Origin of the sequence: Clostridium gallinarum, assembly GCF_014836325.1 — a bacterium.
Lineage (GTDB): Bacteria > Bacillota > Clostridia > Clostridiales > Clostridiaceae > Clostridium > Clostridium gallinarum.
The window spans coordinates 57672-103467 of sequence record NZ_JACSQZ010000003.1 but is presented as its reverse complement, the minus strand read 5'-3'; the positions used below and the strand labels follow the sequence as shown (position 1 = coordinate 103467).

Annotated in this window: 38 protein-coding genes and 3 tRNA genes (1 of these 41 running past the window's edge); 37 read left to right on the top strand and 4 right to left on the bottom strand. The window is 26.8% G+C overall.

What is annotated here, in order from left to right; translation table 11 throughout:
• The first annotated feature begins 214 nt into the window (after positions 1-214).
• From H9660_RS01550 to H9660_RS01525, 6 genes are all read left to right on the top strand, one after another.
• Entirely contained in the window at positions 215-637 is a 423-nt protein-coding gene (locus H9660_RS01550) for a hypothetical protein (RefSeq protein ID WP_191747853.1), read from the top strand.
• 25 nt (positions 638-662) lie between these two features.
• The gene (locus tag H9660_RS01545) at positions 663-1634 is read left to right on the top strand and encodes a YkvA family protein (RefSeq protein ID WP_191747851.1); all 972 of its coding nucleotides are present in this window, start codon (positions 663-665) and stop codon (positions 1632-1634) included.
• Positions 1635-1655: 21 nt separating this feature from the next.
• Positions 1656-2606, top strand: a complete 951-nt coding sequence (locus H9660_RS01540; protein ID WP_191747849.1) for a ribonuclease H1 domain-containing protein — start codon at positions 1656-1658, stop codon at positions 2604-2606.
• Between the two features lie 132 nt (positions 2607-2738).
• Positions 2739-2912, top strand: a complete 174-nt coding sequence (locus tag H9660_RS01535) for a YtxH domain-containing protein (protein ID WP_191747848.1) — start codon at positions 2739-2741, stop codon at positions 2910-2912.
• A 502-nt stretch (positions 2913-3414) separates the two neighbouring features.
• Positions 3415-4716 carry a helix-turn-helix domain-containing protein gene (locus tag H9660_RS01530; RefSeq protein WP_191747846.1) on the top strand — a complete coding sequence of 434 codons (1302 nt, stop codon included), beginning with the start codon at positions 3415-3417 and terminating at the stop codon, positions 4714-4716.
• Positions 4717-4734: 18 nt separating this feature from the next.
• Positions 4735-5994 carry a helix-turn-helix domain-containing protein gene (locus tag H9660_RS01525; RefSeq protein WP_191747844.1) on the top strand — a complete coding sequence of 420 codons (1260 nt, stop codon included), beginning with the start codon at positions 4735-4737 and terminating at the stop codon, positions 5992-5994.
• Between the two features lie 546 nt (positions 5995-6540).
• Here the strand turns inward: H9660_RS01525 and H9660_RS01520 are convergent.
• Positions 6541-8607: a helix-turn-helix domain-containing protein gene (locus H9660_RS01520; RefSeq protein WP_191747859.1), complete on the bottom strand. Its 2067-nt coding sequence runs from the start codon at positions 8605-8607 to the stop codon at positions 6541-6543.
• A gap of 162 nt (positions 8608-8769) precedes the next feature.
• Here H9660_RS01520 and clpB point away from each other — a divergent pair, with 162 nt between their 5' ends.
• The 8 genes from clpB (at position 8770) to H9660_RS01480 (ending at position 16152) form a co-directional block, all read left to right on the top strand.
• A complete protein-coding gene (clpB, locus tag H9660_RS01515; protein ID WP_191747842.1) occupies positions 8770-11364 on the top strand; it encodes an ATP-dependent chaperone ClpB in 2595 nt (864 codons plus the stop codon).
• A 348-nt stretch (positions 11365-11712) separates the two neighbouring features.
• Entirely contained in the window at positions 11713-12198 is a 486-nt protein-coding gene (locus H9660_RS01510) for a sigma-70 family RNA polymerase sigma factor (RefSeq protein ID WP_191747840.1), read from the top strand.
• Between the two features lie 30 nt (positions 12199-12228).
• A complete protein-coding gene (gene rsiV, locus H9660_RS01505; protein ID WP_191747838.1) occupies positions 12229-13131 on the top strand; it encodes an anti-sigma-V factor RsiV in 903 nt (300 codons plus the stop codon).
• Between the two features lie 167 nt (positions 13132-13298).
• On the top strand, positions 13299-15116 hold the full coding sequence (locus tag H9660_RS01500; protein WP_191747836.1) for an acyltransferase family protein: 1818 nt from the start codon (positions 13299-13301) through the stop codon (positions 15114-15116).
• A 145-nt stretch (positions 15117-15261) separates the two neighbouring features.
• Positions 15262-15338, top strand: a tRNA-Arg gene (locus H9660_RS01495).
• Positions 15339-15343: 5 nt separating this feature from the next.
• Positions 15344-15419, top strand: a tRNA-Lys gene (locus H9660_RS01490).
• A 3-nt stretch (positions 15420-15422) separates the two neighbouring features.
• A tRNA-Gly gene (locus tag H9660_RS01485) sits at positions 15423-15497 on the top strand.
• A 307-nt stretch (positions 15498-15804) separates the two neighbouring features.
• Positions 15805-16152: a class Ib ribonucleoside-diphosphate reductase assembly flavoprotein NrdI gene (locus H9660_RS01480; RefSeq protein ID WP_191747834.1), complete on the top strand. Its 348-nt coding sequence runs from the start codon at positions 15805-15807 to the stop codon at positions 16150-16152.
• 84 nt (positions 16153-16236) lie between these two features.
• Here H9660_RS01480 and H9660_RS01475 read toward each other — a convergent pair whose 3' ends face one another.
• Both H9660_RS01475 and H9660_RS01470 read right to left on the bottom strand, forming a co-directional pair.
• Positions 16237-16419, bottom strand: coding sequence for an alpha/beta-type small acid-soluble spore protein (locus H9660_RS01475; RefSeq protein WP_191747832.1), 183 nt, complete (start codon positions 16417-16419; stop codon positions 16237-16239).
• A 244-nt stretch (positions 16420-16663) separates the two neighbouring features.
• Entirely contained in the window at positions 16664-17290 is a 627-nt protein-coding gene (locus tag H9660_RS01470) for an ECF transporter S component (RefSeq protein ID WP_191747830.1), read from the bottom strand.
• Between the two features lie 296 nt (positions 17291-17586).
• On the opposite strand from H9660_RS01470, the gene H9660_RS01465 reads away from it, so the two are divergent.
• The 10 genes from H9660_RS01465 (at position 17587) to H9660_RS16425 (ending at position 30152) form a co-directional block, all read left to right on the top strand.
• The gene (locus H9660_RS01465) at positions 17587-18300 is read left to right on the top strand and encodes an ABC transporter ATP-binding protein (protein WP_191747828.1); all 714 of its coding nucleotides are present in this window, start codon (positions 17587-17589) and stop codon (positions 18298-18300) included.
• Entirely contained in the window at positions 18293-19891 is a 1599-nt protein-coding gene (locus tag H9660_RS01460) for an ABC transporter permease (RefSeq protein WP_191747826.1), read from the top strand. Before H9660_RS01465 ends, H9660_RS01460 begins: the two co-directional genes overlap by 8 nt.
• 15 nt (positions 19892-19906) lie before the next feature.
• Positions 19907-20287, top strand: coding sequence for a GntR family transcriptional regulator (locus tag H9660_RS01455; protein ID WP_191747824.1), 381 nt, complete (start codon positions 19907-19909; stop codon positions 20285-20287).
• 10 nt (positions 20288-20297) lie between these two features.
• Complete coding sequence (locus H9660_RS01450) at positions 20298-21428, top strand: DUF5808 domain-containing protein (RefSeq protein WP_191747822.1); 1131 nt, start codon at positions 20298-20300, stop codon at positions 21426-21428.
• Between the two features lie 31 nt (positions 21429-21459).
• On the top strand, positions 21460-22272 hold the full coding sequence (locus H9660_RS01445; protein ID WP_191747820.1) for a YhfC family intramembrane metalloprotease: 813 nt from the start codon (positions 21460-21462) through the stop codon (positions 22270-22272).
• An 89-nt stretch (positions 22273-22361) separates the two neighbouring features.
• Positions 22362-22826 carry a GNAT family N-acetyltransferase gene (locus H9660_RS01440; RefSeq protein WP_191747818.1) on the top strand — a complete coding sequence of 155 codons (465 nt, stop codon included), beginning with the start codon at positions 22362-22364 and terminating at the stop codon, positions 22824-22826.
• A gap of 45 nt (positions 22827-22871) precedes the next feature.
• A complete protein-coding gene (locus H9660_RS01435; RefSeq protein ID WP_191747816.1) occupies positions 22872-23363 on the top strand; it encodes a GNAT family N-acetyltransferase in 492 nt (163 codons plus the stop codon).
• Between the two features lie 148 nt (positions 23364-23511).
• Entirely contained in the window at positions 23512-23676 is a 165-nt protein-coding gene (locus H9660_RS01430) for a hypothetical protein (RefSeq protein WP_191747814.1), read from the top strand.
• Position 23677: 1 nt separating this feature from the next.
• Positions 23678-24241, top strand: coding sequence for an ATPase (locus tag H9660_RS01425; RefSeq protein ID WP_191747811.1), 564 nt, complete (start codon positions 23678-23680; stop codon positions 24239-24241).
• Between the two features lie 703 nt (positions 24242-24944).
• Positions 24945-30152, top strand: coding sequence for a S8 family serine peptidase (locus tag H9660_RS16425; RefSeq protein WP_191747809.1), 5208 nt, complete (start codon positions 24945-24947; stop codon positions 30150-30152).
• 175 nt (positions 30153-30327) lie between these two features.
• On the opposite strand, the gene H9660_RS01415 is transcribed toward H9660_RS16425, so the two are convergent.
• Entirely contained in the window at positions 30328-31101 is a 774-nt protein-coding gene (locus H9660_RS01415) for a histidinol phosphate phosphatase (RefSeq protein WP_191747807.1), read from the bottom strand.
• A 122-nt stretch (positions 31102-31223) separates the two neighbouring features.
• Here H9660_RS01415 and H9660_RS01410 point away from each other — a divergent pair, with 122 nt between their 5' ends.
• The 13 genes from H9660_RS01410 to H9660_RS01350 form a co-directional block, all read left to right on the top strand.
• On the top strand, positions 31224-31565 hold the full coding sequence (locus H9660_RS01410) for a hypothetical protein (protein WP_191747805.1): 342 nt from the start codon (positions 31224-31226) through the stop codon (positions 31563-31565).
• Between the two features lie 11 nt (positions 31566-31576).
• A complete protein-coding gene (locus H9660_RS01405; protein ID WP_191747803.1) occupies positions 31577-32824 on the top strand; it encodes a TcaA 3rd/4th domain-containing protein in 1248 nt (415 codons plus the stop codon).
• 16 nt (positions 32825-32840) lie between these two features.
• The gene (locus H9660_RS01400) at positions 32841-34160 is read left to right on the top strand and encodes a murein hydrolase activator EnvC family protein (protein WP_191747801.1); all 1320 of its coding nucleotides are present in this window, start codon (positions 32841-32843) and stop codon (positions 34158-34160) included.
• A 393-nt stretch (positions 34161-34553) separates the two neighbouring features.
• The gene (locus H9660_RS01395; RefSeq protein WP_191747798.1) at positions 34554-34730 is read left to right on the top strand and encodes a hypothetical protein; all 177 of its coding nucleotides are present in this window, start codon (positions 34554-34556) and stop codon (positions 34728-34730) included.
• 59 nt (positions 34731-34789) lie between these two features.
• Entirely contained in the window at positions 34790-35590 is an 801-nt protein-coding gene (locus H9660_RS01390; protein WP_191747796.1) for a hypothetical protein, read from the top strand.
• A gap of 157 nt (positions 35591-35747) precedes the next feature.
• On the top strand, positions 35748-37031 hold the full coding sequence (tig, locus tag H9660_RS01385) for a trigger factor (RefSeq protein WP_191747794.1): 1284 nt from the start codon (positions 35748-35750) through the stop codon (positions 37029-37031).
• Positions 37032-37312: 281 nt separating this feature from the next.
• Complete coding sequence (gene clpP, locus H9660_RS01380) at positions 37313-37915, top strand: ATP-dependent Clp endopeptidase proteolytic subunit ClpP (RefSeq protein ID WP_191747792.1); 603 nt, start codon at positions 37313-37315, stop codon at positions 37913-37915.
• A gap of 29 nt (positions 37916-37944) precedes the next feature.
• Positions 37945-39240, top strand: a complete 1296-nt coding sequence (gene clpX, locus H9660_RS01375) for an ATP-dependent Clp protease ATP-binding subunit ClpX (protein ID WP_191747790.1) — start codon at positions 37945-37947, stop codon at positions 39238-39240.
• A gap of 352 nt (positions 39241-39592) precedes the next feature.
• Positions 39593-41266, top strand: a complete 1674-nt coding sequence (lonB, locus tag H9660_RS01370) for an ATP-dependent protease LonB (protein ID WP_191747788.1) — start codon at positions 39593-39595, stop codon at positions 41264-41266.
• Positions 41267-41997: 731 nt separating this feature from the next.
• Complete coding sequence (gene lon / locus H9660_RS01365) at positions 41998-44328, top strand: endopeptidase La (protein ID WP_191747785.1); 2331 nt, start codon at positions 41998-42000, stop codon at positions 44326-44328.
• On the top strand, positions 44321-44923 hold the full coding sequence (yihA, locus tag H9660_RS01360; protein WP_191747783.1) for a ribosome biogenesis GTP-binding protein YihA/YsxC: 603 nt from the start codon (positions 44321-44323) through the stop codon (positions 44921-44923). Before lon ends, yihA begins: the two co-directional genes overlap by 8 nt.
• A gap of 198 nt (positions 44924-45121) precedes the next feature.
• Complete coding sequence (locus tag H9660_RS01355) at positions 45122-45523, top strand: hypothetical protein (RefSeq protein ID WP_191747781.1); 402 nt, start codon at positions 45122-45124, stop codon at positions 45521-45523.
• A gap of 25 nt (positions 45524-45548) precedes the next feature.
• Positions 45549-45796: the 5' portion of a hypothetical protein gene (locus tag H9660_RS01350; protein ID WP_191747779.1), read on the top strand. The gene runs 40 nt beyond the window's last position; 248 of the gene's 288 nt are visible here — the first part of the coding sequence; the start codon lies at positions 45549-45551; the stop codon falls past the right edge of the window.

Below are 45796 nucleotides of genomic sequence, written 5' to 3'. Positions count from 1 at the left end.
CTCCTAAATAGAAGATTAATATCATAAATATTTTAACATTTTTAAATATTAAGTCTAATTATTATCATATATTTTTCCAATGTAAGTATTGTTATATATGTAAGTTTATAAGAGAAGTTGCAAAATAAGGTCTAAATAGGCTATACTTTAAGTTAAATAGCTTACTGATTAGACTAATAAACCTTATAGTAATATACAAGGGGAGAGTGTAAAATTGCTTAATTCAACTATATTATCATCTAAGGATATTACAGAATTAGTTAACTCAAAAGTTATAGATAAAGGAATAGAGGTAACCCATATAGAAATAAATAATGGGATAGTTTTTTCAGGAAGATTATTTAATGTAATAAACAGTAAATTTAGTGCTTCTCTTTATATAAAAAGCTTCTTTGAAAATAGGATTATCTTAGAGACCAAGAATATAAAAATAGATAAGTTAGGAATTTTTAAGGGGATTAGTAGCTTATTATTAAAAAATGTTGTTAGTGTAATAGGCGAAGATTATATTAGTATAAAGGGTAATGGTATTATCATAGATTTAGATAAGTATAAATCGGATATTACTGATATTTATATAAAGGACAAGCTTCTTTATATAATAGGAACAAATTTAAAAATGTATATAAATGCATGATTAACTTAAATAGGAGGTAAGTGTGATGAATATTTCAAGTGTTAAGGTTGCATTAACAGGAGAGGATCTATTAAGTATAATAAATGAGTTTGTAAGTGTTGAAGGTTTAGTCTTAGATAAAATTGAAATTGAAGATGAGGTAAGGTTATATGGAAGTTTTACGAAAGGTATTACAATTAATTTTGTAGCTGGAGTAAAATTAACAAGAGTAGAAAATGGAATAGTCCATGGAGAAGTTTCCTCTTTCAAGGTAGCTAAGATAAAGATTTTCTCTCCTTTAAGAAAATTAGCATTAAAGGTTGCTTTAAAATCTTTAGAAGAGAAGGGAATAAGCTACAATGATGGAAAGGTAGTGATTAATTTAAAATATTTATTAAAAGATGTACCATATGTTGATTTAGATATTTCAGAAATATATACAACTCAAGATACACTTAATGTAAATGTAGCGAATATAAATGTATCTTTAAAAGGGACTTTAATTAAGGATGTTCCAGAAGTAGAGAAAACAGAAGAAGATTTAGAAGAAGAGTTTCTAAGAGAAATGGCAGAAAATACAGTAAAAGTTAAGGATTATTATACTGTAGGTAGAGATTATGTAGAGAACAAATTGCCACAGAAAGTAAAGAATTATAGTGACTACTTACTTATAGTTCCAGATATGGCGGCATTAATATATAGACTTCTAAAAGATAAAAGAGTTTCTATGAAAACCAAGTTAATAATATCTGCTGCAGCTGCATATATTGCATTTCCAACGGATATAATACCAGATAGGATTCCTTTTATAGGAAAAGTTGATGAAATAGCAGTAGCAATATTTGCTTTAGAAAGAATAATATCAGATGTTCCAACTGTAATTATATTAGAAAACTGGGCAGGTAAAAATGATATTGTTTTTGTTATAAAAAATATAATTGAGTATGCTGTAAACTTTACAGGTGCAAAAAATGTTGAGAAGATTTATAACTTTGTTGAAGAAGTTGTAACATTATAATAGATTTAAGGAGTAATAAATTTGGCTAAAAAGGTTTATGCAATTAAAGAAGGATTTAATTTCTCTAAAAATGAAAAAGTGGAGAATTTAATAGTTGATACTTGGGCAGAGTGTCAAAAGTATATAAAGGGTGTAAAAGGAGCTAAATATAAAAGCTTTGAAGATATAAATGAAGCAAAAAACTTCTTATCTCAAGGTGATGGAATGCTTAAAAAGGGAGTAGATAGTTATCCTATGGATTGCCTGCATGTATATGTAGACGGAAGTTATAATATATCAACTGAAAAGTATTCTTATGGGTTAGTTGCTGTTAAAGATAATATAATACAATATATTGAAAATGGGGCAAGTAAAGATAACTCAAGTAAGAATATAAGACAAATTGCTGGAGAGCTAGAAGCTACAATTAGAGGCGTTGAATATGCATTAAATCAAAAAGAAAATAAAGTTGTTATTTTCCATGATTATGCTGGTATTGCCCATCATGCAACTGGATTTTGGGAAAGAAAAGAACAATCTTCAATAGATTATTACAATAAAATGCAAAGCTTAATTAATAGAGGAATAGAAGTTATTTTCGTTAAAGTAGATAGCCACACTGGGGATTTATATAATGAAATAGCAGATGAAAAATGTAAGGAAGCATTACAAATTTCATCTAATAATGAAGTATATAAATATATAGGAAATAATAAAATTTATGTTGCTAACAATTCAATTAAAGAAGAATTAATAGAAATTGCTAGAGATAGAATAGACAATATTATTAGTATAGATAATAATATTGAATTTAAGAAAAAAGATACTAATAAAGAAGAAGTAAAAGAAAATATAGAATTAAACTCTGATAAATTAGAAGATGAAACTCAAGAAATAATTAAAAAGTTAGAGTTTCTACTAAATAAACTTCCTATAGAAAAACAAAAAGATGTATTAGGATATGCAGAATATTTATATAATAAGGAAAAATAAAAGATTGTTTTAAATTTTTTATCTAGTTTGGTTAAAAACCCCTGTAAAAAAAACTCTGTTTTTTATTTGCCTGAATAAATAATTGAGAAATACAAATAATAAAGTAAGAAAATATTAAATAGGGGTGATAAAATGCTAAGAACTTTAAAAGGAATGGCAGCTGGTGCTGTAGTTGGAATGGCAGTTAGTGCTGTTATATTACCACAATTAGATAGAAGAACTCAAAAGAATTTAAGAAGAGTTGGAAGAAGAGCTATAAATATGGCAGAAAATACTTGTGACATGGTAATGGGATATATGAGGTAAATTTTATTTAGGGAATTTGTTTTTAAGCAAATTCCCTTTTATACTTTCTAAACTTCGGTTTGTAAGGGTTAAAGTTTTACTATGTAAATAATATTTTAATATTAACAAAATTATCTAACATTACTTATATTAATTTGAATATAATTATAGAAAAAATGAAAATAAATAATTTAGTGACTTAAGTCCTTAGAATCACAAAAGTTTAATATAAAATTAATTTATCTTTTTATTATATATATTGAAAGAATATTATAAATTATTTGTTTTATATAGAAAATTTTTGAAATTTTCTATTACTTTTAATGAATTTAATGATATAATAATAAAAAGAAAAAAATAATGAAAAAATTTTGTGTTTATATTAAATTTTGACGAAAAAAATCTAAATGGTAATTTTTAGGTTTAAATTAGCTACTATAATATTATAATTTATGATATAATCTAAAATATTAACAAATTTTAAATATTATTAATTATATAATAATGAAAAGGAAGAATATTAATGGAAATTCTTGCATTAGGAGAAAAAATAAAAAGAAGACGAAAAGAATTAGACATGACTCTTAAAGATTTAGCTGGAGATAGAATAACACCTGGTCAAATTAGTTTAGTTGAGTCAGGAAGATCTAATCCTTCTATGGATTTACTTGAATATTTAGCAGCAGCTCTTCAAACTTCTGTAGAATATTTAATGGAATCTGAGGAAAGCCAAGCTGAAAAAATAAGTATATATTATGAAAAAATTGCAGAATCATATATATTATCTGGAGATTATATAACTGGAGAAAAGTACATAGAAAATGCTCTATATTATGTAGAAAAGTATAATTTAGAGTATAGAAAAGCAAAGATTATATATTTAAGAGCACAAATATATAAAGCTAAGGGGGAATTAACTTTAGCTCAACAATTTTTCTTATCTTCAAATGTAATATTTATAAAAAATAATAATTATGAGGAAATAATAAATACTTTTTTAAATTTAGGAAAGATAACTTTAAAGCAAAAAGCATATCAATCAGCAAGTAGTTACCTAAGACAAGCTGAAAAGGTCTACTTAGATAATAATATAGGTGAAGATTCTTTACTTGGAGAAATATATTATTACATGGCACAAGCTTATAATAATACTGAAGATATTAACCAAGCAATAAATTATTCATTCTTAGCAAAAAGCAAATTTGAACAAGTTCAAAATAGAGAAGATTATGCAAAAACTCTTTTATTATTATCAGAAGAATATAATAAAAAAGGAGATTTAACAAATGCTATAAAATACTCTGAAAAAACTTTAGAAGTTTACAAAGAGTTAGATGAATTAAATAATATTTCAGAAATAGAAAATAATTTAGGAAAATTATTCTATGAGTTTGAAAATATAGAAGAATCTTTTAAGCATTATGAAATTTCTAAAGAAATTAGAGCTAGAAGAAAAGATTCAAAAATAGTTAATACTTTAATGAATATATGTGAAAATTATATTAAATTAAAGGATATTAATAAATGTGAAGAAGTTTTAAATGAAGTAAAATCTTATCTAAGCGAAAGTGATATAGAGAATTTAATAGAACTTAATTTATTATGGTATAGAATATATATACTAAAAGAAATGTATAAAGAAGCTGAATATGTATTACTAGATACTTATGAGTTAGCTATAAGTAATAATCTACAAAAACAAGCAGGGCAATTAGCAATAAGTATTGGGAAATTTTACATAGACAATAAAAAAGATATTGAAGCAGCTAAATATTTAGATGAAGGAGTTAATATTTTTAGGAAGATAGGAATACTTAAAAATTAATTCAAGCGGGGGTTGTAAATGGAAATACTATCAACTGGAGAAAAGATAAAAAGGGCAAGAGTATATCAAGGAATAACTCTAAAGGAATTATGTGGGGATAAGGTTTCTATATCGAAAATGAGCTGCATTGAGAATGGAAAAATAAAAGCTGATAAGGATATTTTAGAGTATATTTCTAAAAAGTTAGGGCTTGATTATGAATATTTAGTTAGAGATGTTGAAGAACAAATTATAGGTAATCTTCAATTAATAAATAGAGATTTAGTTCCTGATGAAGAGATGGATAATGTAATAAATCATAATTTAAACTATGCTTTAGAATATTCTTATAATGATTTGGCCTTTGAACTTATACATAAGTTATTTAAACATTATGTAAAGAAAAACAAAGTTGAAAATATACAGTTAATCATATCACAATATTATGATTTATATCAAAAAAATAATACTCGCGAGAATACAATTATTTACTATAAAGACATGGCTACGTTCTTTTACAGTATTAAAGATTATAATGAGGCTATAAATTACTTTGATAGAGCTAGAAATTTAATAATTTCTGAGAAGAATTTTAATAAAGCTGATTATGCTTATATTTCATATAGACAAGGAAAATCCTATGAAAAATTAGGAATGTTAGAAAAAACATATAAGACTATGAATGAAGCTCTAAAATACATAAATTATATAGAGAAAGATTTAGAAAAGGGTGATATATATCACTGTTTTGCTAATGTTTGTATAAAGCTTAAAAAAGATGAGTCAGAAAAATACATGGAGTTAGCATATAAATATAAAAAGGAAAATCCTATAGTTTTAGCTATTGCAAAGGGGAAAAGTGGTAAAAGTTATTTTTATGCAAATAATAGAGATAAAGCTATAGAAGAAATTAAAGAAGGAATAGAATTATTTCCAACTATAGATGAAATGAAGTATGTTAGATTTTTAAATTCATGTATAAGAACTTTATATGAGAATAAAGAGTATGATATTGCTTATGAAATTACAGATAAAGCATTAAATTCAGCCATTAACTCTAAAGAAATAGATTTAATTGAAGAAGCTTATTATTTAAAGGGAATGATTCTTCAAAAGAAGGGATTATATGTACAAGCTGAAATGTATATGAATTTATCCTTGGATTCTTTATTTAAATTTGCAAATAAAGAAAAAAGACATGAAAGATATTTAGATATGGCTGAAATGTATTACAAACTTGGAGAAGTAAAAGATTCTTTAAAATATTTTACTTTAGCAATGAAGTTAGATAAAGAGTGATAAAAAAGAGATAAACATTATATTCCTTGCTCCGTCACATGCGTTCCAAGTCACCGTCATACAATGTTTATCTCTTTACAAACTGAAGGAAGGAAATTATAAAAATATTATTTAAAGGGTAATATTTTTATAATTTCCTAAAGCAAAAAAATAAAAGGTAGCAATACCTTTTATTTTTTTGCTTAAGTTTTGACGTATTAAAATATCATAGATATGTGCCTTGAAGTTCTATGGAACATAGTTATGATATTTTAATACTTTTTATATTTAAACTTTTATATTAATTTCTTTTCATTGGGTGAAAGAATGCAGATAATATATTTAATAATGAATATTTTGAAAATATACTAGGTACAAAAAATAGTCCTCTCATTAATAATCAACCCTTTCTTTTTTTCAATCTTAACTATATTTAAATTATACTTTTATTTAATGTAAAAATCATTGACTTAAATGTGTACTTTTAAGTACATTTAAGTTATTAATAATCTTGTTAATTAAATAAAAAAGTACAAAGAAACCATAAATTTTGGTTTCTCTGTACTTTTATTTAATGTTTTTTATTAAAATTAGCTTTGCATGGTATCCATTAAGTTCAGTAATTATATTTAAAACTGTATTTTTCTTTGAATATTTAAATTCAATCTTAGGAAAAGAAGCTCTTTGTAATATTTCCTTTTCTTCTTTATTTAATCTATCTGGAGATCCCATTGAGAGCCAATAATTATAAGATGAACCTATCTTTTCACTAATTTCATAAGTAATTATTCTAGATGCTTTTTTGATATTTTCTATGTTTAAAGATATTTTTTTCTTATAAATTTTTCTTTTACCACGCTTAGTGAAAATATCTTCGTAATTTTCTAGAGTTTCTAATTCATCAGTATATGAATATAATAAAATACAGTATTCACCATCTTTTTTAGTAACTATAAGTCCATTATCTATAGCAACAATTTCATTACCTAATTTACTAAGTAGGTAATAAGCATAATATGAAGGCTTTCTTATACCCATATCATTAACAAGACCTGGTGCCCCTATAAACACTTCGTTAGTTAAACTTATTTCTTTTTCTAATACATCAAAGGCTCTTAAGAAATTTAATTTATTTTTATTAAATATTGTATTATGAATTATAAAAGGTAACATAAAGGTTGTATCATATATTTTATTTAAAGTTTTATTACAAACAAAATTTTCTTCTATAACATCTAAATTATACTCATCAATTAAGAAAGTTAGTAAAGCTTCTTTTATTGATTTTTCTATAGCAGGAGTAAATTGAAATTTAAATTTTGAAATATCTATATAATCTATTTCAGAAAAGTATTCAAAAAAGCTTTTTAATACATGAATATATTTCTCTAAAGTAAAGTTAGAATTATCAATAAGTATAAGAGGTTTTAAATCAATATAATCTAAAAATTCAATTACACTTTTTGCCTTATTCCAATTATAGAAATCAGCTTTTGGGAAGACTCCCATATCACTATTAAACATATTTTCAACTCTTGCATATTTAAAATGAAGCTCTTCTTGAATTTCCTCTAAAAGGTCTTTATTATCTTCTAATAATAAATCAAAGGCATCATCTAAGTTTATTATTTCGCTATAATCTTTATTAAACTCTCCAAGACTTTCATCCATATCAATATGAAGTTTCCATAACTTATTTTCATAATTGAAGCGTTCATAATCATCTAAATTAGTAGCTAAATATTCTAAAGCATCTTCAATATTTAAAGCTTCTATTTTTTTAGCTGCTTCATATTCTTTTTCAGTTAGTTTATTCTTTTTTCTATACTGAAGTGGAGTGCAACCATAGTAAATTTTAAAGTTTTTATTTAAATATCTTACATGAGAAAATCCAACTTCATCTGAGATATCAGAAATACTTAAATCACTATCAAGTAAAAGTTTTACTGATTCTTCAACTCTTGTTAAATTAACTAAGTCTGTAAAGCTATAGCCTGTAGCATATTTAATTTCATGCGATAAATAATGTGGACTTAAAAATTCTTTTTTAGCTATTTCTTGTAACGTAATATTACTATCATAATTATTAAAAATATACTTTGAAATTCTATGATACCTAGCTAGTTGTTCAGATTTATCTTTTAACTCTTCTTTTTCATAGGTTAGATAATGGAAGTTGTTTACAAGATGGTATAATAAATCTATTAAAAGTGATTCTATTTCCTCATCATAGTCATCAAGCTTTTGAACAGATTCGCATAAAAGCTTTGCTAAAAAATCTCTTAATATATCATATTCCTCGCCATCTTGAGCTCCGTCATCTGTTGAATTAGTATAAAAGAAGATATTATTAATATCTTTATAATACTTTTCAAAGAAGTATGGATCTATATGAAATATAAGAACTCTATTATCTTCATTGCTATAAATTCTATGAGCTTCATCTACATTTATAATTTCCATTTCTCTTTCTAAAACTTTAAAAGAATCTGTATCTACATTAACATTAATACTTCCTCTTAATACATAAAGTATTTCAATGGAGTTATGCCAATGAATTGGATATTCTTTTATATTAGCATAAGATATTTTTATAGGAGAATCCGGTGGATAGCTTATATATTCTCGCCTAATAAAAATCACCTCTTTTCAATTAGTTTATTTACTTTAATTATATCCTATTTAAGCATAAATAGAAAATTTTTAAAATTTAAAATAAACTTTGACTTTCTTTGACTTTTGTATTATTATTTAAATATAGATTAAAATAAGTAGTATATAAAAGGAGTGAAGCACATGAATATTGATAAAATGACATTAAGAGTTCAAGAAGCATTAAATAATGCTAGTATGATTGCAGTTAAGTTCAATCACCAACAAGTAGAGTTAATACACCTATTTACAGCCCTAGTAGAACAAGAAGATGGCTTAATACCAAATATATTTACTAAAATGGGGGTTAATGTTAAATCGCTAAATGATGATTTAAATAGAGTTTTAGGAAATATGCCAAAGGTTTTAGGCGAAGGTGCAAACTCTTCTGGGGTTTATGCTACTAGACAAATAGAAGAAGTATTAGTAAAAGCAGAAGATTTAGCTAAGAAATTTGAAGATTCTTATATTAGTGTTGAGCATTTAATGCTTGCAATAATTGATGTAGATAAAAATGGAGAAGTTAAGAGATTATTAGATAAATATAATATTAATAAGAAAACTTTTATGGAAGTTTTAAAGGAAGTTAGAGGAAACCAAAGAGTTGAAACTCAAGATCCAGAAGGCACTTATGATGCTTTAGGAAAGTATGGTACTAATTTAACTGACCTAGCTAAAAAACATAAATTAGATCCTGTAATAGGAAGAGATGAAGAAATAAGAAGAGCTATAAGAATTTTATCAAGAAGAACTAAGAATAACCCTGTATTAATCGGAGAACCTGGAGTAGGTAAAACTGCTATTGTTGAAGGTTTAGCTGAAAGAATAATAAAGGGAGATGTACCAGAAGGTTTAAAGGATAAAGTTATTTTCTCTTTAGATATGGGAGCTTTAATTGCAGGAGCTAAATATAGAGGAGAATTTGAAGAAAGATTAAAGGCTGTATTAAAAGAAGTACAAAGCAGTGAAGGTAGAATAATTCTATTTATAGATGAAATTCATACTATAGTTGGAGCAGGTAAAACTGATGGAGCTATGGATGCTGGGAACTTAATTAAGCCATTACTTGCAAGAGGAGAGTTACACTGCATAGGTGCAACTACCTTTGATGAGTATAGACAATATATAGAAAAGGATAAGGCTTTAGAAAGAAGATTCCAACCTGTTATTGTAGAAGAGCCAACAGTAGAAGATGCTATTTCTATATTAAGAGGATTAAAGGAAAGATTTGAAATCCATCATGGAGTAAGAATTCATGATTCAGCTTTAATTGCAGCTGCAAAATTATCTCATAGATATATTCAAGATAGATATCTGCCAGATAAAGCTATTGATTTAATTGATGAAGCTGGTGCAATGATAAGAACAGAAATAGATTCTCTTCCAACAGAGCTTGATAATATAAGAAGAAGATTATTCCAATTAGAAATTGAAAAAGAAGCATTAACTAAGGAAAAGGATGAAGGTTCTAAAAAGAAATTAGTTGCATTGGAAAAGGATATTGCAGAACTTAAGGCTAGAAATGATGAAATGACAGCAAAGTTTGAAAAAGAAAAGGATGCAATAGTTAGTTTAAGAGATTTAAAAACAAAATTAGATGATGCAAGAGGGGATTTAGAAGCTGCTCAAAGAAATTACGATTATAATAAAGCTGCTGAAATTCAATATAGTTTAATTCCAGCATTAGAAGAAGAAATTAAACAAAAAGAAATTGAAGTTAAAGAAAATTATGAAGGTGCTTTATTAAAAGAAGAAGTAACAGAAGAGGAAGTATCAAAGATTCTTTCAAAATGGACTGGAATTCCTGTAACTAATCTTTTAGAAGGTGAAAGAGAAAAACTTCTAAGATTAGAAAGTGAAATGGAAAAGAGAGTTATTGGTCAAGAAGAAGCAATAACTGCTGTTTCAAATGCTATACTTAGAGCAAGAGCAGGACTTAAAGATGCTAATAAACCAATAGGTTCATTTATATTCTTAGGGCCTACAGGTGTTGGTAAAACAGAACTTGCAAAAACTTTAGCTAGAAACTTATTTGATTCTGAAGAAAATATTATAAGAATAGATATGTCTGAATATATGGAGAAACACTCTGTATCTAGATTAGTTGGAGCGCCTCCAGGATATGTAGGATATGACGAAGGTGGTCAACTTACAGAAGCAGTAAGAAGAAATCCATACAGTGTAATTCTATTTGATGAAATAGAAAAAGCCCATGAAGATGTATTTAATATTTTCCTACAAATATTAGATGATGGTAGATTAACAGATAATAAAGGAAAAACTGTAGATTTTAAAAATACTATAATAATTATGACTTCAAATATTGGAAGCAGTTATCTTTTAGAAAATAAAAATGAAGATACTGTAGATGAAGGTATTAGAAATCAAGTTATGAATGAAATGAAACTAAGATTTAAACCTGAATTCTTAAATAGAGTAGATGATATAATTATGTTTAAACCTCTATCTGAAAATGGAATTAAGAAGATAATAGATATCTTCTTAAAAGAAGTTTCTAATAGATTAAAGGATAAGAATATCACTCTTGAAGTAACTGATAAAGCAAAAACATTTATGGCAACAGAAGGATACGATCCAGTATATGGAGCAAGACCACTAAAGAGATATATCCAAAATACATTAGAAAACACTTTAGCTAGAAAGATAATAAAAGGCGAAATTGGATATGGATCAAATGTAGTTGTAGATGAAGAAAATGAAAATATAATAATTAAATAATGAAATAAAAATAAGAAGCTAGAAAAATAGCTTCTTATTTTTATTTATGGGAAAGTATAAAAAGTTATGCCTTATTATTAACTATTTATACTTTCCTTCCTTTAGTTTGCCAAGAGATAAACATTTTCAAATTTAGTTTTATCAAAAGATTTTATTTATATTTCTTGTTTATAGGTTTGAATAATGAGTTTACATAAAGTTTATTATAAAGAAGAGAAGAAATTTTATATAAATAAATTAAAATATAAAATTTATTTATTAAAAATAAAACTTTTTAATAGTTATATACGTTTATAAAGTATGAAGTAGCAAAGATATGTATTTATAGCAAAGGAGAGTTTAGTACTAATGCATAAAGAAACTTTAAAAAAGCAAATAGCAGATTATATCATTAGTAATAAGGAAAAATACTATAGAGTAGCTTATAGTTATGTTAAAAATACTGATGATGCTTTGGATATTATGCAAGAATCAATATATAAAGCAGTTGCTAATGTTGATTCTCTTCAAGATATTAGTTATATAAATACTTGGTTTTATAGGATTATAGTAAATACATCTATTGATTTTCTAAGAAAACAAAAGAAAGTAATTCCGGTTGATAATGAAGTTTTAGCAAGTTTTGGTTCAGAAATAAATGACGAGTATGAAAACTTTGATTTGCAAAGAGCAATGGATAATTTACCAGAAAAATATAGAGTTGTAGTAGTGCTGAGATATTTTGAAGACTTAAAAATAGAAGAGATTGCAGAAATTCTTAATGAGAATACTAATACAATAAAAACACGGTTATATAAGTCGCTTAAATTATTGCGGATAAAAATGGATGATTAAGAGTAGCTTTGAATTATTAGGAGGATTAATATGATGGATAAAAACTTACAGAAATTGAAGAAAGAATATAATGAAATACCTATTCCAGAGGAACTGGATTTTGTAGTAAAAAAAGCTTTTAGGGATTCAGGGGTGTATAAAACTAGAACAAAAACAATATACAAAAAATTAGGAGTTACAGCTGCTTCTTTAGCTATAGCTACAGGAATACTTACAGTTGGTGTAAATAGTAGTCCTACATTTGCATATGAACTATCTAAAATACCAGTAGTAAACAGTATAGTAAAGGTGCTAACCTTTAAAGAATATAAGATAGATGAAGATAAATACAAAGCAGATATAAAAGTACCTTCTATAGAAGGGTTAGAAAATAAAACTTTAGAGGATAGTTTAAATGAAAAATATATTTCTAAAAATAAAAAACTATATGAAGAGTTTATAGCTGATATGGAAGGAATGAAGGAAATAGATGATGGACATCTAGGTATAGAAAGTGGATATGTAGTTAAAACAGATAATGAGAATATATTTTCTATAGGGCGTTATGTAGTAAATACTGTGGGAAGTTCATCTACAACATTTGAATATGATAATATAGATAAAAAAAATGAGATTTTAATTACTCTTCCTAGTCTATTTAAAGATAATAAATATATAGAAATAATAAGTGAAAATATTAAAGAACAAATGAGAGAGCAAATGAATTTAGATTCAAAAAAGGTTTATTGGATTGCTGATGAAAGTGGAAATAGTAATATGGATATATTTAAAGAAATAGATGAGAATCAGAATTTTTATATTAATGATAAAGCTCAGTTAGTAATTTCCTTTAATAAATATGAGGTAGCTCCTGGGTATATGGGAATTGTAGAATTTACAATTCCAACAGATATATTATCTGATGTATTGGTTAGCAATGAGTATATAAAATAACCTTTTTTATAAAGGACTTTAGTATTACATCTAGAGTCCTTTTATTGATATTTTTAGAGAAATATTTACAAAAAGATTTTAGGTAAAAAAGAAAATTTAACTAGAACTTTTAAATTAATTTAATTTCTATTATATAGATAAAGGAATGTACACAGGAGGAAATTTATATGTCAAAAAAGATAAATAGCAATAGATATATAACTAGTTTAGATGGATTAAGAGCCTTTGCTGTATTAATAGTACTTGCTTATCATTTTAGTTTTAGCTGGGCTGGAGGCGGTTTTTTAGGTGTTGATATATTTTTTGTTATATCAGGTTATTTAATAACAGATAAAGTTTTATCTATACAAAAAAATAATAAAGGTTTCAAACTAAAGGATTTTTTGATTAGTCGTATTAGACGTTTATTTCCAGCAGCCTTTGTAATGATAGTAACTACTTTTATTTGGGTAATTCTATTTAAGCCAAATTTGTTAAAGAATATTATAGGGGATGGAATAGCATCTATTTTTTATGTGAGTAACTGGTGGTTTATTTTTCACAAACTTTCTTATTTTGATAGTTTTGGATCTCCATCACCTTTTAAGAATTTATGGTCTTTATCATTAGAGGTACAATTCTATATTGTATGGCCTATTATACTTATAATAGGATATAAGCTTTTCAAAAAACGAGACAAGCTAGATAAGAGTGTTTTTGGTTTAGCATTAATTTCAGCTATGTTAATGGGTATATTATATAAACCAGGTATGGATCCTAGTCGTATATATTATGGTACTGATACTAGGGCATTTGAATTACTAATAGGAAGTTGGTTAGCTATTATTTGTCCAATGAAAATATTTATTGATAGAGGCTCTTTCTCTAAGAAAAAATCTAATAGGCAAAAAAATATGTTAAATATAATAGCTACAGTTAGCTTAACAATATTCATACTTTGTGTAGTTTTTGTTAATGAGTATAATATATTTCTTTACAGAGGTGGATTGTTTTTAATTAGTTTAAATGCAGCTATACTTATAGTTTGTGTTTGTAATCCTACTAGTTATTTACGACATATATTTTCATGGAAGCCTCTAACTTGGATTGGTGAGAGATCTTATGGAATTTATCTTTGGCATTATCCTATTATTGTTTTAAGTACTCCTGTTTATGAAATAGGAAATCCATCATATTTACGTGTAGGGCTACAACTTATAATCACACTTATTGTTGCAGATTTTTCATATAATTATATAGAAATGCCTATAAGAAAATATGGGGTTAAAGAGTTTATTAAGAATATGAAATTGGCAAGTATCACTAACCGTAAAAAAAGCTATTTAGTTAGAAGGGCTTCAGTTGCTATAATTATTTTAATTATTATGATTATGACTATTAACATTAATAATGTGTTAGTAGTCAAAGGGAAAACAGAGATATCTGAAATTACTGAAACTGAAGTAGTTTTGAGTAATAAAGAGGAAATTTCTGATACATATGATTTAGAAGTAAATTCTTCACCTGAGAATAATTTTTACGAAGAAATATTAGCTATTGGGGATTCTATTATGCTAGATATTACCTCAGCATTAAATGATAAATATGACAATATTACCATTGATGGAAAAGTTGGAAGGCAAATGCGTGAAGCTAATGACCTTGTAAATACTTATGCAGAATTTAATAATCCTAATAAAGCGGTAATTATTGAATTAGGAGCAAATGGTCATTTTACTGATAAAGAAATTGATAATTTGCTTGATTCTTTCTCAGCAGCAAATGTTTATTTAGTAAACGTACGTGTACCAAGAGCATGGGAAAGGGATGTAAATAAAACATTGAAGAGAAAAGCAGAAGAAAGAGATAATGTAACCTTAATAGATTGGTATTCTACTGCAATAGAGCATCCAGAATTTTTTACAGAAGATGGTGTTCATTTAGAATCAGAAGGAATTGAAGCTTTAGTTTCTATTATAGATACTGCATTAAATAAAACAAAATGAATTAGTGGTGAATAATTAATTTAATATAAAATTACATTAAAAAGATGTCCAAGATTTTGATGTTTGGATATCTTTTTTATTTTTTTTAAGAAATATGTTGACAAAATCCGACCTTTTGGGGTATTATATACAACGTAGTGAGCAAGCGTGTTTAGCTCAGCTGGATAGAGCAACGCCCTTCTAAGGCGTGGGCCAGGAGTTCGAATCTCTTAACACGCACCACTTGTGGTTTACTAGCTCAATCGGTAGAGCACTTGACTTTTAATCAAGGTGTACCGGGTTCGATTCCCGGGTAAGCCACCACTTGCGGAAGTGGCTCAATGGTAGAGCGTCACCTTGCCAAGGTGAATGTTGCGGGTTCGAGTCCCGTCTTTCGCTCCAAGAAATCTGTACAAATTTAAATTTGTACAGATTTTTTTTGCGTATAGGAAAGTATAAAAAGTTATGACTTATATTAACTATTTATACTTTCCATCCTTCAGTTTGCAAAGAGATACACATTGTATGACGGTGACTTGGAGCGTATGCGACGGAACAAGGAATATAATGTGTATATCTTTTTTAAAAATTAATATATAGAAATACTATGAAAATGATGATAATTATACCAATATATTATCAGAACTCTTACATTTTTCTTTTTTTATGATATAATAAAAGAAATTTATACATAAGAAGGAGAAAGTATATGTTAGTAGTATATGATAGTAGATTTGGTAGTGGAAAAGCATTTGCTGAAAAATTAGGAATGACAACACAAAGTGTTAGTGAAGAATTAAATCAAGAATGCGTTCTTGTTACACGTAATGAAGGATTAGGTGAAATTTCACAAGCTACAAGAGAATTTTTAGATAAGCACAAAGATTTAGTTCGTGGTGTTGTTGTAAATGGTAGTATGGCAAGACATGCTGAAACATATTGTTTTGCAGCTGATAAAATTGAAAAAGAATATGGAATTGCTTGTATTCGTAAAATTGATGGACAAGGAAATGATGAAGATGTAGAAGCAGTAAAAGCTGCTATTAACAATCTTTAATATAAGCAATAGTTTATTTTAAAAAGAAAAAGCTATGTGTAGGAAAACTACACATAGCTTTTTTTATTATGAGATAGTATCAATTTATTTAATTTTTGATTCGTATTGTTCTACCATTCTCTTAACCATTTCTCCGCCAACGCTACCGCATTGTTTTGATGATAGGTCTCCATTATAGTCTGAGAAAGGTACTCCCATTTCGCTAGCTACTTCATTTTTAAATTTTGCTAATCCATTCTTTGCTTCTGGTACTAATTTTTTTGCCATAATAAACTCCTCCTCAAAATGTTTTTTCAAAGTTTGTTTTAACTTTTATTTAAAAGTCTTTTTTAACTTTGTAATATTATATTGTGTAAAAAAAGAATAGATAAACTATTAAAATAAATGAAATAGAGGAAGGCAGTTCTTATTAGGGTAAAATTAGACAAACTGTGCTTTAAATTAAAAATTAAGAGTTAAGAATTAATGAAAAAAACTCCCGAAGGAGTTTTTATTTTTATATAAATATATTTTAAATATTTTTCTTTTGCATTTTGAATATTGCAATTACTATTGGAGTCACAATTACAGCTGATAAAATAGCCTCTGCAATTCCATTTGTACCTATTACAGTTAATAGGGCTGTAGTAACTGCATTTAAAGAATTTGATGCTATTGTGCCTCTTTCCACAAGAATATTAGCATAATCTTTAAAATAAATTAAGTAGATACCACCTAAAACACCAATAGTATTAATAAGAGATCCACAAATTGCTGCAATACTTATTGAAACTTTTATATTTTTAATTTTTGATCTTATTATTTTATAAATATAATAAGATATTACTCCAATTAGCACTCTTGGTAAAATAGAAATTAGTGGATTATAAAAAAATGGTGACATTGGTGTTGGAGCTGTAATATTTTGATAAATTGAAAATAATCCAAAGATTAGGCCTATAGACCCACCTACAACGGGACCTTCAATTATAGCTCCTATGATTACTGGTAAGTGTAAAATTGTTAGTTTAAAAAGTGGTAGAGGTATAAAACCAAGCCCTGTTAAGCCTAGGAATAAACAAATTCCTGATAACATAGCTATTATTACCATTTTTCTAACATTTGCATGGGATTTTCCCACCCCTCTAGTGTTTAACATTTAAACTCCTCCGTTCTTATTCCTTACTAGGATATAATTCGGCAAAAAATAAATTTTGCGAAGTTCGGTTTCTAATGAATACCGACTAATATAATTCTATCATATATGAATATGGTGTAAAGAAGAAAGTTATATAGATTTATATTTTTTATAATTTAGTTCTAAAGTAAAAGATGAGAGTAGTGGTGTAAATTGAGTTTAATAGAAAACTATACATAAGATTTAAATACTTGATATTGAAATTTTATTACAACTGTTATAGTATTAATATAACAAGTATAATAAGGAGTGTTAATATGTTACAGATAGTTAATTTTTCAAAAGCATATAAAAGTGGAAAAAAGGCTGTAGATAATATTTCTCTTAATGTTAATTCTGGAGAGATATTCGCATTTATAGGTCATAATGGAGCAGGAAAAACAACAACTATAAAGTCAATAGTTGGAATACTTGAGTTTGAAGAAGGCGATATATTAATCGATGGGATTTCAATAAAAAAGGAGCCTTTAGAATGTAAGAAAAAAATTGCATATATACCTGATAATCCAGATATATATGAATCATTAACAGGAATACAATACTTAAATTTTATTGCAGATATATTTAATGTATCAAAAAGTGATAGAGAGAGCTTAATAAAGTTTTATGCAGATAAATTTGAGATAACTAACTTCTTAGGAGATTTAATATCCTCATATTCTCATGGAATGAAGCAAAAATTAGTTATTATTTCAGCTTTAATTCATAAACCTAAATTATTAGTTTTAGATGAACCATTTGTTGGATTAGATCCTAAAGCATCACATTTATTAAAAGAAGAAATGAAAAAACTATGTAGTGAAGGAGTAGCAATTTTCTTTTCAACTCATGTTTTAGAAGTTGCAGAGAAGCTTTGTGATAAGGTTGCAATAATAAAAAATGGGCTTATAGTAACTCAAGGAAAAATGAAAGATGTAAAAGGTGATAGTTCATTAGAAGATATATTTATGGAGTTGATAGATAATGAATAATTTAGTAAGTCTTTTAAAAATTACTTTTATTAATTCTAGTGGAATTAATAAATTTACTAAGGAAAAATCAAAAATAGAAAGAAATAAAGCTATTTTTCTTACAGCAACAATTGGGTTTTCTATAATTGCACTGGTAAGCACATTAATCGTATATTTTAAGTTCTTAGCTATGGGATTAGAGCAGTTAGGATTATTAGAAATACTTTTAGTTATGGGATTTATGGCTAGTACAGCAATGATACTTTTTACTTCGATTTATAAAGCACAGGGAATATTATTTTCTTTTAAGGATTATGATTTACTAGCTAGTTTACCTATTAAAAAAAGTGATATATTAATTTCTAAAATGATGTATCTACTTTTTATAAATTATTTCTTTTCCTTATTTACCTTATTACCATCAGCAATAATTTATTATAAATATACATCAATATCTTTTATATTTTTTATAAATTTATTACTAGTATTTTTAGTATTACCTCTTGTACCTATAGTAATAGCATCTATATTTGCATTTGGAATAAGTTATATTTCATCAAGAGTTAGACATAAAAACTTATTTATTATTTTAGGAACTTTAGGAATTGCGTTTTTTATATTTTTCTTATCATTCAAATCAGGAGATTTGTTACAAGATTTAATTATAAATAGTAAATCTATAAGTGAAGGCATTTTAAAGATTTATCCTCCTGCAATTTTAGCGGTAAAAGGCCTAACTAATAATAATTTTTTATATATTTTATTATTTATAGTATATTCTTTATTAGTTTTTTCAGTCTTTATAATTATTTTTAGTAAGAGCTTTAATAAAATAAGTGCCAAGCTTCAAGAAAGTTATAAAAAAGCTAATTATAAAGTGAAAGAGATGAAAAGTTCTTCACAGTTAGCTGCATTAGTTAAAAAAGAAATAAAAAGATATTTTGCATCACCTATATACGTAGTAAATACTATATTTGGACCAATAATGCTTATAGGAATGGCAGTAGCTACTATATTCTTAGGAGAAAAAGTTATTTTAAGTATTATTGAAGTAGATATTATAAAAGAAATAATTCCTGTGTTTATTATAGTAGTTGTATGTGGAATTTTAACACTATCTTGCACAACAAATTCATCTATTTCGATGGAAGGAAAGAATTTATGGGTATTAAAATCAAGTCCAATTAATCCAATAGAGATTTTTAAAGCTAAGATAATAATGAATTTAATATTGATTTTACCAAGTGTTATAATTGCAGATATTATATTTTCTATTTCATTGAATTTATTGTTAAGTCAGTTTAGTTGGCTTCTTTTAATATCAATTATTTATTCATTTATAGTTCCTATTTTAGGATTAATAGTTAATTTATATTTCCCTAATTTAAATTGGGTATCAGAAACAGCAGTAGTAAAGCAAAGTGCAAGTGTTTTAATACAAATGATTGTAGGAGTAGGGCTTATAGCTATCCCTGTAGTTATATTTATATATGGGAATATAGTGAATTTAACTATTTTTCTAATAGGAATAGTAATATATGAAGTAATAATATTAATAGTATTAAGTATTATTTTAAATACTAGCTGTGTAAGATTATTTAATAAACTTTAAAAAAGAGGTGATTTAATGATTTTAAGAATAGATTTTGATTCGGAAGTTCCGATTTATATCCAAATAAAAAATCAAGTCATTGAAGGAATTGCAAAAGGTGAAATTGAAAGAGAAGAAGAGTTGCCATCAGTTAGGGCATTAGCGGAAGATATAGGAGTTAACATGCATACTGTTAATAAGGCATATACTTTATTAAAGGATGAAGGATATATAAAAATTGATAGAAGAAAAGGAGCAATAGTATCATTAAATTTAGAGCAATCTATGGATAAGTTTAAAGATAATTTAAATGAAAATCTATACTACTATATGGCAGAGTGTTTTAATAGAGGATTAAGTAAAGAAGAAATTAAGGCTTATATAGATAAAGTATTTTTAGATTTTGATAAAAGGTAGGTGATAGTTAATGGAGAAGATAATTATTGTAGGAAGTAGTGTTTTTGTAAGTATAATATTAGTTATTTCAACTCTTTTTGTTAATATGTTTTCTAATAATGGGATTATTTTTGGAGTTAGAGTTCCGAAGGAGTATGAAAAAGATAAAGATATAATTTGCTTAGAAAAACAATATAAGAAGAATTATTTAATATTTATTTTACCTTTAATTATTATAATAAATTTACTTGTATTTTTAAGCTCCAAGATATGGGTTTATCTTGTATTAATATTAGCTTTAATTATAGTTACGAATATACCAATAATTATTTATTGGAAGAAGACATTAAAGCTTAAGGAAGAAAAAGGATGGAGAAGTTTAGGAAAAAATGTTGTATTTGTAGATACAACCATAAGAAAGCCTAAAATAAAAGAAGATGATGTTGTAATAAAAACAAGAAATTATATGTTTTTATTAGTTATCCCTTTAATAACAGTTATAGTTACTTTAATTAATTATAATAATGTTCCAAATCCTTTTCCTATTCATTATAATGCAGAAGGAATTGCTGATAATTTTATAAATAAAGAAGGATTTAAAGGATTCTTTTATTTAGTTATGTTTCCAGTTTTAATGCAAAGTGTAATGATATTTCTTTTAGCTTTAACAAATAGATTTGCTATAAATGGTAAGGTTGATATTAATAGTGGAACTTTAGAGGAAATTAAAAAGCAAAGAAAAGTATTCAAAAAAGTTAATTCAATAATGCTATTTATAATTACTTTAGAAATAGTACTAATGTTTTCTTTTATACAATTTTGTACTCTTTATTCTTGGGATATTAATTTAATATATAGTGTAGCTTTGCCGATATTAATAATAACTATAATTCTTTTCTTAATTATAGGCTTTAAGATAGGTCAAGGTGGTAAAAATATAAAATTTAATAAAGAACAAAAAGAAATATATAGAGATGACGATAAAAATTGGATATTAGGAAGTTTTTATTATAATAAAAATGATCCAAGCTTATTTGTTGAAAAGAGAATAGGTATAGGATGGGAAGTTAATTTAGGAAATCCTATTGGATTAATATTTTTGCTAGTAACATTTATATTTCTTATAGGAATGATTATATATTTTATTATAAGTGGAATTTAAATTAGAAAAATGTATTTAAGGGGGAAGTAAAATGGTTAGTAATTTATCAATATTTTTTATGGTGATTAGCTTGATTGTAAACATATTCTTACCAATTGGTGGAATCATTTATCTTAAGAAAAAGTATAAGGTAAAGTTAAAAGTATTTTTTATTGGGATGATAGTTTTCTTTGTTGCTGTACAAATTTTAGAAGCACCTATTCATAGCTATTTTTTAAGCTTTAATAAAGGAACATCTAATTTTTTATTAAATAATCCATTAGCTTATATGCTTTATGGAGGGTTAATGGCAGGAATTTTTGAAGAAACAGCAAGATTAATAGCTTTTAAATATTTAATAAAAGAAAATGATAATTTAACTGGAATAGCATATGGGTTAGGACATGGTGGTATAGAAGCTATGCTAATTGGTGGTATAGCAAGCTTGAATTCTATTATATATGCAATTCTAATAAATAAGGGTGGTTTTCAAACCTTAATGGAAGGAGCTAAGGTCTCAAAAGATGTAATAGATGCAACATATAATCACTATATAAATAGTAGTGCTTTTTATTGGTTAGCCCCTGGATTTGAAAGAATTACAGCTATAATTGTTCATATTTCTTTATCAGTTTTAGTTTTATATGCAGTAAAAGAAAAAAAGTATATTTATTATTTTTTAGCTGTGATAATACATGCAGCAATAAATTTTCCAGCAGCTCTTTATCAAGCTGGAGTTATAACCAATATCCTTTTATTAGAATTATTAATTATGGGATTAGCTGTAATACTTGCATTAGTTATATTTAATAAGATAGTAAAAAAATCTTATAAAACTAGCAATGATTTGGAAAATTATTTATAATATTAGTAAATAATAGTTATAATTATAAATAATAGATTTCTATATTTATAGAAGTCTATTATTTTACACAAAAATAAGGGGGCTACTTTATGAAGGATTTAATTGTAAGAAAAGCTGTAGTAGGAGATGAAGAAAAAGTATTAAAGTTAGTGCAAGAAGTACTTAATTTATATGGATTAAATTTAAATCCAAATGATGAAGATCTAGATATAACAGATATACCTAAATACTATACTGAAAATAATGGGGACTTTGAAGTTATAGAATTTAAAGGTGAGATAATAGGAAGTTATGGAATATATAGAATAGATGAGGAAACTTGCGAGCTTAGAAAAATGTATCTAAAAAAAGAATTCCAAGGTTTGGGGCTAGGAAATATAATGCTTGAGAATTCATTAAAGCTAGCAATTAGTTTAAATTATAAAAAAATAACACTTCAAACTAATTCTGTTTTGTATAAAGCAGTAAAGTTATATAAAAAATATGGTTTTGAAGAATTTGAAGAAGAAGTATGTGAAAGATGTGATTTAGCAATGGTTAGAGAAATTGCATAATCATTATATAAATAAATTTATAAGATAAAGAGAGGGAATGAAGATATGAGAGAAAATAAAAATAATTTAGTTATAAGAAATGCTAAGGAAGAAGATGTAAGCACATTATTAAGCCTTATAAAGGAAATAGCAGAGTATGAAAAGATGTCAGATCAAGTTATAGCAACTGAAGAAACATTAATGGAATCAATATTTAAAAACAATAGAGCTAATGCACTTATATTAGAAGTAGATAATAAAGAAATTGGTTATTGTATATATTTCTATAATTTTTCAACTTTCATAGGTAGAAGTGGAATATATATAGAAGATATATTTATAAAAAAAGAATATAGAGGAAATGGCTTTGGAAGTGAAATATTTAAATTTTTAGCTAGAAAAGCTAAAGAAGAGGGATGTAAGAGAATAGAATGGTCATGCCTTGATTGGAATGAACCATCAATTAAGTTTTATAAATCATTAGGAGCAGTTCCAATGGATGAATGGACAGTTTATAGATTAACTGAAAAGGAAATAATAAAATTAAGTGAAATTTAAAGATAGTAAATGCAACATAATTATTTTGAAGTAAAAGTAAATAATAGCATAGCTATGGAGAACCAAAATAAAAGGATATTAAGTTTATTATTTTCTATGTTTGGGATATAATAATGAATAAATGGGATTTCATTAGGAGGAGTTTGATATGGAAAATAAAGATAATAATTTATATGATATTTTTATTAATTATTCTTATAGCCAATTGAAGGATTTATTTAAAAAGGCAAAGACAAAAGAAGAGCAAGATTTTTATATGACCTTATCAAATTTAGTGCTACAAAAAGAGCAAGCCAAAATAATAGGGGAATAATATGCGAACATATACAATTTTCGCTGGAGTTAATGGTGCGGGAAAAACTTCTATATATAAATCTATTTATTATAATGAAAATAAAGAAGAAAAAAGAATAAATACTGATGAGATGGTAGCTAGAATTGGTTCTTGGAAAGATAATACTCTTCAAATGAAATGTGCAAGAGAAGCGGTTAAATTAATAAAGCACTATATTTTAGAGGGCATATCATTCAACCAAGAAACTACTTTATCAGGAAAAAGCATAATAAGAAATATAAAGTTTGCAAAAGAAAATGGTTTTTATATAGTTATGAATTATGTAGGTGTAGAGAATCCTAACATTGCAAAGGAAAGAGTGAGAATTAGAGTAAGTAAAGGTGGACATGGGATACCAGATAAGGATATAGAAAGAAGATATTATGATTCCTTAAATAATTTGAATAATGTAATTATAATATGTGATGAAGTAAATATATTTGATAATACAGATGTATTGAAAGAAGTTATATATTTGAAAAATGGTAAGCTAATATGGAAAGATAGAAAAATACCAAAATGGCTAAATATTAATTTAGAATAAGTAGTAGAATCTAAGTGATGTTACTACTTATTTTTTATAGAAATATATTTAAAACATGAATTTAAACTTCTTTTAATTATATTGCATATGAGGAATTCTAATTTTTTACTTACGGTACTGTGAACCGTACCACAAATAAAAAAATAATTTGGAGTAGTTACAATAAGAAGTATCATAAGCAACGGAATTTTTTTATGTGACTTAATTCTAATCGTATTATATATAATCTGATATATAGTGATAAAAGGCTGTATCATCATAGTGGGATTTTGTTCCTAGAATGCCTTGAAATAAGATACTTTTAGATATTTTAGAGAATTGTTGTTTAAGTTTATTGTCAACATATATTTAAGATTTTATGACAATCCCATTCTATTGGATATTTGCAGGTAAATTAGATACAGTTTTTAATAAATAGTAGATATTTATAGCCTTAGGCATTAATAAAAATTGCCTAGGGCTATTTTTATTAGACTTAATCAAAATAAATATAATAAAAAAGCAATTGACAAAAAAATGAGCAATAGTATAATAAACCATAAGTAAATATATGTAAATAAAGTAAAAACAATCAAAATAATCTGCGATATATTATTTAATTGATAGTAGTTATTAAAATAATATTTACATATCTACAAAAGAAAAATATTAAAAATATATATTAATTAATGCAATAAGCAAAAAAATTAGGGGGTAAAAGTTAATGAAAAAAAATAAGCTGAGAGGAATAATAGGGATAGCTTTAGTTGTAAGTTTAGGGTCTAATTCTTTAAGCTATGCAAAAGTGAATTCAAGAAATGATTCACAATATGCAAAATTATTAAGTAGCATAAGGAATGGAAATTTAATTGAGGAATCAAGTGGTAATTCAAAAATTTCCAAAGATATAAATTTAGAATCTGATGAAGTTATTTCAGTTATTGTAGAATTTGTAAGTGAACCATTAGCAGTAGAAAATGAAACATCATTATTTAGTTTATCTGAATCAAAGGTAGAAAGGGATCACAGAGTATTTGAAACTTTTTTAGGGAATATGCCACAAACTTATAGTGATACACCAATAGAAATAAAAGAAGAGTATTATACTGTTTTTAATGGTGTAGCAATGAGTATAAAATCTAGTGAATTAGAATCTTTAACAAAGTGTGATGTTGTTAAGAAAATTCATAAAGATTATGAAGTTAGTATAGCAACTTTAGATGAAGAAAATGTAGATAATGAAACTAATAATATTTCTAATGAAGTTGAAAATAATGAATCTATAACAGAGGAAAATGAATTAAAAAATGAAACAGATATATTAGTAAATGAAGAAAAAATAGTAAATGAAGTTGAAGAAATAAATAAATCTGAAGAAGATAATATTAAAGATTTAGAAGAAAAGAGTGAAAATGTAGAACAAGTAGTATTAAACGGAATAGAACCTTTTATGATGGATTCAGTACCATTTTTAGATATTGATGATTTGCATGAAGAGGGAATAAAAGGTGATGGAGTTAAGGTTGGGGTATTAGATACTGGTATAGATTATAATCATCCAGATTTAATTGATGCATATAGAGGAGTTAAAGCAAAGGATGTTGATGCTAATAATAAAGATATTAATTCTGTTAAAGGTTGGGATTTTATAGATAATGATGCAGATCCTATGGAAACAACTTATAGTGATTGGAAAGAAAGTGGAGAAGAAGAGTTTGATTATTATGGAAATGCATATTATACATCTCATGGTACTCATGTTTCAGGAACTATAGCTGGTCAAGCAGCAAATACTGGAACTGATAATGCAGTTCTTGGTGTTGCTCCAAATGTTGAACTTTATGGATATAGAGTTTTAGGGCCAAGGGGTTCAGGTGCAACTTCAGGAATAATAGCAGGTATTGAAAAAGCTGTTAATGATGGAATGGATGTAATAAATATGTCACTTGGTGATTCAGGTACTACAGATCCATTTAGTCCTATGGTTACAGCTGTTAATAATTCAACTTTAGCAGGAGTTGTAACAGTAATTGCAAATGGTAATTCAGGACCAAATGCAGGAACCTCTTCAGCTCCAGGAACTGCTCAATTACCAATTAGTGTAGGAGCAAGTTCTGTAGATTATGAAGTTGATACTTACAAAATATCTTTAGAAGGCTTAGAAATAAATTCACAAGTTATGGTTAAAAATTTAGAGATTCCATTTTCAAATTTTGAAAATGAAGATTATGAATTAGTTTATTGTGGTTTAGGAAGTGAAGAAGAATTCGCTGAAGTAGATGTAACAGGTAAGGTTGCTTTAATTGATAGAGGAACATTGACATTTGTTGAAAAATTACAAAATGCAAAAGATGCTGGTGCTGCCTTTGCAATTATAGTAAATAATGTTACAGGCTCTACTATGCCGTATATTGGGGAAAGCACAAATTTAAATACTTTAGCTTTATCACTAGAAAGTGGACAAGCTTTAAAAGAAAATTTAGATAAAAAGATTAAATTAAATCCTTTAGATAGTATTATCGTTGAAGGTGATAAATTAACTGATTTTAGTTCTGTAGGTCCAGTTAAGAGAACTTATGAAATAAGACCAGATGTTATAGCACCAGGGTCACAAGTATTTTCAACAGTTCCAGAATATATAAATGATAAAAATGAAGATGAGGATAATTATAATGTAGCTTATGAAAGAATGAGCGGAACTTCAATGGCAACACCTCATGTAGCTGGTATAGCAGCTTTAATTCTTCAAGCTAATCCAGAGTATACCCCAGAGGATGTAAAAGCAGCATTGATGAATACATCAGAAAAGATTAATAAAGAAGATGGTAGTGACTATAGTGTTCATCAAATAGGTGCAGGAAGAGTTAATCCATATGAAGCAGTTTACGAAGATGTATCATTTAAAGCAGAATATGAGGTTATATCAGGAGAAAATAGAGAAACGTATGATAATGTAACAGGTATGCTTTCTTATGGAAGAGTATATAAGAGTGAAGATAAATCTAATGATGTAAAGAAGATAATTCCAGTTACAGTTAGTAATAATTCAACTGAAACAAAAAGCTATGATGTATCAGTTCATTACTCAAATAGCGATAGAGCATTATCAGCAGAAGAAAATAATGTGAACTTAAATATTGTAGATACAATAACAGTAGCTCCAGGATCAAGTAAGAGTTTTGATGCAGAAATAATTTTACCTGGTACTGCAAGTAATGGAACTTACGAAGGATATATTTTCTTTGAAGATACTGATAGTAATGAAGATTATCAAATGCCATTTAGTGTAACATTATCAATAGAAGGATTTAGTATATTAGATTATCCATCTATGTATGAAGGTAGATCAAAGGGAATATCAGCATTTAGTACATCAGCTTTATTTAATAAGAGTGAATATACTTATTTTACAGGAAGTGATGTTACAGTTAGTATGGCTGTAAGTGAACCGGTATCAGTGATTCATACTTTTATTAAAGATAAGGATACAAAAGAATATATTGGACATGCTGGTAGTCAAGATGGTAGTTGGATTGTAGAAGATGTTGAATCATTAGTTCCAAACATTATGCAAGGTGGATTAGTTTCTAAAATAGTTAATGGAAATGTTACTGGAGAAAAGAGTGCAGTTGAAAATGGAATATATGATTTAGAAGTTGTAGTTGAAACTTATGAAGGAAAGACTTTCTCAAAAACTATATCTATGGCAGTAATAAACGATACAAATTCTGATGAGCTTACTTTTAATTTTAATGAAGGAATAATAGAAGTAACTGATGATTTATATTCTTCAGAGGTTTGGTATGATGGGGAAGAGCATGAAGGTATTTGGATAAGAGCTAATGTATTTAATGAGTATGTAGATAAAATGAAGGAAGATTATGGTCTAGATTATTTAAAGCAAGAAGAATTAAATGGTTTATATGCAAATGGATATTATCCAGATGGTGAAAGAATTGGAATGGATGTTATGTCCAAGGAAGATGGAGATGTATTAATAGCTGGGGTAGAAAGAAGTGACTTAGAAGATGGTTTCTTTAAGGTTAAGTTAGAATATGCTAATGTTGCAACAGTAACAGACATGCCACATAATTTTATATTTGTGAATAAAGATACTCAATATTTATCATTAGATACAAATCTAGAAAGAGTTACTGAAAATGATAACTTAGTTGCAAGTATTTCTTTAAATAACGCTAATAATGTTACTGAAGGTACATTTATTGTTGAAAATTATGGGAATGCTAATTTGAGTTTAGAATCAATAACTGCAACTAATGAATTAAAAGCTTTATTAAGTGAAAATAAAGAAGGGGTTAATATAAGTTTTAAGGAAATTCCAGCTGATGATGAGAGACAATTATTTGAAATTTCATTTAAATTAAATGGAGAAAGTATTATTGGCTTAAATGATAATATTAAATTATTTGATGTTAATTATAAAGTTAATAAGCTTGATGGACTCGAAGAGGACTTAATAGATGATGAACAATTTAGATATATAAATTTAAGAGGGATTAGTGGAGAGTTTAAAAATTCTAATGGAGACTTAGTTGATGTTCAAGTTGGAACTATGGATAAAAATTTATTAATTGAATCTACTGAAAGAACTTTAATTTATGGAACAACTAGAACTTATGCTAGAGGTATGAAGGATGCTAAAGTTTATGCTATTGATCCAGATGGAAATAAGTATGAGCCAACTTACTTTAAGTTTGATAAAATGCTTGAAGGAGGTCACATGTTTGCATTTAATGATCTTCCTATAATTGAAGGTGATTATAAAGTTGTATTAGAAACTCCAGGAGGATTTGATAGTATTGTAGATGTACCAGGAAGTAGATTAAATAAGGAAAACAATAGAATAGGGAATATATTTGCAATAACAAGCTATTCATTTACATCTTCAACGCCATTACAATCTAAATTAGGCGATGTAAATGAAGATGGAGCAATAGATATTCTTGATGCTATTGAAGTTGGTAAGTTATATGTACCTACAATTTTCGATACTGATATTATTTCTAGTGAATATAGTGAAAATTTATCAGAAAGGGTTGCTGCAGATCTAACTCAAGATGGAGTAGTTAACTATAACGATATGAGTGCAGTTATAGAAAACTATTTAATGAAAGATTATTTAAATGAAGATGCTAAGGAACCACAGGAAGTTTATGATGGGAATGATATTTATGATATTCTTGAACAATGTGGATATTTTGATGAACAGCCAGATCTTAATGTGACTTTAGAAGCTGATAAATATGAATTAAAGGCAGGAGAAACATTAAATATTACAGCTACTCCACCAACAGAAGAAGTAGAATTTGAATATGAATTCTCAGTAAGAGGAGAAAATGATGATGAATGGACAGTTATTCAAGAGCGAAGTGGCAATAAAAGTACTTCTTGGATACCAGAAGAAGCTGGAAGCTATGCTGTTAAGGTTAGAATTTTCTATGATCCAATAAGCTATATATGGCAAGATAATAAGATAGTTACTGTAAATCAAAAGGATATTGTTGAACCAGGAGAACCAGTAAATCCAGGTGGTGGAGATAATAACAACAACGGTAATACCCCACAAAATCCAGGCGATGGAGATGATAACAGTAATAACAATAACGGAAATGATAGTGAAAATAATGGTAATGATCAGCAGAATCCTGAAAATCCAGACAATGAGGATGATAGTGATGATGTAAGTAACAATGATAATGGTGAAAATAATGATAATAACCCACAAAATCCAGATGACAATAATGGAAATAATACAGGTAATCCACCTACTACTGAAAAACCAGATGATTCTAAGGAGATAACAGATAAGAATAATTTACCGCAAACAGGAGGAAATAATTCAATAATAACATTAGTATTTGGATTAGTTTCAACTATAGGTGGAGTTATAGTATCTAAAAAGAAAAAATAATTTAAGTACTCCATAAAATTTATATAGAAATTCATCTAAAGTAAAATGGAAGATAACTATTTTAATAGTATTTATTGAGTGATTTAGATTTAGATAATTAAAGTGATAAGATATGTAAAAAGCTTAGTGCGTAAACACTAAGCTTTTTTATATTAAAATTTAATATAATTTTTTATTAACTATTTATTATCTTCATTTTTCTATTATCAAAGTAAACTCCTTGTAAATTTACTTTCTCTAAAAAGTTTAGGGCTAAATCAAAATTTCTTCCTATAGAGTTTTGTATGTGAGCATCAGAACCTAAAGTAATATATTTTCCACCTAAATCTGAATATAATTTATAAATATCTATTAAAGATTTTTGTGCTTCTTTAATATGAAGTCTTGAGGTATTAAGTTCTAATACCTTATTTTTATTTATTAGAATTTTAAAGATTTCAGCTATTATATCTTTAAAATCATCTAGAATTATTTCTTTATTTTCAAATTTGCAGTATCTACACGGATAATCTATATGAGATAAGGAGTCAAAATTATTATATAGCTTTACACAAGTTAGCATATTTTCAAAGTAGAGTTGAAAGAATTTAGTTTTATCATAACCTTGATTTATATAATCAACATAAATATCTAGATTATTAACTGCGTGAATAGAGCCTAAAATAAAATCAAAATCATAATTTTTAGCAATAGCTTCATTTTCTAAAAGAGTATCCTCTGTTAATCCTATTTCAATTCCAAGCTTAAGTCTATCCCCTCTATATTTTTCGTATTCATTAAAATAACTAGGTATATGAAATTTAAAATCTTCTTTTACAGGATAAGCCAAATCCATATGATCTGTTATTATAATACCTAGATTTTTTTCTTTTGAAGTTATTATTGCATCCTCTATTTTCATTCTGCTATCTGTAGAAAATTTAGAGTGCATATGACTATCAAAAATCATTTAAATTCCCCCTTTTATAATATGATTATATCATTTGTAATAAAATATTAAAATTAAATATCTTGATTAATAATATTAATAAATATAAAATAAAATTACAAAATAGCAAAGGTTGTGGTTTTATGGAGAAATTATTTACAATAAAAGATTTAGTGTTTTATAAGGAAGATTTTTTAGATAATATTGAAGAATTTGAAGATGTAATACATATTATAAAAGAATTTAGTCATAAGCTTAACTATGAAGAATTAGAAGTTGTCGAAGAAAATGACTGTTGTGGAAGAACTAAAAAGAATTATTTTATTGAAATTCAAGGTTTCTTAAATGAATATGATGAGTTTATTACAAGAGAAGAACTAAGCTTATTAGTTAAAGAAAGACAAAGTGGTTTATTAGATTTATTCGTTATAAGAATATATAAATGTTTAGCGTGTAGAAAGTGGATAATAGATATTTTAGAATAAGGGTGAAGATATTGAAGGATTTAAAGAACTTCTTTGAAAGCTCAAAGGAATATTTAAAGGATCTATTAGAAGATATAAATAATTTAACCTTTAGAAATTTTAAAGATTTTTTCAATAGAAGAAAAGCATTATTTCTAATAGTATTTATATTTTTAACTGTAGTTTTAGTTAGTATTGGTAATCATAAATCATCTAAAAGTACTTTATTAAAAGATTTAGAAATATCAATGAAAGAAAATAAACCAGGAAAAATATATAAAAAAATAAGGTTAAATGGCGAAAAAATAAGTAAGGAAGATTTGAAGCCTTTATCAGAATATTACTCTGAAAATCAAGAAAAAGTAAATCAAATAATTAAGCAATTAAGGAGTAATAACAAAGGGGGATATTTTACCTTAATAAATGAAAAAAAATTATTTTTTGATAATTATCACTTAGAAATTACCCCAGTGTCACTTGAAATTGAAACTAATTTTAATGAAACAAAGCTTTTTTTAAACAATAAAGAAGTTTTATCAACTAAAATAGACAAAAAATTAATTCCTGGGAAATATGTACTTAGGGGAGAACTAGAAACTTTATATGGAATAGTAGAAGAAGAAAAAGAAGTTTATATAATGGAAGATTTAGATTATAAATTAGATATTCCTGCAACTAATATAACTTTAACATCAAATTTTGAAGATGCATCTGTATTTATAAATAATGAAGATATTAATAAAAAGGTGAAGGATATTCAAAATTTTGGACCAATTCCATTAGAAAAGGATATAAGAATATATTTACAAAAAGAATTACCTTGGGGAACAGTTAAAAGTGAAGAAGTTAAAGTTGGTAATTTACCTAATATAAATATAAATGTAGATATAGTTAATGATAAATTAATTTCTGATATTAATGAAGCAACTAAAGAATTTTATGAAAGTGTTTTTAATGCTTTAAATAAATCAGACTATAATTTAATTGTAAATGCAGAAGATGATGCAAATTATAAAATATATACTAGTATAAAAAGAGAAAGTTTATTTTTAAAAAATAATTATGAGCTTAATGATTTGCAGACAGAAGTAAAAAATAGTGAATTCTATTTTGAGGATGGAGTTTATAAGGGGAAAATAGTAATTAAACTAAGTTACAATATAAGCAAAAAAATATTACCTTTCCTAGATAAAAATGTGGAAGAGATGTTTTTAACTAATATGGAATATAAAGATGGTAATTGGATTGTTAATGATGTTCAAAAGTTTAATTTAGAATAATTGATGGAGTGTTAAGATGAAAAAAAAATATAAACTAATGACAGTTATAGTTACTATAGTTTTTTCTACTAATATAATAGCATTTGCAGAAACTACTTCTTCTTTGCAAGATAAGATAAATCAAAATCAAAATCAAATTGATAGTCTTGAAGGTGAAAAAGATAAGATTAGTAATGAAATAGATAGTCAAACTAATGAATTACAAAATGTTTTAGACCAAATAGATGAAAAAAGTAAAGAGTTAAATGCAGCTAAAGAAGAAGTACAGTCTTATCAAGTAAAAATTGATGAAGTTCAAGCTGAAATAGATAGGATTAATAGTGAAATTGTTAGTTCTCAAAATGAGATTGAGAGTAGAGAACAATTAATAGTTGAAAAGCAAAAGGAAGCTGAGGAAATAAAAAGTAATATAGATAAAAGACTTATAGGATATTACAAAATAGATGTAGTAACTAATTACATATATTTAATATTAAAAAGTGAGGATATATTATCTTTATTTAATAACATTCAAAATATTTATAGATTAATTAATTTTGATAAAACTTTAATAACAGAAGCTAAAAGAATAGAAGCTGAATTAGAAAATGAAAAAAATGAAATTGCAAAACAATTAGAAAGTATAGAAGAAAATAAAAAAGCTGTGGTTGCAAAACAAGATGAATTAAAAGAAGCTCAAAAAGAGTATATAGCTAAAGAAGAATATCATCAAAGTAAGATTAATGAACTTTATGAAATGGAGTCAGAAAAATCTAGTTTACTTGCATCATTAAGTGATAAAGAAAAAGAACTAGAAGAACAAATTGGTGATTTAATATCATATAATCAGGAGCTTCAAGCAGAATTAGATAATATATTTGCAAATATAAATAGTGGAAACAATTCTAGTGGTGTAACAACAACTCCTGAAAGTCCAGAAGTAGATGATAGTGGAGCAACAGGAGACCCTAGTACTGAAAGCTTTTTAAGACCTGGAAGTGGTCCTATTACAGATCCATATGGTCCTAGAATAAATCCGGTAACAGGTGAACCAGGCTTCCATACTGGAACTGATTTAGGAGATCCATATGGAGCACCAGTAGCTGCATCTAAAAGTGGTGTTGTAGTATATTCAGGATGGATTAGTGGATATGGTAATACAATAATATTAGATCATGGTAGTGGTATTCAAACATTATATGGTCATAATAGTCAATTATTAGTTGGAGTTGGAGAATCTGTTTATAGAGGACAAACTATTGCATTGGTAGGTTCAACTGGTATGAGTACAGGCCCTCATATACATTGGGAAATAAGAATTAATGGACAACATGTAAATCCTATGGATTATTTATAAAATAATAAAAACAGGATATAATAAGAGCTGGGTAAATCCAGCTCTTATTCTTTAAAAATATAAAAACCTGCACAAATATATTGTACAGGTTAAAGGGTTTTATGTTCATTTAAGAAAGGGAATAAATGAACATATGTGGGGTTTTATTAAAACTGTTAATAAAAATATTAACAGTAAGTATGGGCATTTATAAATATAATTTGTAAAATATAATTAATATATAATTATTATAGTATATTTGGTCAAAAAATCCAATAGATTAGAAGAAAAAATCGAAATTTATAAAATTTTAAGATATATAACATTTATTATATTAAAATAAAATTAAAAATATATAAAATGTATGGAGATTTAATGGTGTAAAAGTATATAATAGGAGATGAGGTGATTTAAATGATAAATATTAAAAATGAAGATCTACTAAAGGCTACACCAGAATATGAAGAATATGATAAAAATGAGGCGAAGCTTACTGTAGAAGAATTAAGGGAAAATGGTCTTATAAAGTGTGGGGGATGTTGTAGCACAAAAGGCGGAAAATCTTCTTGTGGATGTGGAAGTAGAAAATAATAACATTAAGTTTTTATTATATAGAGCTTTAATATGATTGTTTTAGGAGGTAATTAGGTGTGAGAAAACCTAGCATATTCAGCAGAGATTATGAGAGGCAGATGAGAAAGCGTAGAAAAAGGATATTTATAATATCTTTATTAGCAATATTTGTAGTGGGAACACTATTTATTACAATAGCTATGAATAGTATTAATATGGATACTTTAAGAAATAAAGTTCAAAATTGGATTGATGAAGATGAAAATATGAGTCCAGATGATACTTTAATAGAAGAAAATATTAATGAAGAAGAATCATCTAAAGAAGAAACACTACCTAAAGAGCCAGAAAGTAAAAGTATGGATTTATTTATTAGAGATGGACTTATATTAAAAGCAGAATATGAAGAAAATAATGGTGAAGTTAAGTTTAAGGGGATAAAAGATATTCCAGATAATATTTATTATGTTTTAAATCCAAATAGAAATTTAATATTAACTATTGATGAAAATCAAAATATGAAGATTTTTAATGTAGATAAAAATGAAGCAACTATAAATAAAGATAAATATGTTGCACCAAATGGAGAAGTATTCAATAAAGATACAGTATTGCAAAGTTATGAAGGATATTTGTGGAATGCAGAAGCTAAATTTATTGATAACACAAAAGTAGCATATATTAGCAATCTACCTTATTTTGGATATGGCTTAAACAAATACATTTGGATAGTTGATTTAAATAATAATTCTCATAAGACATTATGGAATTCCAAAGGTAAAGATATAAAATTAGGTGATATTAAAGAAAAGGGATTAGAAGTTACAATAGATGGTGTAGTTAAATTTATAAATTCTAATGGAGAAATAGTCAATTAGAATATTATATTATAAGTTGAAATGTAAAAATTTTAACTATATAATATTTATTAAACTTATATAAACAAATATTTGAAACTAATTGATATTATATGGTATAATAACGTAGTTATATCAATTATGATAGTATCTTACTATTTTAGGAGGAAAGAATACGATGGAAGCTAAAATGGAAAAAATAGAGAAAAACATTGTTAAGTTCGAAATAACAGTTGAAGCTAAGAAGTTTCAAGATGATATAAAGAGAGCTTATAATAAAAATGTTAAGAACTTTAATGTACCAGGATTTAGAAAGGGTAAAGTTCCTATGGCTATAGTTAAAAAGTACTATGGAGTAGGAGCATTAATGGAAGATGCCATTAATTTTGCAATAGAAGGTTCTTATGCAAAGGCATTAGAAGAAAATAACATAGTTCCAGTTGATTATCCACAAATAGATATAGTAACTGCAGAAGAAGGAAAAGATTTTGTTTACACTGCTGAAGTTACTGTTTATCCTGAAGTTGAATTAGGAGAATACAAAGGCTTAAAAGTAGAAAAGCCAGTTTACGAAGTTACTGAAGAAGATGTTGAAGCAAGATTAAAAGAAATGCAAGAAAAAAATGCAAGTGTTGAAACTAAGGAAAATGGAGAAATAGCTACTGGAGATACAGCAGTTATAGACTTTAAAGGTTTCATCGATGATGTAGCATTTGAAGGTGGAGAAGGTAAAGATTATTCACTTGAAATAGGTTCAGGTACTTTCATAGATACTTTTGAAGATCAATTAGTTGGAGCAAAAGTTGGGGATAAAGTAGAAGTTAACGTGACTTTCCCTGAAAATTATGGAAGAGAAGAATTAAATAATAAAAAAGCTAAATTCGAAGTTTTAGTAAAAGAAATCAAGGTTAAAGAATTACCAGCAATCGATGATGAATTTGCTAAAGAAGCTTCAGAATTTGAAACATTAGCTGAATTAAAGGCTGATATAGCTAAGAAGATGGAAGAAGCTAATGTTAAGAGAGCAGAAAATGAATATGAAGATGCTATAATAAAAGCTGTTGTTGAAAATGCAAAAGTAGAAATACCAGCTGTTATGATTGAAAAAGAAATCGACACTATGGTTAAGAACTTAGAGCAAAGACTTCAATACCAAGGCTTAAACTTAGAACAATACTTCCAATTCACTGGAACAGATGAAGCTAAGATGAGAGACTACATGAAAGAAAATGCTGAAGTTAAAGTAAAAACAGATTTAGTATTAGAAGCAGTAGAAAAAGCTGAAAACATAGATGCTACTGAAGAAGAAATAAAAGAAAAAGCAGTAGAAGTTGCAAAAATGTACTCAGCTAATGAAGATGAAAAAATGGTAGAATTACTAATGAATACTCAAAAAGCAGCTCTTACAGCTGATATAAAGATTGCAAAAACAGTTAAATTCTTAGTTGAAAACAATAAATAGATATTAAAGTAATTGCCAGAATTTTATTCTGGCATTTATTTCAAATATTTATTAACAAATTATATAAAATTCTATATAATTTAATATATATGATTTAATATATATTTTTTTTATTATATACTATAAATCCTATGACTTATTTAATTTTATAAGTTGTAAAATATACTTTTTAGGTTAAAATTATATAAATATATATAATTTATTGTACTTATATAATTAGATTTTTAATAATATGGATATATTATAAAAGAAGGTAGGTTTTAGAGAAGGAGGGAAAATAAATGAGTTTAGTTCCAATGGTAGTAGAACAAACTGGTAGGGGAGAAAGATCTTACGATATTTTTTCAAGACTGTTAAAAGACAGAATTATAATGTTAAGCGGAGAAATCAATGATACCGTTTCTAATTTAGTAGTTGCACAACTATTATTTTTAGAAAGTGAAGATCCTGATAAAGATATTTATCTATACATAAATAGTCCAGGAGGATCAATAACATCCGGAATGGCAATTTATGATACAATGCAATATATAAAACCAGATGTTTCAACTATATGTATAGGTATGGCTGCATCAATGGGATCTTTCTTGCTTTCATCAGGAGCAAAAGGAAAGAGATTTGCATTACCAAATAGTGAAATTATGATTCATCAGCCTCTAGGAGGATTCCAAGGGCAAGCAACTGATTTTGATATTCACGCTAAGAGAATATTAAAGATTAAAGAATCTTTAAATAAAATCTTAAGTGAAAATACAAATCAGCCAATAGAAAAGATTAAGGCAGATGTTGAGAGGGATTACTTTATGACTGCAGAGGAAGCTATGAATTATGGGTTAGTAGATAAAGTGATTACTAAAAATCAAAAAGATAGTAAAGTAGAATAATTCTATCTTAACCTAAGCGAGGTGAATTTATGGCTAAGTATGATGAAAAGAAACAATTAAAATGCTCTTTTTGTGGCAAAAATCAAGAGCAAGTAAAAAGATTAATAGCTGGACCTGGTGTATATATTTGTGATGAATGTATAGATCTTTGTTCAGAAATAATTGCAGATGAATTTGAAGAAAGTATCGAATTAGATACATCAAGTGTTCCAAAACCAAATGAAATTAAAAATTATTTGGATCAATATGTAATAGGGCAAGAAAAGGCTAAAAAATCTTTATCTGTTGCTGTTTACAATCACTATAAAAGAATTAATTCAAATTTAGTTGATGATGATATTGAGCTACAAAAAAGTAATATTTTATTATTAGGTCCAACAGGATCTGGTAAAACATTACTAGCTCAAACTTTAGCTAAGTTTTTAAATGTTCCATTTGCTATTGCAGATGCTACAACTTTAACTGAAGCAGGATATGTAGGTGAAGATGTAGAAAATATATTATTAAAGCTAATACAAAATGCTGATTATGATATAGAAAGAGCAGAAAAAGGAATTATTTATATAGATGAAATAGATAAGATTGCAAGAAAGTCTGAAAATCCATCTATTACAAGAGATGTATCAGGTGAAGGAGTTCAACAAGCATTATTAAAAATACTTGAAGGAACTACAGCAGCTGTTCCACCACAAGGAGGAAGAAAGCATCCACATCAAGAGTTTTTACAAATTAATACTTCAAATATATTATTTATTTGTGGTGGAGCCTTTGATGGAATAGATAGAATAATTGAAAAGAGAACTGAAAAAAGTTCTATAGGTTTTGGTGCTAATATAACATCTAAAGTTAATAAAGATGTAGGTAAGCTACTTCAAGATATAATGCCTGGAGATTTATTAAAGTTTGGGTTAATTCCTGAATTTGTTGGTAGATTACCAGTAGTTGTTACATTAGAATCTTTAGATAGCGATGCTTTAATTAATATTTTAACTAAACCAAGAAATGCTTTAGTTAAACAATATAAGAAGCTATTTGAAATTGATAATGTAGACTTAACATTTAGTGATGAATCCTTAAAAGCTATTGCAGATGAAGCTATTAAGAGAAAAACAGGAGCTAGAGGATTAAGATCTATAGTTGAAGAGATAATGACTGAAATTATGTTTGATATTCCTTCTGATGAAAGTATATCAAAGGTTATTATCAATGAGGAATGTATAACTGAAAAGAAAAATCCAGATATAGTTAGACTTCCAGAAGGTGAAGTAAGGCCTCAACTAAAAGCTAAAAAAGTTAAGAAAAGAAAAGATATAGAAACTGCCTAATATTGAGCTGTCCTTTGGACAGCTCAATTTATTCGTTAGGAAATTATATCTATGGACAAGTTGTGGATAAATTTATTAGAGTAGTAAAATTCGTAGTGTAAGAAATAGAGCTTTTATAATTTCCTTCCTTCAGTTTGGAAGTGTTAAAGTATCATAGCAAGGTGACTTGGAGCTTGCGACGGAACCTGGATATGATACTTTAACACTTTTTTATTTTTAATAAAAATTTTGGAGAAAAATCATGGTAATTATCCCTTTTTTTATAGAATATTAACTCCGTAAAAAGTTAATAATATTTATATAGCTAAAAGGAAGGGAGGATGCATTTACTTATTGAGTTAATGCGAAGATTATGGGAGATATATTAATAATACTACAAATTATAACTATGCTACTTTTTATCTACTATATAGTTAATAGCAATAAGGGGCAAACTAATAATAAAGTAGTTATAGAAAAAGAAAATGCAAAGGAAATGGATAAACTAAGAAAGTTAAGAAGCATTCAGTTAACTCAGCCTTTAACAGAAAAAAGTAGACCTACAACTTTTGAAGAAATAATAGGTCAAGAGGAAGGAATTAAGGCTTTAAAAGCTGCTTTATGTGGACCTAATCCACAGCATGTTATTATTTATGGACCGCCAGGGGTAGGGAAGACTGCTGCTGCAAGATTGGTACTCGAAGAAGCTAAAAAGTATTCAAAAACTCCATTTAAGAATGATGCAAAATTTATAGAAATAGATGCTACAACTATTAGATTTGATGAAAGAGGAATAGCAGATCCATTGATAGGCTCAGTTCATGATCCTATTTATCAAGGTGCTGGATCATTAGGCGTTGCAGGTATTCCTCAACCAAAGCCTGGAGCTGTTACAAAAGCTCATGGTGGAGTTTTGTTTATGGATGAAATAGGAGAATTGCATCATATAGAATTAAATAAGTTGTTAAAGGTACTGGAAGATAGAAAAGTTTTTTTAGATAGTTCTTATTATAGTAGTGAAAATCCTAATATGCCAGATTATATTAAAGAAATATTTGATAATGGTCTTCCAGCTGATTTTAGATTAATAGGAGCAACAACTAGAAGTCCAGAAGAAATTGTTCCTGCAATAAGATCAAGATGTGTAGAGATATTTTTTAGATCTCTTCATGCAGATGAAATAAAGGTAATTGCTAAGAATGCAGCTAAAAAAGTAGGATTAGATATAAAAGAAGATTCTTTAGAATTAGTATCTAAATATTGTACTAATGGAAGAGATGTTGTAAATTTAATTCAACTTTCCTCTGGAGTTGCAATTAATGAAGATAGAAATGATATTAATATAGATGATATTCAGTGGGTAATAGAAAATGGAAATTACACTCAAATTCCAGATAAGAAAATAAAAGATAGGTCAGAAGTTGGTGTTGTAAATGGATTGGCAGTACATGGAGCTAATATAGGAATATTAATGGAAATAGAAGCTACAGCTAAAAAGGTTAACCATAGAATTGGTACATTAAAGGTAAGTGGTATTGTTGAAGAAGAAGAAATAAGCAATAGTAATAGGAAAATTAAAAGAAAAAGTACAGCTTATTCATCAATACAAAATGTTTTAACTGTATTAAATAATATTTTTTCATTAGAATGTGAGAATTATGATATACATATTAATATTCCAGGTGGTATGCCAGTAGATGGACCATCAGCAGGTATAACAATTGCTACAGCTATATATAGTGCTATAAATAAAGTTAAGGTTAATAATAAGATAGCAATGACTGGTGAAATAAGTTTATTAGGAGAAGTTAAGCCTATTGGTGGGGTTAATGCAAAAATATATGCAGCTAGAAAAGCAGGAGCTAATAAAGTTATTATACCTATGGAAAATTGGAGAGATGGTTTTAAGGATATAGATGGAATAAGTGTAATAGCAGTTAATAACTTAAAAGAAGTTATTGAGTTGGCTATTTATAAGGAAAAGATAGTAGAGGATATAAGTATTAATAATAATGTAGATATACTATCAGCTAAATCGGAAGAGTAAATAAGAATATATTAGTATATGAATAAATTTTTTCTTTAATGTATAGGAATGTATAAAAAGTTATGCCTTATTATTAACTATTTATACTTTCCTTCCTTTAGTTTGCAAAGAGATAAACATTGTATGACGGTGACTTGGAGCGTATGCGACGGAGCAAGGAGTATAATGTTTATCTCTTTTTTATTCGTTAGGAAATTATATCTATGGACAAGTTGTGGATAAATTTATTAGAGTAGTAAAATTCGTAGTGTAAGAAATAGAGCTTTTATAATTTCCTTCCTTCAGTTTGGAAGTGTTAAAGTATCATAGCAAGGTGACTTGGAGCTTGCGACGGAACCTGGATATGATACTTTAACACTTTTTTATTCTTTATGAAATTATATCTATGCACAAATTGTAGATAATTTTATGAGAGTAGCAAAATTCGTAGTGTAAGAATTAGAGTTTTAATAATTTCCTTCCTTTAGTTTGCAAAGAGATAAACATTGTATGAGGTTGACTTGGAGCGCATGCGACGGAGCAAGGAATATAATGTTTATCTCTTTTTATCATTGCTAAATTTTATGTATATATTATAATAAATATTAATAATGATGATAATTAGTGTATAATGATAATTAATATTATTGTCTAATTAATCATAATGTTCCAATTAATAAATAGATTGAAAAATAATAGTTTTATGTGTATACTAATAAAGTTATACGATAAAATAGAGGAGGATGGGAATAATGAGTGAAAAAATCACATCTCTACCTTTAATTCCGTTAAGAGGAATTAGTATCTTTCCTAATATGATAATACATTTTGATGTAGGAAGAGAAAAGTCTAGAGCGGCTATAAATGCAGCTATGGAAAATCAAACAGAAATCTTTTTATCAACTCAAAAAGATTATGAAATAGAAGATCCTGAATTTGATGATATATATGAAATAGGTACTATATGTAAAGTAAAGCAAATCATAAAGTTACCTAATGATGTTATAAGAGTATTAGTAGAAGGAATAGATAGAGGTAGACTTATAAAATTAGTAGCTAATGAAGAATATTTAGAAGGTGAAATAGAAAAGATATTTGAACCGGCTAATGAGGAATATGAAGGTATTGAGGCATATGTAAATTTATTGAAGAAGGGTTTCAATAAATATATAAAGGCTTCAGGAAGTGCTAGAAATAATGTCATGTCTATATTTGATACAATAAAGAATTATAGTGAGCTTGCTGATGTAGTGGCATCTTATATAATAGTAGATGAAGAGAAGAGACAAGAAGTTCTTCAAGAAATAGATTGTATTAAGAGAATAGAAAAGTTATTAATTATAATAGAAAAAGAAATAGATATTTTAAATATTGAGAAGAAAATTGGCAAGAAGATTAAAGAAAGTGTTGATAAATCTCAAAGAGAATATTATATAAGAGAACAAATTAAAGTGCTTCAAGAAGAAATAGGCGAAAACGATGAAGATAAAAAAGAAATAGATAAGTATGAAGATAGAATTAAAAAAGCTAAACTACCTAAACATGTTAGAGAAAAAGCTGAGAGTGAATTAAATAGATTAAAATCAGCATCTGGTCAAGGATCAGAAAGTAATGTAATTAGAACATATTTAGACTGGATATTAGATATACCTTGGAATAAATCAACAAAGGATAATTTTAATATTAATGAAGCAGAAGAAACTTTAAATAAAGATCATTATGGTTTAGAGGAAGTAAAAGAAAGAATAATTGAGTATTTAGCTGTTAAACAATACACTAACAGTTTAAAAGGACCTATTTTATGTCTAGTTGGACCACCGGGAGTTGGAAAAACTTCTATTGCTAAGTCTATAGCTAATGCTACAAATAGAAAATATACAAGAATGTCTTTAGGTGGAGTAAGAGATGAAGCTGAAATTAGGGGACATAGAAAAACTTATGTAGGTGCAATTCCAGGAAGACTTGCATATGCATTAAAGGAAGCTAAAGTTAATAATCCTTTAATATTATTAGATGAAATAGATAAACTAGGCTCAGATCATAGAGGAAATGTTGCTGATGCTTTATTAGAAGTTTTAGATAGTGAACAAAATAATACTTTTAGAGATCATTATTTAGAATTAGATATGGACTTATCTAAAGTATTATTTATAACAACTGCTAACTCTTTAGATACTATTCCAGGACCTTTATTAGATAGAATGGAAATAATAGAAGTATCAGGATATACTTATGAAGAAAAGTATCATATTGCTAAGGGATATTTACTTCCTAAGTTACTTAAAGAGCATAAGTTAGAAGAAGGTAAATTTAAGATTTCTGAAGCAGCTATAAAGGATATTATAAATTATTATACTAGAGAAGCTGGAGTAAGAAGCTTAGAAAGAGTTTTAGGTAAGTTAATTAGAAAATCTCTTACAGAAATGATAAAAAACAATAAAGAGAGCATTACTATAAATGCAAATAGAATAGAAAAATATTTAGGAAATAAAATTTATACTTTTGATATAAAGGATAAGGAAGATAGAGTTGGAGTTGTTAAGGGAATGGCTTGGACAGCAGCTGGTGGAGATACACTTCCAGTTGAATCTGTAGTAATGAAGGGAACAGGGAAGCTAACGTTAACTGGACAATTAGGAGATGTTATGCAAGAATCTGCTAAGATAGCATTTGGATTTGTAAGAGCAAATGCTAGTAAGTATGGAATAAAAGAAGACTTCTATAAAAATACAGATATTCATATTCATTTCCCAGAAGGAGCAATTAAAAAGGATGGACCTTCAGCTGGTGTAACTATAATAACTTCTATAGTTTCTGCTTTAACAAATAAAAAGGTTAGAAGCAATGTTGCTATGACAGGAGAAGTTACCCTAACAGGAAGAGTGCTTGCAATAGGTGGATTAAAAGAGAAGTCTATAGCAGCCTTTAGAGCAGGAATTGAGACTATAATAATTCCAAAGGAAAATGAAAAAGATATAAACAAAATACCAGATGTGGTTAAGAACAAGTTAAATATAATTGCCGTTGATCACGTTGATGAGGTATTAAATAAAGCTATAATTGGAGTTGATACTAATGTTTAAAATTAATAATTCAGACTTTGTTACATCTGCTGTTAAAAGAGATCAATATCCAACTACAGGACTTCCTGAAATTGCTTTTGTTGGACGTTCTAATGTAGGAAAAAGTTCTATAATAAATGCTTTAACTAATAGAAGAAAATTAGCAAAGGTTAGTCAAACACCAGGAAAAACAAGACTTATTAATTTCTTTATAATAAATAATGATGAGTTATATTTAGTGGATTTACCTGGATATGGATATGCAAAAGTATCTAAAACTGAAAAAGCAAGTTGGGGAAATACTATTGAAACTTATTTAAGTGGACGTAATGAATTAAAGAGAGTTGTGTTATTAGTAGATTCTAGACACAAGCCAACTGCTGATGACATTCAAATGCATGAGTGGATAAAGTTTTATGGTTATGATGAGGTAATTATAGCTACTAAAAGCGACAAATTATCTAATAATGAACTAAGAAAGAATGAAAAAGTAATTAGAGATACATTAAAACTAACTAAAGAAGATAAATTATACTTCTTCTCATCTGTTAATAAAAAAGGAAAAGATGAATTAATTGATACTTTATTCTCACCTATATTAAATGATGAAGAATAATTAATAACTATTTAAATAGTAAATGTATATAATATAAAAATCGATAACATTAAGTTATCGATTTTTTTCAATATATGAATATTTTTTTCTTATAAAAATTTAAAATATTACAATAAAAAACAGTGTCAATTATTATTCGGGGGAATATCATATACTATAAAACAAAATAAAACTAAAAATCCCAAGGAGGAGTAAGTTATGGAAATGAATGAAATTCTAAACGGTTTAAATTCATATGGATGTAACGATGGAGTTGCAGCTCAATGCCCAACACAACCAATTGGAACATGTAATACTGGTTGTGGAACTGGAAATGGATTTGGATTCGGATTCGGAAGCTGGATTTGGATATTATTGATTCTATTTTACAGCGGTGGATTCGGCGGAGGAAATAATAATAATAATAGAGGATGCTGTTGTAAGAAACAATCAAAATCAGATTGTTGCTGTTCTAGAGGAAATTCAGGATACGGCGGTGGATTAGGAAGTTGTACACCTTATCTATTCTTATTAGTAATACTATTCCTTTGCAATGGTTGTTCAGGCTTTGGAAACCATGGAAACTTCGGAAATGGAAATTTATTTGGCGGATGCTGCTAATATAAATTAGAAAGGAGAGAGGATAATGTCAAAGAGAAAACATCGTGAAAGATATAATGATTGTTGCTGTAAACCAGTATGTTGTGAACCAGTATGTTGTGAACAAACATGCTGTCAAACATCAGGAAATAGTTGCTGTGGATCAGGAAATATATTCGGTGGATTAAATAGTTGTATTACACCAATTATATTCTTATTAATTGCATGTGGATCTGGTGTATTAAATAACAATTGCTCATTTTTAATAATATTATTATTCTTACTATGTGGAGG

Bases quoted from the DNA above. Each gene is read 5' to 3' on its own strand.
- rsiV (WP_191747838.1), top strand. From the start codon at position 12,229: ATGATGGATAAAAACTTACAGAAATTGAAGAAAGAATATAATGAAATA.
- H9660_RS01355 (WP_191747781.1), top strand. From the start codon at position 45,122: ATGGAAATGAATGAAATTCTAAACGGTTTAAATTCATATGGATGTAAC.
- H9660_RS01450 (WP_191747822.1), top strand. From the start codon at position 20,298: ATGGAGAAGATAATTATTGTAGGAAGTAGTGTTTTTGTAAGTATAATA.
- clpP (WP_191747792.1), top strand. From the start codon at position 37,313: ATGAGTTTAGTTCCAATGGTAGTAGAACAAACTGGTAGGGGAGAAAGA.
- H9660_RS01400 (WP_191747801.1), top strand. From the start codon at position 32,841: ATGAAAAAAAAATATAAACTAATGACAGTTATAGTTACTATAGTTTTT.
- H9660_RS01455 (WP_191747824.1), top strand. From the start codon at position 19,907: ATGATTTTAAGAATAGATTTTGATTCGGAAGTTCCGATTTATATCCAA.
- H9660_RS01440 (WP_191747818.1), top strand. From the start codon at position 22,362: ATGAAGGATTTAATTGTAAGAAAAGCTGTAGTAGGAGATGAAGAAAAA.
- H9660_RS16425 (WP_191747809.1), top strand. From the start codon at position 24,945: ATGAAAAAAAATAAGCTGAGAGGAATAATAGGGATAGCTTTAGTTGTA.
- clpB (WP_191747842.1), top strand. From the start codon at position 8,770: ATGAATATTGATAAAATGACATTAAGAGTTCAAGAAGCATTAAATAAT.
- H9660_RS01395 (WP_191747798.1), top strand. From the start codon at position 34,554: ATGATAAATATTAAAAATGAAGATCTACTAAAGGCTACACCAGAATAT.
- H9660_RS01445 (WP_191747820.1), top strand. From the start codon at position 21,460: ATGGTTAGTAATTTATCAATATTTTTTATGGTGATTAGCTTGATTGTA.
- H9660_RS01470 (WP_191747830.1), bottom strand. From the start codon at position 17,290: ATGTTAAACACTAGAGGGGTGGGAAAATCCCATGCAAATGTTAGAAAA.
- lonB (WP_191747788.1), top strand. From the start codon at position 39,593: ATGGGAGATATATTAATAATACTACAAATTATAACTATGCTACTTTTT.
- H9660_RS01465 (WP_191747828.1), top strand. From the start codon at position 17,587: ATGTTACAGATAGTTAATTTTTCAAAAGCATATAAAAGTGGAAAAAAG.
- H9660_RS01435 (WP_191747816.1), top strand. From the start codon at position 22,872: ATGAGAGAAAATAAAAATAATTTAGTTATAAGAAATGCTAAGGAAGAA.
- H9660_RS01430 (WP_191747814.1), top strand. From the start codon at position 23,512: ATGGAAAATAAAGATAATAATTTATATGATATTTTTATTAATTATTCT.
- H9660_RS01410 (WP_191747805.1), top strand. From the start codon at position 31,224: ATGGAGAAATTATTTACAATAAAAGATTTAGTGTTTTATAAGGAAGAT.
- H9660_RS01475 (WP_191747832.1), bottom strand. From the start codon at position 16,419: ATGGCAAAAAAATTAGTACCAGAAGCAAAGAATGGATTAGCAAAATTT.
- H9660_RS01530 (WP_191747846.1), top strand. From the start codon at position 3,415: ATGGAAATTCTTGCATTAGGAGAAAAAATAAAAAGAAGACGAAAAGAA.
- H9660_RS01425 (WP_191747811.1), top strand. From the start codon at position 23,678: ATGCGAACATATACAATTTTCGCTGGAGTTAATGGTGCGGGAAAAACT.
- H9660_RS01525 (WP_191747844.1), top strand. From the start codon at position 4,735: ATGGAAATACTATCAACTGGAGAAAAGATAAAAAGGGCAAGAGTATAT.
- clpX (WP_191747790.1), top strand. From the start codon at position 37,945: ATGGCTAAGTATGATGAAAAGAAACAATTAAAATGCTCTTTTTGTGGC.
- H9660_RS01415 (WP_191747807.1), bottom strand. From the start codon at position 31,101: ATGATTTTTGATAGTCATATGCACTCTAAATTTTCTACAGATAGCAGA.
- H9660_RS01535 (WP_191747848.1), top strand. From the start codon at position 2,739: ATGCTAAGAACTTTAAAAGGAATGGCAGCTGGTGCTGTAGTTGGAATG.
- lon (WP_191747785.1), top strand. From the start codon at position 41,998: ATGAGTGAAAAAATCACATCTCTACCTTTAATTCCGTTAAGAGGAATT.
- H9660_RS01545 (WP_191747851.1), top strand. From the start codon at position 663: ATGAATATTTCAAGTGTTAAGGTTGCATTAACAGGAGAGGATCTATTA.
- yihA (WP_191747783.1), top strand. From the start codon at position 44,321: ATGTTTAAAATTAATAATTCAGACTTTGTTACATCTGCTGTTAAAAGA.
- H9660_RS01510 (WP_191747840.1), top strand. From the start codon at position 11,713: ATGCATAAAGAAACTTTAAAAAAGCAAATAGCAGATTATATCATTAGT.
- tig (WP_191747794.1), top strand. From the start codon at position 35,748: ATGGAAGCTAAAATGGAAAAAATAGAGAAAAACATTGTTAAGTTCGAA.
- H9660_RS01480 (WP_191747834.1), top strand. From the start codon at position 15,805: ATGTTAGTAGTATATGATAGTAGATTTGGTAGTGGAAAAGCATTTGCT.
- H9660_RS01500 (WP_191747836.1), top strand. From the start codon at position 13,299: ATGTCAAAAAAGATAAATAGCAATAGATATATAACTAGTTTAGATGGA.
- H9660_RS01460 (WP_191747826.1), top strand. From the start codon at position 18,293: ATGAATAATTTAGTAAGTCTTTTAAAAATTACTTTTATTAATTCTAGT.